Source organism: Acinetobacter sp. NIPH 542 (assembly GCF_000369825.1).
Lineage (GTDB): Bacteria > Pseudomonadota > Gammaproteobacteria > Pseudomonadales > Moraxellaceae > Acinetobacter > Acinetobacter oleivorans.
On sequence record NZ_KB850206.1, the window covers coordinates 1,717,972 to 1,775,642 of the forward strand.

General features: G+C 37.6%; 46 protein-coding genes and 1 pseudogene (2 of these 47 only partly in view). 21 read left to right on the forward strand and 26 right to left on the reverse strand.

Annotated elements, in window-relative coordinates:
• Positions 1 to 1,231: the 5' portion of a class II fumarate hydratase gene (gene fumC, locus F886_RS13535; protein WP_005306302.1), read on the reverse strand. 164 nt of this gene lie to the left of the window's left edge; 1,231 of the gene's 1,395 nt are visible here — the first part of the coding sequence; it begins with the start codon at positions 1,229 to 1,231; the stop codon falls past the left edge of the window.
• 116 nt (positions 1,232 to 1,347) lie between these two features.
• Positions 1,348 to 2,355, reverse strand: coding sequence for a UDP-glucose 4-epimerase GalE (gene galE, locus F886_RS13540; RefSeq protein ID WP_005306305.1), 1,008 nt, complete (start codon positions 2,353 to 2,355; stop codon positions 1,348 to 1,350).
• A gap of 65 nt (positions 2,356 to 2,420) precedes the next feature.
• Here galE and tusD point away from each other — a divergent pair, with 65 nt between their 5' ends.
• Genes tusD through F886_RS13560 form a run of 4 tightly spaced genes read left to right on the forward strand, consistent with a single transcriptional unit; the run spans position 2,421 to position 3,816 of the window.
• Positions 2,421 to 2,789 carry a sulfurtransferase complex subunit TusD gene (gene tusD, locus F886_RS13545; RefSeq protein WP_004791822.1) on the forward strand — a complete coding sequence of 123 codons (369 nt, stop codon included), beginning with the start codon at positions 2,421 to 2,423 and terminating at the stop codon, positions 2,787 to 2,789.
• Between the two features lie 44 nt (positions 2,790 to 2,833).
• The gene (locus tag F886_RS13550) at positions 2,834 to 3,184 is read left to right on the forward strand and encodes a hypothetical protein (RefSeq protein WP_005306310.1); all 351 of its coding nucleotides are present in this window, start codon (positions 2,834 to 2,836) and stop codon (positions 3,182 to 3,184) included.
• A gap of 17 nt (positions 3,185 to 3,201) precedes the next feature.
• Entirely contained in the window at positions 3,202 to 3,486 is a 285-nt protein-coding gene (locus F886_RS13555) for a hypothetical protein (RefSeq protein ID WP_005306312.1), read from the forward strand.
• A gap of 18 nt (positions 3,487 to 3,504) precedes the next feature.
• Complete coding sequence (locus F886_RS13560; RefSeq protein WP_005306315.1) at positions 3,505 to 3,816, forward strand: TusE/DsrC/DsvC family sulfur relay protein; 312 nt, start codon at positions 3,505 to 3,507, stop codon at positions 3,814 to 3,816.
• Positions 3,817 to 3,818: 2 nt separating this feature from the next.
• On the opposite strand, the gene F886_RS13565 is transcribed toward F886_RS13560, so the two are convergent.
• A complete protein-coding gene (locus F886_RS13565) occupies positions 3,819 to 4,682 on the reverse strand; it encodes a DMT family transporter (RefSeq protein WP_005306317.1) in 864 nt (287 codons plus the stop codon).
• Positions 4,683 to 4,805: 123 nt separating this feature from the next.
• On the opposite strand from F886_RS13565, the gene F886_RS13570 reads away from it, so the two are divergent.
• Complete coding sequence (locus F886_RS13570; protein ID WP_005306320.1) at positions 4,806 to 6,197, forward strand: aminotransferase-like domain-containing protein; 1,392 nt, start codon at positions 4,806 to 4,808, stop codon at positions 6,195 to 6,197.
• Between the two features lie 16 nt (positions 6,198 to 6,213).
• On the opposite strand, the gene F886_RS13575 is transcribed toward F886_RS13570, so the two are convergent.
• The 12 genes from F886_RS13575 to F886_RS13630 form a co-directional block, all read right to left on the reverse strand.
• Positions 6,214 to 6,696, reverse strand: coding sequence for a winged helix-turn-helix transcriptional regulator (locus tag F886_RS13575; RefSeq protein ID WP_004791810.1), 483 nt, complete (start codon positions 6,694 to 6,696; stop codon positions 6,214 to 6,216).
• Positions 6,697 to 6,915: 219 nt separating this feature from the next.
• Positions 6,916 to 8,151 carry a molybdopterin molybdotransferase MoeA gene (locus tag F886_RS13580; RefSeq protein WP_005306323.1) on the reverse strand — a complete coding sequence of 412 codons (1,236 nt, stop codon included), beginning with the start codon at positions 8,149 to 8,151 and terminating at the stop codon, positions 6,916 to 6,918.
• On the reverse strand, positions 8,151 to 9,074 hold the full coding sequence (moaCB, locus tag F886_RS13585) for a bifunctional molybdenum cofactor biosynthesis protein MoaC/MoaB (RefSeq protein WP_000799986.1): 924 nt from the start codon (positions 9,072 to 9,074) through the stop codon (positions 8,151 to 8,153). Before moaCB ends, F886_RS13580 begins: the two co-directional genes overlap by 1 nt.
• 23 nt (positions 9,075 to 9,097) lie before the next feature.
• Positions 9,098 to 9,583 carry a molybdenum cofactor biosynthesis protein MoaE gene (locus F886_RS13590; protein WP_005306326.1) on the reverse strand — a complete coding sequence of 162 codons (486 nt, stop codon included), beginning with the start codon at positions 9,581 to 9,583 and terminating at the stop codon, positions 9,098 to 9,100.
• Between the two features lie 3 nt (positions 9,584 to 9,586).
• Entirely contained in the window at positions 9,587 to 9,841 is a 255-nt protein-coding gene (locus F886_RS13595) for a MoaD/ThiS family protein (protein ID WP_005306329.1), read from the reverse strand.
• Positions 9,842 to 10,882 carry a GTP 3',8-cyclase MoaA gene (gene moaA / locus F886_RS13600; protein ID WP_081402182.1) on the reverse strand — a complete coding sequence of 347 codons (1,041 nt, stop codon included), beginning with the start codon at positions 10,880 to 10,882 and terminating at the stop codon, positions 9,842 to 9,844. It lies immediately after the preceding gene.
• A gap of 228 nt (positions 10,883 to 11,110) precedes the next feature.
• Positions 11,111 to 13,384: a molybdopterin-dependent oxidoreductase gene (locus F886_RS13605; protein WP_005306335.1), complete on the reverse strand. Its 2,274-nt coding sequence runs from the start codon at positions 13,382 to 13,384 to the stop codon at positions 11,111 to 11,113.
• A gap of 149 nt (positions 13,385 to 13,533) precedes the next feature.
• A complete protein-coding gene (gene mobA / locus F886_RS13610) occupies positions 13,534 to 14,163 on the reverse strand; it encodes a molybdenum cofactor guanylyltransferase (RefSeq protein ID WP_005306337.1) in 630 nt (209 codons plus the stop codon).
• Entirely contained in the window at positions 14,160 to 16,940 is a 2,781-nt protein-coding gene (locus F886_RS13615; RefSeq protein ID WP_005306340.1) for a nitrate reductase, read from the reverse strand. The genes mobA and F886_RS13615 overlap by 4 nt, the downstream gene beginning before the upstream one ends.
• Before the next feature lie 18 nt (positions 16,941 to 16,958).
• Positions 16,959 to 18,581, reverse strand: coding sequence for a nitrite reductase small subunit NirD (nirD, locus tag F886_RS13620; RefSeq protein WP_005306344.1), 1,623 nt, complete (start codon positions 18,579 to 18,581; stop codon positions 16,959 to 16,961).
• A gap of 12 nt (positions 18,582 to 18,593) precedes the next feature.
• Positions 18,594 to 21,140 (reverse strand): nitrite reductase large subunit NirB, encoded by a 2,547-nt coding sequence (gene nirB / locus F886_RS13625; protein ID WP_005306346.1) that lies wholly within the window; start codon positions 21,138 to 21,140, stop codon positions 18,594 to 18,596.
• Between the two features lie 11 nt (positions 21,141 to 21,151).
• Entirely contained in the window at positions 21,152 to 21,421 is a 270-nt protein-coding gene (locus tag F886_RS13630) for a hypothetical protein (RefSeq protein ID WP_005306349.1), read from the reverse strand.
• A 456-nt stretch (positions 21,422 to 21,877) separates the two neighbouring features.
• On the opposite strand from F886_RS13630, the gene F886_RS13635 reads away from it, so the two are divergent.
• Together F886_RS13635 and F886_RS13640 are read left to right on the forward strand one after the other, a co-directional pair.
• Positions 21,878 to 22,468: an ANTAR domain-containing response regulator gene (locus F886_RS13635; RefSeq protein WP_005306352.1), complete on the forward strand. Its 591-nt coding sequence runs from the start codon at positions 21,878 to 21,880 to the stop codon at positions 22,466 to 22,468.
• Complete coding sequence (locus tag F886_RS13640) at positions 22,469 to 23,491, forward strand: ABC transporter substrate-binding protein (RefSeq protein WP_005306355.1); 1,023 nt, start codon at positions 22,469 to 22,471, stop codon at positions 23,489 to 23,491.
• Between the two features lie 17 nt (positions 23,492 to 23,508).
• Here F886_RS13640 and F886_RS19955 read toward each other — a convergent pair whose 3' ends face one another.
• Positions 23,509 to 23,613: a hypothetical protein gene (locus tag F886_RS19955; RefSeq protein WP_077163457.1), complete on the reverse strand. Its 105-nt coding sequence runs from the start codon at positions 23,611 to 23,613 to the stop codon at positions 23,509 to 23,511.
• A 498-nt stretch (positions 23,614 to 24,111) separates the two neighbouring features.
• Between F886_RS19955 and sbnA the strand changes: the two genes are divergently transcribed.
• The 11 genes from sbnA to accC all read left to right on the forward strand — a co-directional run bounded on the left by sbnA (position 24,112) and on the right by accC (position 39,854).
• A complete protein-coding gene (gene sbnA / locus F886_RS13645) occupies positions 24,112 to 25,116 on the forward strand; it encodes a 2,3-diaminopropionate biosynthesis protein SbnA (RefSeq protein WP_003652249.1) in 1,005 nt (334 codons plus the stop codon).
• 21 nt (positions 25,117 to 25,137) lie between these two features.
• On the forward strand, positions 25,138 to 26,151 hold the full coding sequence (sbnB, locus tag F886_RS13650) for a 2,3-diaminopropionate biosynthesis protein SbnB (RefSeq protein WP_003652251.1): 1,014 nt from the start codon (positions 25,138 to 25,140) through the stop codon (positions 26,149 to 26,151).
• Positions 26,152 to 26,222: 71 nt separating this feature from the next.
• Positions 26,223 to 27,863, forward strand: a complete 1,641-nt coding sequence (locus F886_RS13655; protein WP_081402272.1) for an IucA/IucC family protein — start codon at positions 26,223 to 26,225, stop codon at positions 27,861 to 27,863.
• Positions 27,864 to 27,866: 3 nt separating this feature from the next.
• Positions 27,867 to 29,072 carry an MFS transporter gene (locus F886_RS13660; RefSeq protein WP_005306364.1) on the forward strand — a complete coding sequence of 402 codons (1,206 nt, stop codon included), beginning with the start codon at positions 27,867 to 27,869 and terminating at the stop codon, positions 29,070 to 29,072.
• Positions 29,069 to 32,596 (forward strand): IucA/IucC family protein, encoded by a 3,528-nt coding sequence (locus F886_RS13665; protein WP_005306367.1) that lies wholly within the window; start codon positions 29,069 to 29,071, stop codon positions 32,594 to 32,596. The genes F886_RS13660 and F886_RS13665 overlap by 4 nt, the downstream gene beginning before the upstream one ends.
• Complete coding sequence (locus F886_RS13670) at positions 32,589 to 33,359, forward strand: HpcH/HpaI aldolase family protein (protein WP_005306370.1); 771 nt, start codon at positions 32,589 to 32,591, stop codon at positions 33,357 to 33,359. Before F886_RS13665 ends, F886_RS13670 begins: the two co-directional genes overlap by 8 nt.
• Before the next feature lie 153 nt (positions 33,360 to 33,512).
• Positions 33,513 to 35,750: a TonB-dependent receptor gene (locus F886_RS13675; RefSeq protein ID WP_005306372.1), complete on the forward strand. Its 2,238-nt coding sequence runs from the start codon at positions 33,513 to 33,515 to the stop codon at positions 35,748 to 35,750.
• Between the two features lie 262 nt (positions 35,751 to 36,012).
• Positions 36,013 to 37,338, forward strand: coding sequence for a Y-family DNA polymerase (locus tag F886_RS13680; protein WP_005306374.1), 1,326 nt, complete (start codon positions 36,013 to 36,015; stop codon positions 37,336 to 37,338).
• Between the two features lie 235 nt (positions 37,339 to 37,573).
• The gene (gene aroQ / locus F886_RS13685; protein ID WP_005306377.1) at positions 37,574 to 38,029 is read left to right on the forward strand and encodes a type II 3-dehydroquinate dehydratase; all 456 of its coding nucleotides are present in this window, start codon (positions 37,574 to 37,576) and stop codon (positions 38,027 to 38,029) included.
• A 17-nt stretch (positions 38,030 to 38,046) separates the two neighbouring features.
• A complete protein-coding gene (locus tag F886_RS13690) occupies positions 38,047 to 38,466 on the forward strand; it encodes an acetyl-CoA carboxylase biotin carboxyl carrier protein (protein WP_004791766.1) in 420 nt (139 codons plus the stop codon).
• A gap of 17 nt (positions 38,467 to 38,483) precedes the next feature.
• Positions 38,484 to 39,854 (forward strand): acetyl-CoA carboxylase biotin carboxylase subunit, encoded by a 1,371-nt coding sequence (gene accC, locus F886_RS13695; RefSeq protein WP_004791764.1) that lies wholly within the window; start codon positions 38,484 to 38,486, stop codon positions 39,852 to 39,854.
• Positions 39,855 to 39,900: 46 nt separating this feature from the next.
• Here accC and F886_RS13700 read toward each other — a convergent pair whose 3' ends face one another.
• Both F886_RS13700 and F886_RS13705 read right to left on the reverse strand, forming a co-directional pair.
• Positions 39,901 to 40,404, reverse strand: a complete 504-nt coding sequence (locus tag F886_RS13700; RefSeq protein WP_005306379.1) for a hypothetical protein — start codon at positions 40,402 to 40,404, stop codon at positions 39,901 to 39,903.
• Positions 40,405 to 40,559: 155 nt separating this feature from the next.
• Positions 40,560 to 41,723 (reverse strand): MFS transporter, encoded by a 1,164-nt coding sequence (locus F886_RS13705; protein WP_005306381.1) that lies wholly within the window; start codon positions 41,721 to 41,723, stop codon positions 40,560 to 40,562.
• An 821-nt stretch (positions 41,724 to 42,544) separates the two neighbouring features.
• On the opposite strand from F886_RS13705, the gene F886_RS20385 reads away from it, so the two are divergent.
• Entirely contained in the window at positions 42,545 to 43,771 is a 1,227-nt protein-coding gene (locus tag F886_RS20385) for a hypothetical protein (RefSeq protein WP_005306383.1), read from the forward strand.
• 94 nt (positions 43,772 to 43,865) lie between these two features.
• On the opposite strand, the pseudogene F886_RS13715 reads toward F886_RS20385, so the two are convergent.
• Together F886_RS13715 and F886_RS13720 are read right to left on the reverse strand one after the other, a co-directional pair.
• Positions 43,866 to 44,200, reverse strand: a pseudogene (locus F886_RS13715) (putative peptidoglycan-binding domain-containing protein); the annotation flags it as partial.
• Between the two features lie 37 nt (positions 44,201 to 44,237).
• Complete coding sequence (locus tag F886_RS13720) at positions 44,238 to 44,660, reverse strand: hypothetical protein (protein ID WP_005306387.1); 423 nt, start codon at positions 44,658 to 44,660, stop codon at positions 44,238 to 44,240.
• Between the two features lie 332 nt (positions 44,661 to 44,992).
• Here F886_RS13720 and F886_RS13725 point away from each other — a divergent pair, with 332 nt between their 5' ends.
• Complete coding sequence (locus F886_RS13725) at positions 44,993 to 46,111, forward strand: acyltransferase family protein (protein WP_081402274.1); 1,119 nt, start codon at positions 44,993 to 44,995, stop codon at positions 46,109 to 46,111.
• 405 nt (positions 46,112 to 46,516) lie between these two features.
• On the opposite strand, the gene F886_RS13730 is transcribed toward F886_RS13725, so the two are convergent.
• The 6 genes from F886_RS13730 to F886_RS13755 all read right to left on the reverse strand — a co-directional run bounded on the left by F886_RS13730 (position 46,517) and on the right by F886_RS13755 (position 56,608).
• The gene (locus F886_RS13730; RefSeq protein WP_005306395.1) at positions 46,517 to 48,310 is read right to left on the reverse strand and encodes an acyltransferase family protein; all 1,794 of its coding nucleotides are present in this window, start codon (positions 48,308 to 48,310) and stop codon (positions 46,517 to 46,519) included.
• A 2,546-nt stretch (positions 48,311 to 50,856) separates the two neighbouring features.
• Positions 50,857 to 51,885, reverse strand: a complete 1,029-nt coding sequence (locus F886_RS13735; RefSeq protein ID WP_005306398.1) for a Csu type fimbrial protein — start codon at positions 51,883 to 51,885, stop codon at positions 50,857 to 50,859.
• A complete protein-coding gene (locus F886_RS13740; protein ID WP_081402275.1) occupies positions 51,876 to 54,284 on the reverse strand; it encodes a fimbria/pilus outer membrane usher protein in 2,409 nt (802 codons plus the stop codon). Before F886_RS13740 ends, F886_RS13735 begins: the two co-directional genes overlap by 10 nt.
• Before the next feature lie 40 nt (positions 54,285 to 54,324).
• On the reverse strand, positions 54,325 to 55,032 hold the full coding sequence (locus tag F886_RS13745) for a fimbrial biogenesis chaperone (RefSeq protein WP_005306403.1): 708 nt from the start codon (positions 55,030 to 55,032) through the stop codon (positions 54,325 to 54,327).
• Positions 55,033 to 55,116: 84 nt separating this feature from the next.
• Positions 55,117 to 55,644, reverse strand: coding sequence for a Csu type fimbrial protein (locus F886_RS13750; RefSeq protein WP_005306406.1), 528 nt, complete (start codon positions 55,642 to 55,644; stop codon positions 55,117 to 55,119).
• Positions 55,645 to 56,176: 532 nt separating this feature from the next.
• A complete protein-coding gene (locus F886_RS13755; RefSeq protein ID WP_005306409.1) occupies positions 56,177 to 56,608 on the reverse strand; it encodes a hypothetical protein in 432 nt (143 codons plus the stop codon).
• A gap of 467 nt (positions 56,609 to 57,075) precedes the next feature.
• Between F886_RS13755 and F886_RS13760 the strand changes: the two genes are divergently transcribed.
• Positions 57,076 to 57,671, forward strand: partial view of an FMN-binding glutamate synthase family protein gene (locus F886_RS13760; protein ID WP_004791750.1) — the beginning only. It continues 1,078 nt past the right edge of the window; only the first 596 of its 1,674 coding nucleotides appear in the window; its start codon is at positions 57,076 to 57,078; its stop codon lies beyond the right edge, outside the window.

Below are 57,671 nucleotides of genomic sequence, written 5' to 3' on the forward strand. Positions count from 1 at the left end.
AAGCAGTGACCAACATGAGAGAGTTATGTAAGAAGTGATCAATTTTATCCTGATTAGGTTCAATTCCTACCGCACAGTGATCATTAAAACTATTACATGCATCACCAAGCAATTGAATAGACTGCAATAAGTTATAAGCAATCACAGGCATAAATACGTTTAATTCAAAGTTACCTGAAGCACCAGCCACATTAATGGTCGTATCATTTCCAAGCACTTGCGCAACAACCATGGTCATTGCTTCACTTTGTGTTGGGTTTACTTTACCCGGCATGATGCTTGAACCAGGTTCATTTTCTGGAATACGGATTTCACCGAAACCACAACGTGGACCACTGGCCAACCAACGAATATCATTCGCAATTTTATTTAAACTAACTGCAAGCGTTTTTAATGCACCAGAAGCAAAAACAGCAGCATCACGTCCTGCAAGTGCTTCAAATTTGTTTGGAGCAGTCACAAATGGTAAACCTGTAAGCAAAGCAAGTTGAGCAGCAGCTTTCACTGCATAGTCAGGATGTGCATTTAACCCTGTACCTACCGCAGTACCACCTAATGGTAATTCATATAAACCTGTCAATGCCTGTTGTAAACGAACTAATCCATGCTCAAGCTGAGACACATAACCACTAAATTCTTGACCTAGTGTTAATGGAGTTGCATCTTGTAAATGGGTACGACCAATTTTAACAATAGACTGAAACTCATCTGATTTTTTTTGCAAAGTCGTTTTCAGCTGTTCTACGGCAGGAATAAGCAATTCATTAATTTGCAAACTTGCTGCCACGTGAATAGCAGTTGGAAATGAGTCGTTCGTTGATTGAGCACGGTTGACATGATCATTTGGATGTACAGGTTTTTGCGCACCCAACGCTTGACCTAATTTTTGATTAGCAATATTGGCAATCACTTCATTACAGTTCATGTTGCTTTGCGTACCAGAACCCGTCTGCCAGACCACTAAAGGAAACTGTGAATCCCATTTACCATCAATGACTTCTTCAGCCGCGCCCACAATATATTGGCTCAAATCTTGCGGTAACTGTTCAAGTTCAGCATTAGTTATTGCAGCAGCCTTTTTCACCAGCCCCATTGCTCGAATCATGGCACGGGGTAATCGTTCTTGCCCGATTTTAAAGTTCTGTAAGCTGCGTTGAGTCTGTGCCCCCCACAATGCTTCATTTGGAACTTCAATCTCACCCATAGTGTCATGTTCAATTCGTGTTTGCATAGAAACCTCAGTTGTCTGGTTAAAGAACTTACGGGCTGAAGCAAGTATTTGCTCTGGCTAGTTAATTTTTAGTATCGTACTTAAGCATTCCATTATTGTAAATAAGAATCATTATCCTACCTTCCATTTAATGTATTTTGATAAAAGCGCCATTCATCTTCAATCATTTGTTTTAACGGACGTTTAGGTGTCCAATTCAATAATGTTTTTGCTTTGGATATGTCTGCCGCAACCTGACTTAATTCAACATGTTTGTAAAGCGTAGGTTGAGTCGGAATTTCAGATTGAGTTACCTGTGAAATTTCATCTAGTAATTGACGCACAGAGTGAACTTGGTCATGGGCAATATTAAATGCTTCACAACAATGTGTTTGATCACGTAGCCAATGTAAGCTAGCAGTTACAGCTTCACACACATCTAAAACGTGTAGAAAACTGCGTTCAGTCGTATGATCTGATGTTTCAGCTTGATCTTGTAATTCAATCAAATCACGTTGCATTGCAGCAACTTGCATGGCAAGCGGTACAATATTTTTAGGAAGCTGTGCGACATACTCTCCGAGCACCCCATGTTCAAATGCACCTACGATATTAGATAAGCGCAAGATCGCAATTTTCCACTCATGATCAATTTTATAAGTATCACGGATAATTTCTTCAATCATCTGTTGAGACTTAATATAGGGATTAGGATAAGCATAATTGAATTCGTCTGTTTCGCTTAATTGCAGACCAGATTTTCCATATGCTGCAAGGCTAGACAAATGAATAAAGTGACGAACACCTGTGCGTTGCATGGCACGTAGTAAACTCATGATGCAACTTACATTATCATTATAATATTCAAGAGGTTTAAGATTAGATTCTTCAATTGATTTAAACCCAGCAGTATGAATAACCGCATCAATTGAATATTGCTCGAAGACCTTATTCAATGCTGGTGTATTACGTACATCAAGTTTAACAAATGGAACGTACATGCCAGAAATAAACTCTAGGCGTTCCAGAGTTTGCAAGGTTGAATTAGCCAAATTATCGACAATTACCACTTCTTGACCCTGAGCCATGAGACTCAACGCAATGTGTGAACCGATAAAGCCTAAACCACCTGTCACTAAAATCATTGTATACTTACCTTTCTCTTAATGCATCTACGCCCATTTAGACGTATGACCATAGTGAATTCTCAATGAGTACATTACTACTAATTACCTCTGCTCCCACTTCCATTCATGCTTGGCATGCTTTAGGACTTGCTCAGGCACTCAAAAGTAAAAATGAAGACTTTCGTGTATTCTTTTACCAAGATGGCGTGCAGGTTGCTAATGATTTTCAATGGGTTCCTGACGACCAGCGTAATTTAACGCATGAATGGCAAAAGCTTGCGATTCGACTTCCTGTATGTGTGAGTGCTGCCCTCGCTCGTGGTATTACCGATGCAGAAAATGCCAGTCGCCATCACCTTACTCATCACAACCTTGCCAAAGACTTTCAACTGGTCGGGTTAGGTGAACTTGCTGATGCGGTACAGTCAGCATCTCGTCTTATTCAATTTTAAGTTACTTTGTTTGCTTAGATTGTTGCTTTTAAAAGGTATATTGTGTGAAATCTGTACTCGTCATTTTAAGCCAAGCCAACTTAACCAGTCTTCAAATCAATGAAAGCCTTTCTGCTACTATGGTTTTAGCAACCTTTGGCTCACCAGTCAAAGTATTATTGAAAGATGCTGCGCTTAGCCTTTTACAAAATGACTTAAGCTTTAGCCAACTTCATCATGCATTCAAAGTCGCATCAAATATGGTCGAAAGCTTTGAATTTTATGACTTAAGCCCAATTCTGATCGAAAGCAAAAATCAGCAAAATCCTTTTGTTCAACAAACAGAACAAGAGCTCGAATTCATTGAGTTAAATAATGAGTTCATTCAGTCTTTTGACCATGTCTTATATTGGTAGATGAAGGTGTAATTTTAATGAATCCATCAACACTTTATCTCGTGCAATCTACTTATCACAATACACCGAATATTATTGATGAATTAGGTAACCTTTATCAGAAAGGTGATCAGATTATTTTTATGGGTGATTCTGTTGCACGACTTTCAGCTGAAATGATTCAACAGTTTGAAAGTGTTTCATGCTTAAGCATCGAAAAAGATTTAATCGATGCGGATACTTTAGCTCAGATAAATGTATTGGAATATGATCAATTTACAGATCTTGTTTTAACATTTAATCGCTGTATTTCTTTTAAATAATATATTTAGGCTGGTTTCATGAATTTAGAATTAGACCAAGATGGTCATTTGGTTGATTATACAATCTGGAATCCTGAAGTTGCACAAGAGCTTGCCAAGTCACTTGATATTGAATTGACCGAGTGGCATTTCGAAGTTTTAGCTGCTGTGCGTCAGTTTTATCAACAGTTTGGGCACTCTCCTGCGACTCGCCCTCTCATTAAGTTTCTAATGAAAACGGTAAGTCCAGAGATTAATAATGCTGTTTTACAGCAACAATTTAATACTGGTTTAGTTGCCCGTCATTTAAGTCGTTTGGCAGGTGTTCCTAAACCAGCAAATTGTTTATAAAGTTAAGTAAACTTTTTAGCAGCAGCGACACATAAAATAGTTGCTGCTGTGACCACTAACATTGACCAGCTCACATGTTCGTGCAATAAAGCCGCTGCAATAGCTAGCCCCATTAAAGGCTGTAAAAGTTGTAGTTGGCTTATGGCAGCAATACCGCCTTGTGCCAGTCCTTTGTACCAAAAGAAAAAGCCAATGAGCATACTAAACAAAGACACATAAATAAGACCAACTAAAGCTGATGTAGACACACTTTGGAATGAAGCTGGCATATAGAAAATAGTAAGCAACAACATAAAAGGTAAAGACAAAATAAGTGCCCAACAAATGACTTGCCACCCGCCTATTTTTCTTGAAAGTACACCGCCTTCTGCATAGCCAAAGCCACAAAAAATAATCGCCATCAACATATAAAAGTCCCCTATTCCAAGTGATGTATCACCAGAAATAAAAAACATATAAGCGAAAACAACGGCACTCCCCAATACTGCAAATATCCAGAAAAATTGATTCGGTTTTTCTCCGCCTCTGAGTACAGCAAATATTGCAGTTGCAAGTGGCAAAAGACTAACGAATACAATTGAATGGGCTGCATTCATGTGCTGTAGAGCAAGTGCTGTAAACAACGGAAAACCAATCACCACTCCTAAAGCAACAATGGCAAGAGGCCACCAATCTTGCTTGGCTGGTTTCTTTTGTTTTAAAACCAATATAAGAATAAGCCCTAAAACACCAGCAATTGCCGCGCGTGCTGCAGTTAGAAAGCCCGGTTCGAACCCCATTACTGCTACACGTGTAGCTGGCAGTGACCCCGCAAAGATAGCCACGCCAATAAACCCATTTACCCAGCCATTCATAAACCTATTCATAATTTTCTCCGTCACTATACGAAGAATTTAAGCTGTGCTAAGGTGATAAAACCAGATACAAAGCAGTACAATTTAAAAGAACTGTTATGTATTAACAACTAATACAGTTGGGATTTTAAGCGCGTGAATCAGAGCAAAACAAAAATTGAAATTGTCATTTCAGAAATTGAGCAACAAATAAAAAATCGATCTTTATTGCCGGGAGCACGCTTGCCTTCTGTTCGTAAATTAGCAAATGATCTGGGATTTTCAGTATCCACTGTTGTAGAGGCGTATGAAAGATTAATTGCTTTAGGCAAAATCGAATCAAGAACTGGATCTGGTTTTTATATTGTTGGTCCGCTCGCACCTTTAGCTTTAAGTGAATTAGGCCCTAAATTAGATCGTTCAGTTGATCCATTATGGATTTCACGTCAATCTCTGGAAGCGAAAGCAGATGTTTTTAAGCCTGGTTGCGGTTGGCTACCTGATGACTGGATGCCATTAGACAGTATTCGTAAAGCTTTAAGGACAGCCGCAAAAAGCCCTGATGATTGTTTAATGGGTTATTCAACACCATTGGGATTACCAGCGCTACGTGACTTACTGGCAAGGCGTTCTCAAGCAAAAGGGATAGAGGCGAATCTGAACCAAGTACTTTTAACTGATTCGGGAACTCAAGCGATTGATTTGGTTTGCCGATTTTTACTAAAGCCCGATGATGTCGTTTTGATTGATGATCCTTGTTATTTCAACTTTCATGCATTACTTAAAGTTCATCAAGTCAAAGTTATTGGTATTCCCTACACACCAACAGGCCCTGACTTAGAGGCATTTAAAGAAGCAATTGAGACTTACAATCCACGTCTCTATATCACCAACTCAGGAATTCACAATCCAACTGGTGCGACACTGTCTCTTTCTACAGCACATCAACTATTAAAACTGATTGAGCAATCCAATTTGATTGTCGTTGAAGATGATATTTTTTCAGATTTTGAATATAGCGCTGCTCCTCGGCTTGCGGCTTTGGATAATCTGTCACGTGTAATTTTTATTGGAAGTTTTTCTAAAACCTTATCAGCATCTATTCGCTGTGGTTATATCATTGCAAAACCAGAATGGATTGATCAACTCACTGACCTAAAAATTGCCACAAGCTTTTCTCACAATGGCGTGTCTGCAGAAGTTTTATTAAGTGCTTTAACAGATGGATCTTACCGTAAACATATAGAATTATTAAAAGTTCGTTTAGCAAAAGCGATGCACGATACCATTACCAAACTAGAACCTTTGGGCATAAAGCCATGGATTAAGCCTCAAGCGGGAATTTTTGTTTGGTGTCATTTACCAGAGGGTGTTGAAGCTTCAAAAATTGCAAAATACTGTATTAACCATCAAGTTATTCTTGCACCAGGAAATGCGTTTAGCCAAGCTCCTAATGCTGGTCAATTCATACGTTTTAATGTAACACAGTCAAATCATGACCACATTTATAAGACTCTAGCTGATGCGATTCAACAAGAGTCTTCATAATTTATAGAGAGGAAAATTAGGCTTGTTTCTGTTTTTGTTCTATATATGCAAAATAGCCTGGCCCAGCTGAAACTTGCACTTGTTTGGCATGTAAAGGTTCATGGCAAACCGAACATACCATGACTGGTTCGAACTTATGGCCACAAGTTTTATGACGATACTCTAATGGTTTACCTAAACCTTGATCCATCCATTTATCTGCCCAATTCGCCATAGATAAAATAATTGGATAAAGTTCAAACCCCTTATCAGTAAGGCGATATTCAAAGCGTTCTTGACGATCAAAATAAGGAGCTTTGGCTAAAATTTCATATTCAACCAAACGCTTTAAACGATCTGAAAGGACATGACGAGTTACACCTAATGATTTTTGAAAATCGTCAAAACGGCGTATTCCCATAAAAGCATTACGTAATATTAGCATCGTCCATCGATCGCCAATCACTGATAGCATACGAGCAACCGAACAAGGTTGATCACCGATGTCATCCCATTTCATCTTTATGCGTTCCTCGATATTTCCTAGCCTAATGGCCCTATTGTTTATACCCTAAACCACTTACCACGAGTTATGCAAGATTCATTATAAAAATAACTTCTTATCAACTTTATAAAAGAATTTTTTATTATAAAAAAAATAGAAAGCTATTATATAAATTTGCTTAACAAATATAACTCACCCAATTGTATAGTGAATTATATCTATTATTACTCATCATTAATTTGAGATGAATACACCCTTCAAAATATGACCTGCTTCTAGTTTCACACTTGCTGGAATTCGCACCAGACAATTGGCCTGCATTAAATTACTGAGCATGTGTGATTGTTGTTTTGCCAGACTTTTAACTTTAAGTTGTCCATTGTCAAAATAAGCATGCATCCGTAGAAAACGTTCACGCGCATCTTCTTTTAAATCATGATCTAAAATTGCACTAAACCAATCCGGCCCTGCTTGATTTCCCTGCAAAGTGTCAAGCAATGCTTTACCGTAAACTTGCATTGATACATAGACCGCAGCCGGATTACCTGGCAACCCCAGCAAATAACAACGGTGATCTTTTTCCGTGTGAGAATATTCAGCAAAAAAGAGTGGCTTACCCGGCTTTTGTTTTACTTTCCAAAAGATCTGTTCAAAGCCAGCCTCAAAAGCGCATGGGCGAACAAAGTCATAATCACCCACGGACACTCCACCTGTGGTTATGATGACATCATGACTATCTTTTAACTGATTAAAGTAATGCGTGACTTGCGCCGCCTCATCTGCCACATGAATGAGTTCAACCTCTAAGCCGTAATCTTCAAACCAAGCTTTTAGTAATGGACCATTTGCATCAAAGACTTTACCTTCTGCAAGATCTTCAGCTTTTTCGGCAACTTCATCACCAGTGACTAAAACAGCAACTTTCGGCGCACGGTAAACGTCAACCGTTTGTACACCCGCCATACTTAAGGCAGCCAAGCTTCCAATATTTAAGAACTGTCCTACTTGAGCAAGTAACTGCCCTTGTTGGATTTCTTCTCCGGTAAAACGGATATCGGCTTTAGGGCGAATATGTTCAGTTAACAAAATTTCTTGTGCTGACACGACCTCTACTATTTCTTGCCTCGCAACATGCGTTGTGCCTTCAGGAATTTTGCCACCAGTAAATATACGAATTGCCTGTCCTTCACTCAGAATGTCATGACTTTCGCTTCCAGCACGAATCTCGCCAGTAACCTGAAACTTTTGGTTATTTAAATCATCTACATGACTACAAAGCGCGTAACCATCTACAGCACTTTGAGAGAAACTTGGCAAATTAATTTCTGAATAACTTTCTTTAGCAAGATATCTACTTAGGCTATTTTGAAGAGTTTGCTGAATTGAGCCTAATTTTTTAGGTCGGTTACTAATCAGCTCAATTGCTTCATCTACGCTAATCAACCCACGTTCTGCACCACAACCTGACATTATTCATAGCCTCCCGGATGTGGTAAATCACGGCAAACATCAAAAATATGGACTAAGGCAGGTAAAATAGCAGCCATTGATTCACTTGCTCCACCACGGCTTCCCGGTAAAGTCACCACTAGAGAACGGTCGATAAAACCAGCCACTCCACGCGACATTGCAGCATATGGCGTGCGTTTTTGCCCAAATGAACGCGCAGCTTCCATTAAGCCATCTAACTTACGTTCAAGAAGTGGCTCTAGCGTATCAACCGTAATATCCCGCTTACCAATTCCAGTACCACCGACGGTCATAATGCAAGCATATGATTTGCTCAACTCAAGCACTAAGTTTTTTAAAGTATCCGCTTCATCTGGCAAAATCTGGTAGTGAATCGGGTCGAATCCTGCCTCGGTTAAAGTTTCAACCACAGATTTTCCGGCAGTATCGGGCTTTCTGCCAGCTGCGACGGTATCGGATAACACAATAACAGCAGCGGAAACGGGTTGACGAAGAACTCGCTTAAAGTGTGATTTTCCACCTTTTTTCTTAAGCAATTTACATTGATCCATCCAGAGCTCTTCTGGTTCACAATGCGGTTTTAACATGTCGTAAATGGTTAAGCCTGCAAGACTTGCAGCCGTTAAGGCTTCCATTTCTACGCCAGTAGGACCGATGGTTTCGACCACGGTAATAATCTTTACAAAATCATGTTCTAATTCATATTCAACATCTGCGCGATAAATCGGCAGTGGATGACACAAAGGAATCAGCTCATCAGTTCGTTTTGCTGCCAAAATTCCTGCAACACGTGCAGTTTTTAATGCATCCCCTTTTTCAGTATTTCCTTGTCTTAATAATTCAATACAGTGCGGTGGTGCATATAAAATTGCTTGTGCTTCAGCAACACGATAACTTTCCGGCTTCATTCCTACGTTTTTCATTATTTATCCTAGTCTTGCTTATTTCAGTGTGAGTGTTCATGGCCGGCATGATGGTGATGCTTGTGTTCTTGCGGTGCATCCTTACGAATACAGCAGCCTTCTACATAGTGACTTGTACCATCTGTAAAGAACTCTTCTTTAAACACAGGCACTTCATGCTTTACCCGCTCAACCGCTTCTTCGCATGCTTGAAAAGCTTCACGGCGATGGGCTGCATAAGCAATTGCAATGATTGCTGTTTCACCCACATCTAGATATCCAATCCGATGAACCACTCGCACATAAGATACCTGATACTTTTTCTCAATTTCCAGTTCAATTTCACGTATCATTTTTTCAGAAAGCGGTTTATACGAGGTATATTTCAGTGCTTTAACAGCTTTACCTTCATGATGATTACGAACCGTACCCATAAAAATATCAATTCCACCGCATTCAGGAAATGATTCAATAGGATCAAAGGTATCAAGGCTTAAAGCCTGCTCTTGTATACGTGCAAAATCTCGCATGGCTCATCCTCCTGCAACTGGTGATAATAAAACCAAAGTACATGGCTGACTTAAAGCTGATTGCCTTGTTATGACATTATCGCCAATAGCGCATGCACATTTTTCCATGGCCTGTGTACATTCTGGATGCAATAAAACAATTTCATCTAAGACATCTTTAACTAAAATATCGGTGGGGAAAACTAACGAAAGATTTTGTGGAAGCAATTTTTCAATTGCGCCAAATGATTCGATTTTAATTTGGATAGATTGCTGCATTTATCCCCCAAGCATATGCATACTGATTTTACGGGTTTGTTGATGTTGTAAGGCATGAAAGCCTTTGGCTTTATTCCAGATATACGGCATAACCTGATCTTTCAAGTGCTGACTATGCAGCACATGATCAGTTGAGTTCTGTGCACGTAATAGTGCCTGAAGCTGCGGCTTAATATTTAAACCCTGCTGAGCAAAGAGACAGTTATATAGCTCACCTTGCGCCGTTAGTCGTATGCGGTCACATTGGTGGCAAAATGAATGAGTAATGGTGGAAATAATTCCTAAATGGTAACTACCGTTAATCAGATATTGACGCGCTGGCTCATGTTGTTGCTCAATGACTTTTACCGAATAATACGGTTGCAACGCCTGTAAAATTTCAGCTTCACTCACCACATCTTTATTTGACCAGAGTGCATCACCATCAAGCGGCATAAACTCAATAAAACGTAGCGGAATATGATTGGCGATTGACCACCTCACCATGGGTAAGATTTGATCGTCATTTTTGTCTTTCATTAACACGCAGTTTATTTTAAAAGGTAGTCCTGCATCTTTTGCAGCTTGAATACCTTCAAGAACTGGTTCTAACTTTTTCTTGGTAAGTTCTTTAAATTGAATTGGATCTAGGCTATCTAGACTAATATTTAAATCATCTAAACCAGCATCTTTTAACTGCTGAGCGTATTTAGCAAGATAATGTCCATTGGTAGTCATTGAAATGCGTTTTAAACCTAATGCTTTTAAAGCTTGTAAATCACGAACGAAATGAACAATGCCTTGACGCATTAATGGTTCACCGCCTGTAATACGGATGCTTTCAATGCCTTGTTGCACCATAAAACGACAAAACTGAAAGAGTGCCTCAAAACTAAGCAAGTCTTGTTTATTTAACCATTCAGGATGTTCAGGCATGCAATATACACACTTAAAATTACAGCGATCAGTTACCGAAATTCGTAACTTTCGCTTGATACGCCCATATTGGTCTTGCAAAAGCATTGGCGCAGTTTCAGAGTGATATTGTTTCATTATTTGCACTCATATCGAGAACAGTTCAAATATTGCAAGCACTCATTAAGAGCAATTAAACTTGTAAAATTGCGCCTTAGTAGTGCTCTGATTTTTATGCAAAATTTGTTCCAATTCTATTTATCATCCATAACTTCTTCGGTTTTTTGATAGACCTTTGACTGCACCACTTCACTGTAATTTTAAAACTGTATAAAGTTGGTGCAGCATTAATCTCTTATTTGCCTTACATTATTTCTAGCACTTTTCTAAGCGGATGGGTACATATTTATGGTACGGCGTTTTAGATAATGGATCACAATGTTCAGCGGAAATCAGTCGATTTAATTGTGGTCCAATGGGTTCACCATCTTGAAAGCGCATGCCATAGCCATGTGGAAGTGACACCACACCTTTTCGCATTCCCTCATCAAAATCTACAGTAACCTGAATTTCTCCATGTTGTGAAATACATTTGATTTGATCACCCATAGCTACACTTAAGGCCTCTGCATCTTCAGGATGAATTCGTAAAGCTCCTTCAGCATCTACTTTTCGCCATGCTGGGTCACGGTAAATTTGGTTGGCGTTATAACTACGTCGCTCACCTGATAAGAGGATAAAAGGAAACTCTTCTATATTAACGTTATGGCTTTTCAAGCTTGCGAGCTCACTTAACATCTCTGGAATAGCAAGTCGTATTTTCTTATCTTTATAAGCTACCAGTTTCCAGATTTCGTCATATTCATGTTGCGATAACACGACACCTGAGCGTTGCTTTAAAATTTGTTCAAATAACCGAACGCCTAAAGTTAAAGGGTTACCTTTGTAACCTGCACGGCGTACAGCTTTGGTGTGTAAAACAGCATATTGAATCGACAGTGGTAATAAAAAAGCAACTGAACCAGCTGATTTTTCTAAGTGTTTACCTAAAGTGCGATAGAGAATTGAGGCTGCAAAAGGAATGTATTTTTTATTTCGTGCAAAAGTAAGTCCTAATGCCGACAAGTACGGTAAATAGGCTGTTTTTTTCGAGTCGACTGAAGCTATTTTTTCTAAAATTGGAAAGCGTTTTGGAATCACCTGCATAGCTTCAAGTAATCGTGTATAAATTTCTGCCTCTGGCAAAGTATTCGCTTGAGCGGTCAATACAGGATGACGTAGGTGAAAACCATTTTTAGGAAACTCAAGATTAAAACCAGTAAATTCCCATTTTTCAAACTGGGTATGCGCTGGCAAAATGTAGTCAGCAAGCCTAGCGGTTTCCGTCATGGCAACATCGACCACAACCAACAAATCTAATGATTTAAATGCTTCCTCATAAGCTGGTGTATCAGGATAAGTTAATAACGGATTACAGCTATCTACAAAAACTGCGCGAATTCGCTTTTCCCCTGCTTTTAAGATTTCATCGGGTAAAATATTAGGTGGGAAGAACCCAGAAATCGGGAACATTTTATGGTAAACACTCCGTCTATATTTCGGCTTTCTTTCATCTGTATCACTTAAGATTGGAATAAACATGGTATGCAAATTATTGGTACCCTGCTTTCCAAAATTTCCAGTCACTAAGTACAGTAGTTTTTCTAAATATCCGTTTAATGTCGTGTTTAAAGTATGCTGAATACCTAAATCAATACGTACACAACCTCTTTTAGCTTTGGCAAAATCTCGAACCACTTGGTAAATCAAGTCGACTGGAACATCTGCTTTGGCAATATAGTCTTCAATCGGCACACGACTAAATGCTGCTTTTACGTCTTCAAAACCTTGTGTGTGCTGCTCAATAAACGCTGCATCATAAAGATTTTCTTTAATAATGATTGCAATCATCGCTGACATTAAAAAAGCATCTGTTCCGGGTTTTAGCTGCACGTGAATGTCTGCTTGTTTGGCTGTTTCAGTAACACGCGGGTCGAACACCACCATGGTTCGATTCGGATCTTTCTTAATATGTTTTAGCGTGTCTCTTGCGTTAGGAATGCCATGGGCCTGAAAAGGATTTGTTCCAATAAAAAGAACGTAATCGGCATATTCAACATCTTCTGTGGTATGGCATGCCTGACTGCCGAACAAACGCCCATTGAGCCAGAAATCACCCGTTTTTTCTTGAGCAAGTGAGTTATAAGCATAATAACTTTTCATGGCCAACAAGAGCTGTCGGCCATATGCTGCACCGAGATGATTACCTTGACCACCGCCCCCAACAGAAGCAAAAGCAGTCCCGCCAAAATTATCTCTAATATGTACTAATCGATCGGCAATTTCTTGTATGGCAACATCCCAACTCACTTCTTGAAATGAGCCATCTGGTTGGCGTTTTAAAGGTGCAGTCAACCGGTCTGCGTGTTGCTGATAGTGCTGTAATCTAGCAGCTTTTTGGCAAATGTAGCCTTGAGAAAATGGATGTTCGGGATCACCTTTAATTTTGAGAAACTGATTATCTTTAATTTCGACACTTAAACCACAGTTCCTAGAACACAAAATACATGCGGTTACATCTGTTTTATTTTGCTTCAGCGCTTCAACCATGCCCTTTGACTCCCTTTATTTTTATACATTTCAATGCAACGAAATATCAAGTTCCAAAATAGAACTTAAACAATAAATAGTCAACCGCACAAAGATTAAAAATGTGGTTCACTCGACCAATGTAAATTTTAAACCGCTAATATCCGAAGTTAATTTGCTGTAAAAATTTCTTTAAATGCTTTGATTTGTTTGTATTGCTGAAGCTCATCCAATGAATTAATACTATGAAAAAAAAGATTCTGTTTTTGAAATATAGCGACTTGTGCATGCAAAAGCTTAAAGCACTCTTTCAAACTTAATCGTTGCTTTTCAATTTGCTCCGTTATGTTAATGAGGCTTTCACGTTTTAATAAGCAAAATGGATATAAGGCATCTCCATTAATTGAAACATAGGCTGCCTGAGCCTGTTTATTTTTCCGAAGTGCGCCATGTAATTTGGCAACGACTTGCGTAGGGATATAGGTCACATCACAAGGAATAAACAAAACATAGTCTGCGCTTACATTTGACCATGCACTTTTCATTCCCATCAGTGGACCGAAAAAACCGGAAGCATCGTCTTGATAACATTGAATGTCAGGCACAATACTTTGATAAATTGAATAATCACGATGACTATTCACCCAAATTTCAGACACGGATGATCTTAATTTCTGATGAATTTTAATGAGTTGAGTTTCACCATCAAATTGCTGTAACAACTTATTTAAACCATTCATACGGCGGGCTTGTCCGCCTGCCAGAATGACCAGATCAGTTACGGGATACCCCTTATTCACACTTCCACCTCCTGTTGGCAAGCTTTAATCAAGCCACGGATTTCAGGTAAACATGAACCACAATTACCACCTGCTTTTAAACAAGCCGTCACTTGTTTTTCATGAGTAATATTTTGAGTTTTGATTACATCTATAATTTTGTTCTTACCTACTTTAAAACAACTACAGACTAAAGGTCCGTCATTATTTGTAGCAGACATTGGCATGCCAGCCAGTAATGCTTTTCGGTGTAACGCACTTAAACGCTCGCGTTTAAACAGACTTGCCACCCAATCACGATCTGGCAATAATTCTGGCGGTGCAATATATAGACTTGCAATTACAATGCCATCTTTCAAAACAACGCTATGACTTAATTGTGATGAAATATCTTCAATACTCAGCCATTCAAAAGTTTCATCTGCAAACGGCAAGAAGCTTTTTAAGTTCTTTTGAGTGTCATGAAAAGTTTGACGGTCTGCAAGTTCGTAACGGTTAGTTTTCAACATTTTGACCTTGTTCCACCATGCACAGTGTTGTAGCGATTCTTGGATATACGAATCGTATCCTTCACGTACATAAAGCACACCCTGCCAAGTGGTATAGAACTGTTGAATGGTGACAGGTGTATGTTTGAACTCGGGTTCACCTGAAATTGCATCAACTTCTGGATTAACAACTTTACCAATACGCGCATCGGACGCAACTTGTTCAGTCCAGTGAATTGGTGCAAAAATTTGCCCACGACGCACACCCGATGAGAAGGTCACACGTAGTACACAACTACCCCATTTCGAACGAACTTCTACCAAGCCTTGATCACGAACACCAAACTTTAAGGCATCACTCGGATGAATCTCACAGAATGGTTCAGCGCGATGACTAGTCAAATTTGGTGACAAACCAGTACGCGTCATGGTGTGCCATTGGTCACGAATACGCCCTGTGTTTAAAATGAGTGGATAGTCTTCTGAAACTGCATGTACTGGATCAATTGCAACAGTTGGGATCAGTTTTGCCTTGGCATTTTTATGACTAAACTGTCCTTTCCCAAACAGTTGTTGAACGGCTTTAGCGTCTTGGTTTTTATTCCACACTGGCCATTGCACTGGTTGTAGAGCATCGTACTCAGCATTACTCAGATCCATTAAACCTTTTAGATTGAAATAACGAAAATTATTACTTTCTGAACGAGCATTTATGTCTGTATTGTCTTGTGCAGATAACGCTGCATGCTCATTAAAAATATCAACAGCACTATTAAAGTCAAAACCTTTAAAGCCTAATTTTTTCGCGACTTGACTCACCGACCACCAGTCTGCTTTTGCTTCACCCGGTGCAGGTAAAAATGCGCGTTGACGTGAAATACGGCGCTCAGAGTTAGTAACAGTTCCATCTTTTTCGCCCCAACCTAAAGCGGGAAGCAAAACATCAGCATAAGCAGTAGTATCCGTATCTGCGCAGATATCTGATACAACGACCAATTCGCACTTTTCTAATGCACGTTTAACTTGATCGGCATCTGGCAAACTCACGACTGGATTGGTCGCCATAATCCAGATGGCTTTAATTTTTCCAGTTTCAACGGCACGGAAAAGATCAACTGCTTTTAAGCCAGCTTGAGTCGCAATAAATGGACTATCCCAAAAGGTTTGCACTACTTTTTGATGTAGTGGATTATCTAAGTCCATATGCGCTGCCAGCATATTGGCTAAGCCACCAACTTCTCGACCACCCATCGCATTGGGTTGACCTGTCATCGAAAATGGTGCAGCACCAAGCTTTCCAATTTTGCCGGTCAGTAAGTGGCAGTTAATAATACTGTTGGCTTTATTTACGCCCTGACTTGATTGATTCACCCCCATTGAAAATAGGGTGATTACTTTTTCAGTCTGTGCAAATTTTTCAAAAAACTGCTGTAATTTATCGAGTGCAATTCCCGTACGCTTTACCACATATTCGATATCAGTTTCTGGCTGACTGCTTGCCAAAACTTCTTGCATACCTTCAGTATAGGCATTCACAAAGGTCTGATCGGCATGACCATTTCCATATAAATATTGAAATAAGCCATTAAATAAAGCGACATCTTGGCCCGGTAAAATCGGCAAATGCAAGTCCGCTTGTTCACAGGTACTGGTAAAACGTGGATCAATCACCACCACAAACATATCTGGATTTTGGCTTTTAGCCTGCATAATCCGTTGATACAGCACAGGATGGCACCATGCAGTATTAGAACCAACCAATACCACCATGTCTGCATGTTCAAAATCTTCATAACTTGCAGGGACAATATCCTCACCGAAACTACGTTTATGGCCCGCAACCGCAGATGACATACAAAGCCGTGAGTTAGTATCGATATTTGCAGTGCCCAAATAGCCTTTTACAAACTTGTTCACCACATAATAGTCTTCAGTCAAAAGCTGACCTGAAACATAAAATGCAATGCTGTCACGACCATATTTGTCGATACAAGATTGGAATTTATCAGCAATTTTATTGATTGCCGCATCCCATGTCGTTACCACCCGATCAGCTTTGCGCCCCATCATTGGTTGTAAAACACGTGTTTCCAATCCTAAAGTATCCGCCAAACGGCTACCTTTAATACATAAGCGTCCAAAGTTGGAAGGATGCTCAGCATCCCCTTCAACTTGTACCAGAGGTCCTTGCGGTTTTTGTTGGACATTTACGCTAACACCGCAACCCACCCCACAATATGGACATGTTGTTTTGATTGTTTTTGCAACATGGTCGGAGCTATCGATTTCAACGCTTGGAATACTGTTCATAACTGCTCCTTTCCCTATTTAGCCTGCATTTTTTAATGCAAAATCTCGACCAAATAGCAGCTTATTTCTAAATGATGAGACTGGGGTTTGGTCTGCAATTAACTCTGCATACCACATGCCATCTTCAGTATCACCGAACAGTACTGCACCGATTACCCGATCACTTTGGATAATAATACGTTTATAAATCTGGCGTTTTTCATCGTTTAAAATAATGTCTTCATAATCATTTTTCGGTTCAAAATTGCCTGCCGAGAATACATCAACACCGCTGACTTTTAACTGAGTCGGTACAGTCGGTGCTTTAAAAGTTAAGCTGCCATGTTCTGCCAAATGTGTCGCGCAAATAAAAGCTTGGCCCCATAGTGGCTCAACTAAACCAAAGGTCTGTCCACGGTGTTCAATACACTCACCCACCGCGTAAATACTTGGGTCAAACGTTTGCATGGTGTCATTCACCAACACACCTCGATTGCAGCGTAGACCAGCACTTTGTGCCAAAGTAATATTCGGACGGATACCTACAGCAAATACCACAAGGTCAGCATCTAACACTGTGCCATCTTTCAAACGGATTTGTTTAACATGACCATTTTCATCACCAATTAATGCTTCAGTATTGGCTTCGGTAATGATTTGAATGCCTTTTTGTTCAATACTATGGCGTAGTAACTGGCTCGCACGACCATCAAGTTGACGCTCCATAATACGGTCCATCAGATGCAATACTGTCACATTCATACCGCGTTGTTTTAAACCGTAGGCCGCTTCTAAACCAAGTAAACCACCACCAATCACCACTGCATTGGTTTTTGAACCGCAGTATTCAATCATGGTGTTAACGTCATAAATATCGCGGAAAGTTAAGACACCTTTTAAGTCGACACCTTGAACTGGTGGAATAAACGGAGCCGAACCTGTCGCCAAGATTAAACGGTCATAATCTACTGTCTGGCCTTTTTCGGTGTAAACCACTTTACGAGGGCGATCAATTTTTACCGCTTTATCACCTGCAATAAATTTAATGCCTTTATCGTCGTACCACTTTGGTGGATGCAACATAATATCTTCAATAGTTTTTTCACCCGATAAAACCGGAGACAACATAATACGGTTATAGTTACCCCATGGTTCTTCACCAATCACCGTAACTTCATAACGGTCTGGTGCCATATCAAGTAAATCTTCTAGGCAACGCATTCCTGCTAAACCATTACCAATCAATACCAGTTTAAGTTTGTCTTGAGACACACCTGTATTGGTAATATAAGTTTTTTGCGGCACCGCATTGACCCAAACACGACCATCAACAATTTTGCTCGGGTAAACCGCCAATTTTTGGTCTTTATCTTCTAAACAACGGCCCGTTGCCAAACTAAAATGTTGTTTATAGATTGGTGATGCAATAACACGCTCACCTTGCAAATCACCAATAATGCCGCGGCTCATCACATTCGCTTGGCTAAATGGATCTTTATTACTCAGCACGTAAACACGTTTTTCATGTCCTACACGAAAGATTGCTACAGCTTGGTCACCCACTAGTGCACCTGCGCCAGTGTTTGGGGTTAAATCATCGAGTGCACACACATCAATCCATTGATCATCAGGAAGCATATTTTTGTCTTGTACAATATTCATATAAGTTCTCCTTTATGCTTCAACCATTGGAATACGGTCTTCTGAACGTTCAGCTTCGGTTAATGGACGGATTTGACCGCGTTCAGTTGTAAATTGAATGTGCGGATCAGCCTGCTCATTTGCACCTGCGTTGATATACGTTTGGAAGCGTTTACGAACTTCAGGATTTTCTACCGCAGTACGCCATTCGTCTTGATATGTGCCAATAATGTGTTCCATACGGCGCTCAAGCTCGGCAGCCAAACCAAGAGAGTCCTCAACGATCACAGATTTAAGGTAGTCTAGACCGCCTTCCATGTTGTCACGCCATACACTGGTACGTTGTAAACGGTCTGCTGTTTGGATGTAGAACATATAGAAACGGTCGATGTAACGGATGAGCGTTGCTTTATCAAGGTCAGATGCAAGTAACTCGGCATGACGCGGTTTCATACCACCGTTACCACATACATAAAGGTTCCAACCCTTTTCAGTGGCAATCACGCCTACATCTTTACCTTGCGCTTCCGCACACTCACGTGTACAACCAGACACAGCCATTTTTAATTTATGTGGTGAACGCAAACCTTTGTAGCGGTTTTCAAGCTCGATCGCCAAACCAACCGAATTGTCTACACCGTAACGGCACCATGTGCTACCCACACAAGATTTCACTGTACGTAACGACTTACCATAGGCATGACCAGACTCGAAACCAGCAGCATTTAACTCTTCCCAAATGAATGGAAGCTCGTGAACCTGCGCACCGAACATGTCAACGCGTTGACCGCCAGTAATTTTGGTGTACAGGTTATATTTCTTCGCAATTTGACCAATGGCAATCAAACCATCTGGAGTCACTTCACCACCAGCCATACGTGGTACAACTGAGTAAGAGCCATCTTTTTGAATGTTACCCAAGTAGTAGTCATTACTATCTTGTAGACCTGCATGACTTGGCTCAAGTACGAAATCGTTCCAACAAGAAGCTAAGATATTTGCAGCAGTCGGTTTACAGATGTCACAACCCAAACCATGGCCGTGTTGGTAAATTAAATCATCAAAAGTTTTGATTTCATTGACACGAACCAAGTGATGTAACTCTTGACGCGAGTACGGGAAGTGTTCACAGATATGGTTATTTACAGTCACACCTTGACGTTGTAACTCTGACTTTAAAACTTGAGTCACTAATGGTGCACAACCACCGCATGCAGTTGCTGCTTTGGTGCATTTCTTTAATGCACCTAAAGAGGTCGAACCATCACTAATCGCTTGGCAGATGTCCGCTTTTGATACGTTATTACACGAACAGATTGTTGCACTGTCAGGTAGTAAATCGACTCCGCTACCACCAGATTTTCCTGCCGACTGCTCAAAGCCTGGCATGATTAAACTTTCAGGCACTTCCGGTAAAGCCAGACCATTTAACATCATTTGTAAAAGGTCGTTGTACTCTTTTGCATCGCCCACCAAAACTGCGCCCAGCAATTTGGTTTTATCCGCATTTACAACAATCTTTTTATAAACCAGCGCATGCTCATCTGCATAGAAATAGCTTAATGCACCCGGAGTCATGGCATGTGCATCACCAACAGAGGCTACATCCACACCCATGAGTTTCAACTTGGTGCTCATGTCTGCGCCAGCAAAGCAGTTACATTCCTCATCGGAAATATGTTTTGCTGCAATACGTGCCATGTCATAGCCCGGTGCAACCAAGCCATAAATTTTATTTTGCCAAAGCGCACATTCACCAATGGCATAAATGTTTTGATCTGAAGTTTGGCAGTAATCATTAATCACAATACCGCCACGCTCACCAATCGCGAGTCCACTATTACGTGCAAGCTCATCACGTGGACGAATTCCCGCAGAGAATAAAATCACATCTGCTTCAAGCTCGCTACCATCTGCAAATTTCATTACATGAGTTGTGCTGTCACCGCATTCAATAGATTGCGTCGCTTTTTGTATATGAACTTTTACACCAAGATCTTCAATTTTACGGCGTAAAACTTTACCACCTAAATCATCAATTTGAACTGCCATTAAACGTGGTGCAAACTCAACAACATGTGTTTCTAAATCTAAATCACGTAAGGCTTTTGCAGCTTCAAGTCCAAGTAAACCACCACCAATCACTACGCCTGTTTTTGCATTAAGACTCGCAGCACGAATCGCGTCTAAGTCTTCAATCGTACGGTAAACAAAACAGTTTTCACGGTCATTACCCGGAATTGGTGGAACAAAGGCATAAGAACCTGTTGCCAACACTAATTTGTCATAGCTAATCACATCACCATGGTTGGTTGTGACTGTTTGCTCAGCTGTATCAATTGCAGTTGCTTTTGTATTAAGACGTAAGTCAATACCATGAGCATCGGCAAAGTCAAAACGTGCTAAAGATAAATCTTTTGCCGATTTCCCAGAGAAATATTCTGTCAAATGCACGCGGTCATAGGCGATACGAGGTTCTTCCGCGAGAATCGTGATTTCTAGTTCATCATCTGCTTTTTCTAAAATGGCTTCGATGAATTTGTGGCCCACCATACCATGACCAATCATTACCAATTTCATAGTTTTTCTCCTCAAATCACGTTGCTTTTAAGCTGCGTTATTCCGTTCTCAAATAGACATTGTTCTTTTGCTTTGTGCTCTATCGAGAAATGAATCAAGCCCACAAGGCGTATAGCTGCTTGAAACCAATTTTTTTCACTCGTTGACGACACCCAATGCACAGCAAAATCAAAAAAAGAAATAAAAAAAGCGAGCCCCCTCTTAAAGAAGGCTCGCATCGCTGGAACTGAAAAATTAAATAATTCAGATGTAACTTTTTTATGCAATAAAAATAAAGACATGACCTTCACTCCGACTGAACGTAACTTCTTTGTATGTGCGGTTGCACTCACAAACTCGATCAGAACGGACATCGTTGGCCGTCTTTAAAACTTATGGTCGTCTTCGACCTGTAATTAAGTAAGCACTTTACATGCCAATATTTAAAAAAATTTAATCCAATAATACTTTTATATTTAATTTCATATAGATATAAGTTTTTAATAGGTAATTAAAGAATCAAATCTTATTTTTCTTGCTCTATCACTGCACATTTATGTGGTTTAAATAAAAATAAGCTTTGCCACAAAATGAACCGTATTTTTGCACCAAGATCAAACACACCAACTCTTTAGCATCCAAAATTGCCACTAAATCTCGATTTTTGAGTAGTTTTGTATGGCACTAATTTTGCTTAAAACCCAGTAACAAAAAACGCGTCGAATTGGCGCATTTTCTTAGCCTGATTTTCTGAACTTATGCCAAAACTCAAAATAGCCCTTATTGATGATGATCATGCGCGAGCGGACTATATAAAAAACAGTCTGCTTGAAAATGACTTTGAAGTGGTCGCTTGCCTTACTTTGGATCACTTGAATATCTTTCGTCTTGAAGATTTACAAGCCGATGTAATCTTGCTCGATATGGATCATCCTCACCGCGACATTATTGAAAGCTGTGTCAGTAGCTATGATCTACCGACTGTCCTGTTCACTAAAAATTCAGATAAAGACACCATCAAACAAGCCATCGATGCAGGAGTAACTGCTTATATTGTAGATGGCATAGACCCTGCCCGCTTACATACCATTTTAGAAATCTCAATTGAGCAGTATAAAAAGCATAAAAAACTCGAAGGTGATTTAAAAGAAGCTCAAACCAAACTTGCTGACCGTAAGGATGTTGAAAAAGCTAAAGTTCTACTCATGCAATTGCATGGACTACCTGAAGAAACTGCATTTCAGCTTCTTAGAAAAAATGCGATGAGTCATCGAATTACGATTGGAGAAATGGCACGGCGTTTACTTGACGCTCAAAAATTACTTGGCAACCAACTAAAGGATGAATAAATGAGCATATTAGAAAAGACTCAATTACAACTCGGCTATATTCCTTTGCTTGATTGTCTTGCATTACTTTGGGCAAAACAAAGGGGCTTCTTTGAAGAAGTTGGTTTAGACGTTACTTTAGTTAAAGAAGCATCATGGGCAAGTCTTCGAGACCGTTTGGCTTTTGGATTATTAGATGCAGCACACTGCTTATCTGCAATGTTACCTGCGGCGGCTGTAGGCACAGATCAAATTGGCACGCCACTGCAAACATCACTGGTTTTAAGTGAAAACCGTGCTTTCATTAGCTTAAGTCAAAAACTTACTCATCAACTTGCAATTAAAGAAAATGATACAGCTCAAATAACGGCACAGAAAGTAGCGAGCTATATTGAACAAGGTCACTCTATTTCGTTAGCGCATGTGTTTAAGCATTCCATTCATCATTATTGTTTAAGAGAATGGTTGGCTTTAGCAAATCCAAAAATCGCGCAGTCTATTCAGCTCAAAACATTACCGCCACCATATATGGTCGAAGCACTCGATAAACATGTGATTGATGGTTTTTGTGTGGGTGAACCTTGGAATACCCAAGGTGAGCTTCTTGGTTTAAGTAAAATGATCTGCTCAAGCCAAAACATTATTCCTCCTGTGGCTGACAAGGTTTTAGCCGTAACACAGGAATGGGCAGAGCAACATCCAAAAACACTAGTCGCGCTCACCGCAGCAATTATGAAAGCCCAACAAGAATTGAGTGAGTTCCAAGACTTTGCTCCAATTTTAAAGTTATTGGTTGAGTTTGAAATTGTTCGTTTTCATTGCTCAGAAGAAGTGCATGTCGATAAATATTTTAAGATTCAGGAAATTGTTCGACATTTAGTAAAAGAAAGTGCGCTGCCAAAAGTAGAAGACTTTTATTGGCTGCTTGAGCAAATGCAAAAGTGGGATGAACTTCAAATCGACCAAGCACAAATCACAAGCTTGGGAGCTCAATGCATTAATCTTGAGGCTTATGAACAAGCCAAACAGCGATATTCTTCATAAGCTATCTAAGAGTCAAATCAGCATAAAAAAAAGCTGTCTTTTATAAAAAAGACAGCTTGAAAGACCCATAAGACAAAATGCGAAACACGCATTACTATATTTTCTAGGCTCAACTGATCCATTGAAAATATAGCGCTTATGGAAATGATCATATCTATCTAACCATATCATTTTCAGACATTTTCATATCAATAACTGCCACTTGATCAATTTAGTTAATCATTCTCAGCCTGTTAAGAAAGTACTCAAATATTCCTCTCTTTTTATGCATAAAACCTCTCTATGATCTCTACAAAATAGTGATACACAAAGTATGTGGTTCAGATCATAAATTTTATTGCTTCAAAGTAATTTCAATCATCCGTCTTAATTAGATTATTTTTTTAGCTAAAAAGTAATTTATTGCCTATCTAGTTATATTTAAAACATTTATTAATTTCTCACTTTATAAAATATAAATATTACGATTCAAATAATTACACAAAAAAAATTAGTGAAAAATCCTATAAGTCCCCCCTATTTTAAGTTACAAACCGCAACAATCATGGCGCAAATGGTAATAATAATTAAATTAATAATCATTATCATTAACATCACATAAAAATCTGAGAAGATCTACCATGATCCATGAAAATATTCTCGACTGCATAGGTAAAACGCCACTATTACAACTATCAAGGCTATTCACGCATCAATCGATCTCAGTGATTGCGAAAATGGAATTGTTAAACCCAGGAGGAAGCATTAAAGACCGTCCAGCATTATTCATGCTACAGGAAGGCCTGAAATCGGGAGTGATTAATAAAGATAGTCATATTGTTGAAAGTTCTTCAGGGAACTTAGCGATTGCGCTTGCAATGGCTTGCAAAATATATGGATTAAAATTTACTGCTGTTATTGACCCGAAAATTGCCTCAGCAAACCTACAAATGCTGAAGCTCTACAAAGCCAACATCGAAATGGTCTCTGAAAAAGACCAAAACGGTGGTTATTTAAAAACCCGAATTGATACCGTAAAACGTCTCTGCCAACAACTGCCCAACGCTGTCTGGATTAACCAGTATGCAAATCCAAACAACTGGAAAAGTCACTACTTTGGTGAAGCAGAAGAAATCCTAAATCAAATTGATCGCAAGATTGATTACCTCGTGATCGGAGCAAGCACCTCCGGCACGATTATGGGCGTGTCCCGTCGCCTTAAAGAAAAGTTCCCAGAATTAAAAGTGATTGCAGTCGATATTGTCGGCTCTGTGCTGTTCGGTGGAACATCTGGTCCACGTGAAATTCCTGGCATCGGTGCAAGCACTGTCCCACCGCTACTCTCTCCCGATGAAATTGATGATGTCATTTATGTGGATGACTATGAATCGGCAGTCGGTTGCAGAGAACTTCTTGAACATGAAGGAATCTTTGCAGGCGGCTCGAGCGGCTCATCTATTTCAGCCATAAAAAAACTCATTCCAACCATTCCCGAAGGTTCATGTGTCTTAACGCTGCTGCCTGATCGAGGCGACCGTTATCTAGATCTCGTTTATGCAGATGAATGGTTCGAAATGATCAAGAAACGTCACTTCAATCGAAACTTACGACGTCAAGAAAACCTTACTTTACAAAATGTTGTTTAACTTTCTCCTTAGGAAATATTCATGAGCAATTTGGCCACCCTTCGTTATCTTAGTCAATCAGATTTATTAAATCTTGGCGCAAATCATAGCAATTCATTTATTGAAGCGATTACTGAAGGTTTAACCCTGCATGCAAATAAACAGTTTGTACAACCCTTAAAACCTTACCTCCGCTGGCAAGGTGCAGACCATATTGCTGACCGTATTATTGCAATGCCTTGCTATTTAGGTGGCAATGACCCGATTGCTGGAATCAAATGGATTGGTTCAAGACAACATAACCCTAAAAAATTCAATATTCCACGTGCTAGCGCGCTGATTGTTTTAAATGACTCAGAAACCAACTATCCAGTTGCAGTAATGGAAGGCAGCTTAATCAGTGCTATGCGAACTGCTGCAATTACGGGTGTTTCGATTAAGTACTTAGCAAAAAAAGACTTTTCTGACATTACCGTGATTGGCTGCGGACCAATCGCTCAAATGCAGATTAAGACTGTGCTTGAACAGTACGCTCAAGTGAAAAAAATACATTTATTTGATGTGAATCCTGAAGCGGCTGAAAAACTCAAAGCGTTGTTCTTATCGGAATATCCACATCTAGAAATTGAAATTCATGACAGTGCCAAATCTGCGATTCAGCAAGCAGATGTCCTCATTACCTGCACAGTTTCAGATAAGCCTTACATCCCATTTGAGTGGCTTAAAAAGGGCTGCTTTGTTTCAAATATTTCAATTATGGATATTGAGCCTGAAGTGTTCTTAAAAGTGGACAAAGTTATTGTGGACGACTGGGACCAATCAAATCGAGAAAAGAAAGTCATCAACGTACTGGTTGAAGATGGCTTATTCAGTCGTGAAAAACTACATGCTGAACTTGGCGACATCATTATTGGTCATAAAAACGGCCGCGAACATGAAGATGAAATCATTTTGCTCAATCCAATGGGCATGGCGATTGATGACATTGTCTGCGCTAAGTGGTTCTTCAATGCCGCACAAGAACAAAACGTTGGCACGGTTCTACCGCTTTTATAAGAATAGGAATAACTAAAATGTTAGATCGGATTTACACCACCCAACTACAAAAAACGATAGATGCTCTCTACATGGAGAATTACGGAGATTTTAGAGATCATATTTCCTATAAAAAGCCTTATCTGGCAATTACTCTCAATGATGAGTTGGAACTCTATTTCAACTGTTTAAAAGTAGATGGTGTAAATCCTTTCTATGTTACCCAACCCGAAGTTTTGCTTCATAACCTGTTGAGCAATACAACTTCTAAAATTTCTATTTCTGAAGTTTTTACCTATTTAACCAAAGCATCTTGGTGGCCTTCACCACACCATAAAAAAGCGATTGATTACTGGCTAGATAACTTAGTAACAGCTGAAAAAATTCCTCAAATTTTACAGTCAGCCCTTTCATTTTCTTCGCCTTTAATGACCAGTGAATTGCTATCGCTGGTCGCTGACCGTCCATTTCATCCGTTCGCTCACTCAAAAGGTGAACTTGCATCACTCACAACTCAAAAAGAAATTGAGGTGTATTGGTGGGCATTTAAGAAAGATGACGTGATCAATAATATGGAGTCAATTCCTCACAAAGAGCTTCTGTTATCAGAAGTTGAGGAAAGTCTGATTACTAACAAAATGGCTCAGCTTTCAGATGACTACATAGCCCTGCCTTTATTAGAGACGCAACATCGCTATTTAAAATTTCATGAAAATAAGTATGAAGGTATTGACCTAAACCATGTCACCACCATTGGTTTACCGACATCTTCTTTAAGAACGCTTATTCACAATGCCAACCCTACTCTGCATTTAAAACTCTCGACCAATGCCAAAACATTAGGTGCAATCCGCTCCATGCCAGGCCGTTATTTAATGAATGGTCATACGGCGTATGATTTTTTAAATGAAGTCATTAATGAAACTGCTCTAATAAAAAATCGTCTCTTTTTGAGTAATGAAACGCATTGGTGGGTGCTGGGTAAACAAGAGCCAATTGTAAAAAATTTAGGGGTGATTGGCTGCCAAGTCCGACATTTACCCGACTTTTGCCAAGACAAAAACGTCACGCCAATCACCATGTCAGCTTTAAGCTGTACATATGTCGACCCATGGGAAACTTTAGGCGTTGAAGGTGACAAATGGTCATTATTAAAAGACTTAAGTGTTCATTTTATTCAAACATTCTTAACGCTTTGGTCGAAAGGCATCATGCCTGAATGCCACGGGCAAAATACCATGGTGTGTTATGAAAATAATAAGTTGAAATGCTTTATTTTGCGTGACCACGATACCTTAAGAATATGTACGACAGCCATTGAACAAAATGGTTTTACACCTCCGGTTTATACCATTGATACCAGCACGCCAAACAATCTTATCTTTACTCAAAATGAAGACTTATTTAATTACTTCATCACTCTAGGAATTCAAATTAACCTCTACCCGATTGCTTTAGCTACATTGAAATATACCGATCGTACAGAAAGCGATTTTTGGGAAATGGTTCAAGACATTATTCAAGATTTTGTAGAAACCCAACCCATTTCAGAACAAACAAAATCACAAATTCAAACCTATCTTTTTGACAATAAGACTTGGCCATTCAAACAGCTACTTACGCCTTTACTTGCACAAGAAAGCGACTCAACAGGCATGCCAAGTAGAATCGGAACCACGCCAAACCCTTATCAGAGCTTATCTATTTCTAGCTATGAGACCATGGATATCTAAATCATGCGCTCATCTCGCCTAGATCATTTCATTATTTTGCTCTGTCAGTTTTTTTCCACTTTTGGGCTCATGGTGCTTATTCCAATCATGCCGCTCTATATGGAAAAACTGACGGCGCATATGAGTGCTCCCACTATCTGGGCAGGTTTGGCACTCGCAGCTCCAGCCATTGGCAGTTTATTTACAGCACCGATTGTGGGCCATCTATCCGACACATTCGGCCATAAAAAAGCCTTGTTACTTTCTCTGACTGGCTTCTGTATTTCAATACTGCTCATGGCAAGCGCCCAGCATTTATACCTATTTATTTTCGCGCGAATTCTACTCGGTTTTTGCGGTCTTTCCGTGATTTTAAATGCTTATGTTTCATATCTTTCCAATGAGCAACAACGAGGCGCCGCTTTTGGACAACTGCAAAGTAGTGTCGCGCTAGCTTGCCTATGTGGTCCCGTACTCGGCGGGATATTTATGGATCAATGGCGGGTTGAAGTATTACTCAACGCGACAGCTTTTGTTGTGATGACACTCATTTTGATCGCGTCATTTGTACTAACCAAGCCCGTGAAAACCGAGGCGCCAAAAACCAAAGAGAAATCTAAGCTTCCAGCTTTCTTTGATAGAACAATTTTTTCATGGTTAAGCGCGGGCATTTTGGTTCAAGCCGGTGGCTTTGGTTTGGTGTCTTGCTTCGTTTTATACATTAGCGAAATAAGCCAAAGCACTCATTCATCGTTATCTGCTGCAAGTTTAACTGGAACAATTCATGCGCTTTCATGGGGAGCAGCCTTTATTGCTGCAACCTATTGGGGAAAAAGAAATGATGATAAAGGAGATTCTTTTAATAACTTCATTTACGCATCTTTAATTTGCGGTATCACGATTTTCGCATTGATCTGGGTTTCGAATATTTGGCTAGTTCTTGTATTACGACTCATACAAGGCTTTTGCTTTGCAGCCCTGATTCCTTCGATCTTACACACAATTTCTCTAAAAGCTGGCGCTCAAAGCCAAGGAAAAGTGATTGGCATTTCTAACAGTGCCTTTGTCTTAGGACAGCTTATTGGCCCAATCACCATCACGCTCACCTACTCATTTTTCAATATCACCGCGGCATTAATCTGCACCTCACTATTTTTCATCGGTGCGGGGTTAGTGGTGATTTTGAACAGATTCTTAATGGATACAATTTTAGAAGAGGCACAAGAATGAACTCAATTATTACAACAGATGCATGGTCTTATAAACTTTTCGAACAGTACCTGAATACTTTCTTTCGTGAACTTAAAGTGAATCTTGAAGAATGCATTATTCCCTCTCAAAACTCTCCTTTATTCACTCTATATGCAGAGCAACCAGACACCCTGTATTTTGCTTATACATTTAATGCATCTAACACGGTTGTTTATGGCGCAGTTCAGCACTTATCGACCACTAGCTATCACAGATATCAACGTGGTTTTGTACTGCAAAACTTAAACGACAATTCGTTTGACTCGCTCACCGACCCTAAAAAATTAGTGAAGCTGATTACAGATGAGTTGAATAGTCTATTTAAAGACAAGAACCAAAATAAAAACCTGTACTCCGATATTGCCAATAGTATCGAGAACACAAAATTCTTTTTAGAAAATAGACCGCCCCAAACAGCACTTAAAGCGTTAAGCGGTTTTCAAGCAACCGAACAAGGCATGTTATATGGGCACCCTTTTCATGTGACCTCTAAAGCCAATTTAGGTTTTTCTAAAGAAGACATGAAAAAGTATAGCCCTGAGTTAGGTGCAAGTTTCCAAATCCACTACTTTGCAATTCATTCTTCTTTAATCCAAAAACTCGTAAGTGAAGAACAGCCCTCTCACCGTATTGAAGATGAAGTTTTAGAAGTTGCAAAAGAGCGTTTGCAAGACAACCTAGCAAATTATGAGTTAATGCCAACTCACCCTTGGCAAGCCAATTTCTTACTTCAACATCCATCTTTAAAGAAACATTTAGACAGCCAAGACGTGATCTATCTGGGAGCTTTAGGTCAAACGGTGTGGCCGACCTCATCCGTTCGCACGGTGTGGTTACCTCAATCGAACCTATTCTTAAAACTCTCTATTGATGTACGAATTACCAGTTTCATTCGTAATAACCCAATGGATGAAATGGAGCGTGCCATTGATGCGAGCAAAATTATTATTAATCACAAGATTAATGGACAATATCCAGACCTTGTGATTCTGCCGGAGTTAGAAGCGAAAACAGTCAAAATTCCAGAGCTTGAAAGTTCATTTGGCATTATTTATAGAGCGGGACTTCCGCCAGAGGTATTAGAAAATACCCGAATGCTCGGCGGCTTGGTTGAAGAAAACGAAAACCATGAAATCCCGCTTTTAAGCTTTATTCAGCAAGCAGCACCGAATCAAAACTTACAATCGAACGATGCCAAAGATTTCATTACTTTTTGGTGGAAACAGTACGTTAAAGTTTCACTCCTTCCATTAATTGAGTTGTTTGCAAATAAAGGCATTAGCGTAGAAGCGCACATGCAAAACAGCTTAATGGAATTTAAAAATGGCTATCCACACCGTCTTATTCTTCGAGACATGGAAGGCATTAGCATTGTTCCAGAAATGATAGAAGACGACTCATCTATTTCTGAAGATAGTACCGTTTGGTTCTCTCAAAAAGATGCTTGGACCTTTTTAAAATATTACCTCGTGATCAATCACATTTCTCATCTCATCAGTGCAATTGCACGCGTTACGGCCATTGAAGAATCTGAACTTTGGCAAGCCACCCGCCTTACGCTCACACAAGAAAACTTTAGCGCCAAAGGTCAGCAGTACCGCGATTTATTAATTCATTCACTCACATTACCAATTAAGGCAAATATGTTAAATACGCTCTACCACAGTGGTGGTAATCCAATCTGGATTGAAGTTGAAAACCCTATTTATAAATATCGCGGCGCAGAAGCACTTTGCCCTCTTCAACCAACACAACAAACCAATTATAAAACCCTTGCGGAAAATCGCGTGATGGGCCAATTATTAGAAGCACTTATTTTTGAAAATACTTTTAAATACGATTTTTCTAAAAGTCAGATCAAGTTCTATATTTCCGATACCGTTTTTTATACTTGCACGGCCAAACGACATTTCAGTTTTAAACGAATTAAGTTAGATCCTTCAAGCTTAGTTCGTTCTGATATTACTTTAGGCACTGAAACTCGCCCTAACTTAAAAATACTACTTGCCGACCTAAAAAATATTATTGAAGCAGACCCAGTTAAATGGCAAAACTTTAATGATGAACTCTATTTAACTTATGTTAAACATGCGCAAACTTTAAGCCAAGCACCTGCTCAACCTTTAAGAACTTTGCCTTACCTAGAACAAGAAGCACGAATTACCAATGCGCATTTATATCACCCGAGTTTTAAGTCTCGTATCGGCTTCGATTTAAAAGAAAACCAAAAATATGCACCAGAGCTTTCTGAAGGTTTTACGGTTCAATGGGTGGCGACTCATAACAGTTTATGCAAACTGGTTTTAAGTGAAACCATTAACTTAGAACAGCTTTATAAACAGCATTTTTCAGAGAAAGATCTGCAAACTATCAATGATCAATTGAAAGAGCAAAATTTAGAGTTTAAAAATTATATCCTTACCCCAATTCACCCATGGCAGTGGGATAAAATTATTGAATTATATTATCAAAATGCGATTAGCAACCAACTGATCATCCCGTTAGATATTGAGGGTCCGACTTACTTACCACAGCAATCGATTCGAACCTTATCGAATATTAGTGATATCTCGGCGCTTTCTCTTAAATTGGCAATGAACTTAGTCAATACTTCTACCTCTCGTGTATTGGCACCACATACCGTTCAAAATGCGGCAAAAATGAGTGACTGGCTTTATAACATTGTTGAACAAGATCATATTTTAGAAAAACAGCGCAAGCCTGTTATTTTAAGAGAGATTGGCGGTCTTTCAGTTAACCAGCCGATTGCTTTACCTGTTCAATACGGCGCACTCGCCTGCATTTGGCGCGAAAGTATTTACAGCTACTTAAAAGAAGGTGAATCGGCCACGCCAGTAACAGGTTTAATGCAAGTTGATACAGACCACAAACCTCTCATTGATGAGTGGATTCAAGAGTACGGTATCGAGTTCTGGTTAGAAAAATTACTCACCAATGCTTATTTACCAATCATGCATATTTTATGGTGCCACGGCCTCGCTTTAGAATCACATGCGCAAAACATGGTACTGATTCATAAAAATGGCTTACCTGTTAAAGCTGCCTTGAAAGATTTCCACGATGGAATTCGTTTTAGTCGTCATCTTTTACGTGAGCCGGGGCTTTTACCTAACTTGCAAGATGCACCAAAGGAACATGCCAAAATTAACCCGAACTCTTTCTTAGAGACCCACTCTCCAAATGAGTTAAGAGACTTTACTCAAGATGCACTTTGGTTTGTAAATCTGGCTGAGTTAGCAATTTTCTTAAATGAACATTATGACTTCGATGAAATCAAATTCTGGACCATGTTAAGAACCCTCATCAATCAGCATAAAGAAGCTCATCCAGAGTTTAGCGAACGATATGAATTGTTTAACTTTACAGATGACACTATCGATATTGAACAGCTCGCAAGCCGCCGTTTCCTTCCGGAAATTCGCTTAAGAGTACAAACCACACCCAACCCGCTCAGCCTTATTAAGGAAATTGAATATGAATAAGCATTCGATTTCTTTTAAGAAACGAATAGCAAATGGCGAGACGCTCTACGGAATATTTTGTTCCGTAGCTTCTCCAATTAATGTCGAGCAACTGGCACTTGCGGGCTACGATTTTATTATTATCGACTTGGAACATACTTTATTTAGTACGTCTCAAGTCGAGACCATGATTTTAGCCGCTAGAGCCATGAGCCTCGATGTATTTATCAGAGTGCCTTTAAACGCGAACCACCTTCTTTTACCTCTGCTCGATGCAGGGGTAACGGGCATTGTATTTCCACGTATTGAAAATGCTCAGCAAGCACAAGAGGCGGTGAACTATTGCCACTATATGCCGCTTGGGCAAAGAGGACTGAATTCAACTAGATTAAATCGATACGGCATGGACGATTTAGCGAGTTTTGTACAACAGGCCGTAAATGAGACAGTTGTCGTTGCCATGATTGAAAGCTTAGAAGGACTAGAGCAGCTAGATGAAATTTTAAAAGTCGAAGGCATCGATATTATTCTTGAAGGTGCTGCTGACCTTTCCCAATCGATGGGAATGCCGTGGCAAACCAGCCATCCAAAGGTCAAAGAGAAAGTTCAAGAAATATATATGAAGACTAAAAATAGTCAAAAGCATTTCTGTGCTATTCCCCGCCAACCTGAAGATATTGAAGCGTGGAAACAACAATCTGTTCAGCTTTTTGTACTCGGTGATGATCGAAGTATTATTCGCCGTGCCCATCAAAATCACCTAAATACTTTTAAAGAAATCTAATTACTATTCAATTTTTGGGGGAATAGACATCTACTCCCCTAATTCATTGAATAAATTTCAAATATATTATTTTTAAGCAATTAATAATATTGTTAATTACAATGATTCTCATTTATAATTCGCTCAATTTAAAATCACTCTCAGGGCGAGATAATGGGAAATAAGATAAAAAGTAATAAACTTTTTACAAGAAAGTCTGAAGTTAAAAATATCATTCCACTTCTTTCACTTGGTGGAGCCATTTTCCTTTCAAACTCAGCATTTGCAGCTTCACCTGCTGAAACCACAGAAACAGAAAAGAAACCTGAAGCACTCCCTACAATTACAATTACTGCTTCACGTGCAGATGAACTCTTTACCTCTGCCAAACAAGTCACCAAGTTAGATGAAAAACAAATTGAACTTTTAAGAAATGGTTCATCTGGAAGTATTGCAACTGTTTTAGCGAAAGCCGTACCGGGCCTGTCAGACTCAAGTCGAACTATTACCGATTATGGTCAAACTTTACGCGGTCGTAATGCCCTGATCTTGGTCGATGGTGTGCCGATGAACCTCACTCGTGATACAGCGAGAGGACTTTCAGCAATTGACCCTGAAAGTATTGCGAACATTGAAGTAATTCGCGGCAGTAACGCAATTTATGGCGGTGGTGCTGCAGGTGGTATTATTTCAATTACCACGAAAGCTGCGGGTGGTGAACCTACTGCAAAAACCGTTATTGGGCTACAAACGCCTTTAACTAATTTCCGTTCTGATGCTTTGGGTGGAGATATTCACCAATATTTCACAGGCAGCTTTAATGCCTTTGATTATGCATTTGATTTTGGTTATCAACGTATTGGTAGCCCATACGATGCAAGTGGTGACCGTGTTGCACCTGAACCAAGTCAGGGCGACCTTTATGATTCCGATGGCTACAGCGTAGGCGGTAAGCTGGGTTACCATATTGATGACAATCAATATCTACAATTTGCTGCAAACTACTATAATGCAGAGCAAGACTCAGATTATGCATCTGACCCAAGTGTTAAAAAAGCTCCAGCTGGTACAGTGCCAGCCAAAGCAATTAAAGGATTAAAGCTTAAAGACCAAAATAAAAATGAAAACCAGATCTACAATTTGACCTATACCAATAAAGACTTATTAGGCAATAAGGTTGATGCTCAAATTTATTACCGCGACTTCTTTACCCGTTTTTCACCGTTTGATGCTCGTGGAAATGCAAACCGCGGCAAACAAGTCGACCAGATTTATCAAGAAAATAATGTACTCGGTAGCCGCTTAACTGTGACCACACCGCTTGAGTTTTTAGGCGATACATCATTGGTTTGGGGTGGTGACTTCAGCCGTGAAAAAAGCGAAATGCCTTTAGATATTTTCGACCAAAACATTTATGACCAATCTGGTGGTCTAGAATTTATAAAAACTGGCAAGCTCATTTATTTACCCGAACTCACCACGCAAAGTGTTGGTGGTTTTGTACAGTTAAAACACCGCTTTAGTGACCAATGGTCAGCAGAAGCTGGTACACGCTATGAAGACAGCTACGCCCAAATTGATAGCTTTGTTCCATTATCACAATTAGGCAAGACTAACCCTTACACTGTTCCGGGCGGAAAAGTGAAAGCTGATGCATGGTTATACAATGCTAATGTGACTTTCTCTCCAAATGATCAAAACTCAATCTATGCATCGTTTAACCAAGGTTTCCAGTTACCTGATGTTGGTTTGATTATCCGTAATGCTGGTGAAGGTTTTAATCTTGGGTCATCATTCTTAGAGCCTGTAAAAGTAGATAACTATGAACTCGGCTGGAAAGGAAACTTCAATAACTTCTCATCAAGTTTAGCTGTATTCCACTCAACTTCTGACCTTGGTGCTGTGCAGTCTTTTAACAATGGTTTAGTGCTGGCTAGAACCAAAGAAAAAGTAACTGGTGTAGAGGCAACTTTTGACTATCTTGACGATGCAAATGTTTGGGGAACTGGTGGTAGCATTACTTGGATGAAAGGCCGTGAAAAACCTCAAAACGGTTCTGAACAAGATATGACAGGTTTCCGTATTCCACCATTAAAACTCACAGCTTACGTTTCTTATAGTCCAACAGAAACTTGGACGAACCGCCTACAAGCAACTTACTTCGGTTCAGAAGATTACCGCTTAAATGGTGTAAATGGTTTTGGTCGCTACGATGTAAAAACATATACAACAGCAGATTTAATCAGTAGCTTTGCGCTTAACAAAAAAGACACTGTGACGATTGGTTTAGAGAATATGTTTAACCGTAAATACTATCCTCTTTATAGCCAATTATTAAGAACAAGTGATAACACTAGCCATTTGGTGGCAAATGGCGCAACACTTAAAGTGACTTATAGTCATAAGTGGTAATCAAAGCTGACATAGAGTGATTCACAAAAAAGGAGATCAGCGCGATCTCCTTTTTTAATAAAAAAATAAAGTTTTATTTTCTTTGCTTTATTAGCTAAAAGCCGGCTGTCAGAACTCCCCTAGCTTTCTTACAGAAATTTTGTTAACTTGATTTCGTTACATATTCAAAATACAGCTTTCTAGCCAACACTTCTCACTAGAGTGTTAATGAAAGCCAATACTAATATGTAGTTTTAGCAATATTTTAATGGGGCAAATCATAATGGAAATCTCACACCGCGAAATTTACGCGCTTGTAGACATTAATAACTGTTATGTCAGTTGTGAGCGACTATTTAACCCCAAACTTATTGGCGTGCCAGTTGTCGTACTTTCTAATAATGATGGATGTGTTGTATCACGCAGTGAAGAAGCAAAAAATATGGGTATAAAGATGGCAATCCCATGGTACCAAATTGAAGAAGAAGCTCTCCAAGCAGGCGTACACGTCTATTCAAGTAACTACACTTTATATGCTGAGATGTCTCGTCGCTTTTTTTCGGTTTTAGGTGAATTCTTCTCACCCGATGATTTAGAAGCTTATTCTATTGATGAATGCTTTATCCGTTTAACCCCTTATCTTCAATCTCTAGATATCCATTCTCATTGTGCCAAAGCAGTAGAAACCCTAGAAAAATGGTTAAGCTTACCTTGCTGTATTGGCATCGGATATTCAAAAACTCAGGCCAAGTTAGCCAATCACTACGCTAAAAAAATTAAAAGCTTTAATAGAATTTGTAATTTCACTACTTTAGATCCCCTACTGCTTGAAGACCTCATGCAACAAACTTCCGTCAAAGAAGTGTGGGGAATTGGCTACCAATTGGTCAAACAATTACGAAGCTATGAAATTTATTCATGCCTAGACTTAACTTTTGCCAATGAACACCATCTCGCAAAAGCTTTCTCTGTGGTTATGGCACGTACTATTCGTGAGCTAAAAGGCCAATCCTGTATCCAACTTGATGATCCTGCCATCTTAACAAAACGAATTTTAGCATCACGAAGTTTCGCTCAAGCTTTATCCAGCATTGAGATTATTAAACAAGCGCTTATCTTTCATCTCAATCGTGCTCACCGGCGTTTAATGAAACAGGAACAGCTGTGTGCCTGTATTCAAGTCATGCTTTATGAAAAAACAGATAAACCACCTTATAAAAAAGCATCATCTCAAGCGATAGGTTTAACGTATGCCACAGATGACCTATGCATATTAACTAAAGCAGCAATGCAACAAATTGATGTTTTATATAAAGAAAATAAAAAATATATTAAGATTGGAGTCTTATTTTGTGGTTTGCATGCCCGTCAACATCATATTGATGACTTATGGCAACCTCTTGAGTTGATTCAGCAAAGACAACAACTCATGAAAACCCTAAGTACAGTTCGTAATCGATTCGGCAGTCACTATCTACAAGTCGGTTATCATTCCCGTAGTCCATCTTGGCATATGAAACAATGTCACCGTTCAAAAAACTATCTAACTCGATGGAATGAGCTACTTGTAATTGGAGAGAATTCTACAGCCGTTACACAAAATACATGAACTGTTTTTGTCAATTCAGTTTAAAATGAGCTTTATTAAATTACTTGAAATTTTGTCATTTTTTAACATTGCTAAATCATCGCAAAATTTACAATATATAAGCCGAATTTGGTATACCCTTTCTGCGACAATTAAAACAAATTATAAAAAAATTGTAGAAACATATGCCATAATAAGCAAACTTTGCAGACATCTTGCAAAGAATATTTGCAACTTTAGAGCTGGAGCAATCTGAATGAGTTCGACCATTTTGGTGATTCATGGACCGAATTTGAATTTGCTGGGAAAACGCGAACCAGAAGTATATGGTCATCTTACCTTAGGTGATATTAACCAACAACTCGTTATCCAAGCTCAAAACGCATCAATTACATTACATACTTTTCAAAGCAATTGGGAAGGTGCCATTGTTGACCGTATTCATCAGGCACAAACCGAAGGTGTAAAACTTATTATTATTAATCCTGCGGCCCTCACCCATACTTCCGTTGCTCTACGTGATGCCCTACTCGGCGTTGCCATTCCATTTATTGAAGTACATTTGTCGAATGTCCATGCAAGAGAAGCATTTAGACATCATTCATATTTATCCGATAAAGCAATTGGCGTGATCTGTGGTCTTGGTGCAAAAGGTTATAGTTTTGCACTCGATTACGCTATTGAAAAAATTCAACCATCTAACCCAAACTAGTTTAGGAATAGTCGCCCATGGATATCCGCAAAATTAAGAAACTCATCGATTTAATGATTGAGTCTGACTTGCAAGCGATTGAAGTTAAAGAAGGTGATCAATCAATCGCTTTAACTCGCCGTAGTCCAGTCGTTGCTGCGGCTGGTGTAGCACTTCCGGCAGCTCCTGTTGCAGCAGCACCAGTAGCAAAAACACCACGCGGAGCAGTTGAAACTTCTCCAATGGTTGGTGTGTTCTATGCTGCTCCAAGCCCAGGCGAAGCACCATTTGTTAAAGTAGGTCAAACTGTATCTGCTGGTGAAACTTTGGGTATTATTGAAGCAATGAAAATCATGAACCCAATTGAAGCAACTCAAAGTGGCGTGGTTGAAGAAATTTTAGTGAAAAATGGCGATGTAATCCAATTCGGTCAACCTTTATTCCGTTATCGCGCGTAATTACCTCGGGGACGTCTATGTTGCAAAAAGTTTTAATTGCAAACCGTGGTGAAATCGCTTTACGAATTACCCGGGCTTGCAAAACATTAGGAATCAAGACTGTTGGTATCTATTCAGATGCTGATAAAGATTTGATGCATTTACGTTTTGTTGATGAAGCAGTATGTATTGGTCCCGGTGCAAGTAGTGATAGCTATTTAAATATCCCGGCAATTATTACTGCTGCAGAAATTACCGGTGCCGATGCAATTCATCCCGGCTATGGTTTTCTTTCAGAAAATGCTGAATTTGCTGAAATTGTAGAAAGTTCAGGTTTTACTTTTATTGGTCCACGTCCAGAACACATTCGCCTTATGGGGAACAAAGTTTCTGCGATTGTTGCCATGAAAAAAGCTGGTGTACCTACTGTACCTGGTTGTGACCATGCTGTAACCATCCACAATGCCCTTGCAGAAGCTAAAGAAATCGGTTTCCCGCTTATTGTTAAAGCGGCATCTGGTGGCGGTGGACGCGGTATGCGTATTGTTGAGCGTGTAGATACACTACTTGAATCAGTTCAAGCAGCTCAACGCGATGCAGAAATGTGGTTTGGTGACGATACCGTTTACATGGAACGCTTCTTACAGAAACCTCGCCATGTTGAAGTACAAGTTCTTGGTGATGGTAATGGCCATGCGATCCATTTATATGACCGCGACTGTTCATTACAACGTCGTCACCAAAAAGTGTTAGAAGAAGCACCTGCTCCAAATCTACCAGAGCAAGCTCGAGCTGATATCTTAGAAGCATGTGTTCATGCATGTCAGTTAATGCAATATCGTGGCGCTGGTACCTTTGAATTTTTATTTGAAGATGGTGAATTCTTCTTTATCGAAATGAACACTCGTGTTCAAGTAGAGCACCCTGTTACTGAAATGGTTACTGGTGTTGATATTATTGAACAACAGTTACGTATTGCAGGCGGCCTAGGACTAGAGCTTCAACAAGAAGACATCAAAGTTAATGGTCATGCAATCGAATGTCGTATCAATGCTGAAGATCCAACAACTTTCTTACCTTCACCAGGTAAAATTGAAAGTTTCTATGCGCCAGGCGGTGCTGGTATTCGTTTAGACTCTCATATCTACCCAGAATATAGCATTCCACCTTACTATGACTCTATGATTGCTAAATTGATTTCTCATGGTAAAGACCGTGAAACATCACTTGCTCGTATGCGTCAAGCGTTAGATGAAATGATCCTTACAGGAATTAAAACTAACATTCCTCTGCATAAAGATCTCATTTTGCAAGATAAGAGCTTCTGTTCTCAAGCAATGGACATCCATTACCTTGAAAAGCACTTGTTAAAGCAATTGGAAGAAAAGAAGAAAGCTGAAACTGCATAATAAAAAAGCCTCTTATACGTAAGAGGCTTTTTTTATATCCATTACTTTATGGTAGGACTCTACGTAAAGTCGCAAAACACTGCTCACCCTTAGCGGTTGAACAGAAATTGATAGTATGGTCATTTTTCCACTGTACAAAATACTGAGAAACATCACCTGATTGATCTTGTTTCTGACCTGAACAATCTACTTTATTATTATCAAATTTAATTTGCATCACTAAAGCAGCTAACTGCTCTTTAGGATCATCAGATGGTTGATATTCATATAAGCCATATGACCACTCTTGACCACTTTTGATCACTACATCATTACTACTACGGAAGTTATAATATTCCACACATTTCTTATTATTTGGAATTTCCATTCCCCATAATCCCATAATTTCAGGACGCGTAACAATACGTATAGCATTAGGATTACTTGCAGTCCGAACGGGTTGTTCGGCTGGCTGTTGAGTAGCCGTTTCTGCCACAGCTAAACCAGAACAAGCCCACAATAATCCAATAATATAAATATTTTTCATAGATTTATTAATCATTAAACGCATGAAGTTAAGTTAGCATATTTTTTGACAAAATCACTGCTCCATAACCATATAAAAACAATATTTTTCAACTGTAACGTGCTACAACAAGTCATCAAACAATTTTATATTTACTTGCTTTTTTCAATATAAATTCTTTGTTTTAGATTCTCTCAAGCTTAGGCAGCTGAAGAATCAACTTGTTTCGGAAGCCACATTACAAAGCACAAACCTAACAGTACAACCACGCTGGCACACATAAAAATGAGTTCACCAGAAAGAATTTTCCAGAAATGCCCTGCCAGCACACTACCAAAAGCTACACCCAGCCCCCACATGGTACTGTAAAGAGCTTGTCCACGCCCTTGCTGTCCAGCAGAAAAGTTTTGAAAAATAACTCTCATTGCAATTAAGTGAAATAAACCAAAACTAAAAGCGTGCAAACACTGTGCAAAAAGCTGACCAACAAAGTAATGTGAAAATAGTGCAACAAGCATCCAACGTATGCTCGTCACAAGCAAACACACAATGACTAAACTACGCCACGAAAAACGTTGAAAAATCTTTGAGGCAATTGAAAACATAAAAATTTCTGCAAAAACCCCCATCGCCCATAAAAATCCAATTTCAGTCGTACTGAAATTCAAAGATTTCAGAAAGTTACTATAAAAACTATAAAAAGGTGCATGTGAAAAAAGTAAAATAAATTCAATTGTGAAAAATGCAGCTACTGTCGGGCGCTTTAATACAGGAAGTAAAGGCTCTAACTTTTTCTGTGAGGTAGGTGCACCATCGGGTTCTCGAATGGTAAAAGACCAAATAAATGCTAATGAAGCAATAATTAATAATAAAATTGGAAGCATCGAAATGGGTACTATTTCCAGAAGTGCACCAATGACAAAAACACCGACAATAAATCCAACAGATCCCCACTTACGAATTTTTCCATAAAGTTTAGCTTTTTGATCACCCAACCAAAATAAAGTAACCCCTTCAAATTGAGCTAAAATAGCATTTTGGAAGAAGCTAAAAATAAGCATGAGTAAAGCTATGGATTGAAACGTATTTGGTACTATAAAAATAGCTAACCATATACATGATTCCATCCAAGTGGCCAGCCGCACTAACAGCATTCGCTTACCAGATTTGTCGGCAACCCATCCCCACACTAAAGGCGCAAAAAAACGAGTTACAATCGCAATTGATGATAAAACACCAATTTCTTGATAATTAAACCCTTGATCTTGAAGATATAAATTCCAATAAGGCATGAATGTACCAACAATGGAATAGTAAAAAAAGTAGAATCCTGACAGTCTAGCTGTAATTGTTAACGGTTGCATTCGATTGCTTTATCTTGCATTTTCAAATAGTTAAACATAATTAAAGTTGCATCTATTTGTACTGATATGATGTGTTTTGCACTTCACTAGTCTACAAATTTAATTTCCAATCAATTAAAAAAATATTTGTAGACTACCTGTTTTTTAAGCAGAAACTACTCATTTTACTGATCTTCGCAATTCTAACATTTTGGCTAGAACAAAATTTATTTATTGTTGATTCATTGCATTTAATTATCAGAAGTGATCATAAAGCGAAAGATATAAAACAATCATAGATGAGTTATTTTATTTGTGATTTTACATCCCTGCTTGATAAGATTAATCCATTAGAATTCGGGAAAATATTAAAAGCTCTCCTGTAAAACAATTAATAGATAAATCTGTGAACTTTCTACTTAGTTTGCTTTAGTAAATAAAAATTATGTCAAAAGAGGCTCCAAAGTGCTTTCAGTTTTTAACAAAGTTTGAGTCAAAAATCAGTCTGTCTAGCGAATAGAAATAGCTGTAATGTCATTATTTAATTAAAATCTGGATTCGACTCATCATCTACGTGTTAATTTAGTTGTAAGTTTCAATTAATTGTGGGCTTATAACACCTCCTATTTTGAAAAATACAATAGTTCTAAACCCAACTTCGAGTTAGTTAAAATATTACTTGAGAATAAAATATAAACAAACAATACAAAAAAAACTTAAATTTCAAAAAAAAATTGGTTAGTAAGAATATTTTTTATTAGAATGCTTAACATTCAAGCAACTGTTACTCAACCAATAGTTACTAGATAAAAACAAATAACCAACATAATTTGGCAACCTACATGAACTTTAAATTTTCTTTACTTTTTTTATGTACTTTTACAATAACTGCTTGTGGAGGTGGTGGTTCTACAAGCCAATTGCCAACGCCAACGCCAACGCCAACGCCAACGCCAACGCCAACGCCAACGCCAACGCCAACGCCAACGCCAACGCCAACGCCAACGGAAGATTGGACACACTTCATACCTCAAGCACAAAAATTACTTCATATATATAGAGAAAATAAGAAACCAACAGAATTAGGACCAATTCCGCTACAAGCATTTGAACAAAATTTTTCAATATCAGATATATGGATAAATGAAGCGAAAATTTTAAAATGGGGAAATTACATTCCTGTTAATACACCTTACGGAGTTAATCGAGGTGTTGTCCACCCTCAGATTCTTGAGTTTCCAAACAAATTTTTAGGATATCGCTATATTGTAGTTATCACAGGGTACACTAATGGAAATCTATCAGAAGAAAATCCATTTTTATTAGGTTCAAACGATCTTGAGAATTTCAATTTGGTATCAGGGATTATAGATGAACCTGAAATATCTCAAAATAATAAAAAAGATGATGCATATAATTCAGATCCTTTCATCTTTTATGACGTAAAAACAAATGAACTAGTATTAGTTGTCAGGGAATTTTGGACTAATTATCAATCCACAAAAAAAACTCACGAAATTTTATATATACGCAGAACGAAAGATGGTAAAAATTGGTCAAATAGAGAAATTTTATTCGAACCTCGGTTAGGGATGGCTTTATCACCAAGCATTATTTTTGATGCGAAAACAGAAACTTATCATATGTATTCAGTTGGAAATGTGGATGGAAAACCTGCTGGATTACAGCACTTTACTAGTCAAACTTTAAAAAATGATTGGCAGTATATTAATACTATCCCGACTCCAAATGATACATCAATTTGGCATATTGACTGTAAAAATGTAGGTGATAAACAGTTATGTATTTTTCAAAATCGCGTCAAGAATAATAGTATTGGATTCAGATTAGGCATATCTTCAGATTATTATAATTTCATTTGGTCAAATAATTGGTTAAACTCATTGGATAAAGAAGTTTATAAAGCTACATTTTTGCCACAATTTAATGAAAAAAATGAAATGAGGCTAATGGTTCTTTGGACAACTAATTCTAAATATAACAGTGATAGCTATAAGCTTTATTCACAACCAACGCAATATATGAATGTAAATTATTTAAAGAAGTAATTTAGAGTAATCCTCAGAATATACCCATAATTTGATTTCATATAAGCTGTGCATTCTGCTATCAGGATGCACAGCAAAACTAGGTACTTCATATTCATACCCGGTTAGCAATCCATTCATAAAAGAATTGTTCTTGCTTAGGATTATGCTCACAGATTTCGATGTAGCGCTGGCTTTGTATGATATTTAGTATATGCAGTAGGACTTTCTCGCCCTTTTTACCTCTTTTTGATAGATAAGTTTTGAGAGCATTTAAAGTAGCTGGGCCATACATAGATCTAGCCAACCTGCTTTACCTTGGTTATTAAGCAAGTTCAAAGCACGTTGCAATAGAAGTTTTGCAAAGCAGGTACCACAATTCACACCGATATCTAGAAGTTTTTCCGCTACTGCTGAACTAATAGAATTCACCTGATCAAATCGCGGAGCTCTTCAAAATATTGTTCGATATTCATTTTCGTGTCCTTTAGTTGTAAAAACCGCCCGAAGACGGCATTAACTGTTTTTCAATATCTTTTCTGGCTTTCTTTACTTCTTTGATTACTTCAATAATCGTCTTACCTTCCTGTTTGTTAATGAAATTAAAGGTCCATCGGACCAAAGCCCAATCAGGAATACCGCAAACGAAAAAAAATCCACCTAGCTCCATCATCTCCCAAATATCAGTAATCCATTCATGAAGCCCTAACTTCACAATAATGAATGAACCACCTGCCAAACTTGATACAACTGTCCAGATCAAGCCCACTGCCCATTCTTGAGGTGAGGAGTGTGGCATACGTATCATTAATACAACTGCTGCAACTAAAGCGACTGCTAAAGTCAACATAATTGCAGCCCCATAAAATTTTAATAGTGCTGTTAAACCGCTAGTGGAAACTGGTTCCATTTATTTCTCCAGAAAATTTAGACAATAAAAAAGCACCCATTTGGGTGCTTGTGGACTTAAGTTTTCTTATCTATAAAAAAACTTAACTTTCAAAATACTCTTAACTAAAAATGATGAAATAATTAATAATATGCCAATAATAATAAATAATTTATCTGAATTGATTAGACCATAGATTAGTATTGATATAGATATAAAGACAATAAAGTATATAAATAAACGCGATAACATTTCAAAAACTCGCAAAATATGAGAAATCTTAAGTCATAAGATTAGTAAATATTTAAGTAAAAATGTATTATGCATACAAAAATTTACTTTTAAAAAATCATATGTCTAAGATAAATTCGGCAGAAAGTATCCGAGGTCTTGCTTGTCTCGCTGTTGTATTTTCTCATTTAGTATTTACTTTTTATCCCTATGCTCATGAATTTGAGTCAAAAGTACCAACCATAAAAGCATTCGAATGGCTTTATAATTCACCTTTTGGATTTCTGTATTCTGGTAATGCTGCTGTTTTTGTATTCTTTGTATTGAGCGGATATGTTCTAAGCTATGCCATTCTTAATAAGAAAAAGGATATAAATAAAAAAATACTCTCTATGAGTGTGAAGCGTTATCCACGCCTTGCCATTCCTGCTGTCATCTCAGTTTTAATTTGCTACATCGTTTTCCTTGTAGACATTGATTCTTCACATGTATCTAATTGGGCTGCAAGTGTTGGCGCATATGAAGGTTCCATTTTTTATGCCTTGTATGATGGTGCTATTAGTGCATTTCTATTTGGTAAGTCTCAGTACAACTGGGTTTTATGGACAATGCAAATTGAATTATTTGGTTCATTTCTAATTTTTCTGCTTTGCTACTTATCTCAAAAATCTAAGTTAGTAACAATTATTGCAGCAGCATTGATCACAATTTTAGGTTTTACCGTATCTTTAAAAATGGGATTTGGCTTTTTTAGCTTTGTCTTGGGAATGTTCTTTTATTTGTATGGCAAAAGGATCAATTTCTTAGTAGCTCTACCAATGTTATTAGTTGGGCTCTATTTTGCAGGAGCTCACAATAACAGCGCTTCATATCATTTAATAGGTTCAGTATTAAATACCAAGACAGCAACTTTATTAAATGTTTTATGTGCTCCTTTAATTGTTTATAGCATTTTGATGAATGATCAACTTTCAAAATTATTAGACAATAAGCTATTTGTGTATTTAGGAAAATTATCTTTCTCTATGTATCTATTACATATGATGTTAATTTACATTGTTGGTATCCCCATTTTTAATTATTTCTTAAATTTCGGTTTTCTATTCAGCTCTGTTTTAGCTTCTATAATTGTTGTTGTTCTAACCATAATTGCATCCATCCCATTTAGCAACTATGTTGATGATTTATCAATTAAAGTTGGTAAATGGATAGAAAATAAAATAATGAAAAAAGCGCCATAATAGGCGCTTTTTTAAACAATTCTTAGTCTTAACGTCCCATTAGGTAGATTCACTGAGGCGTTTGTTGCATTAGTGACTCGTACACGAACAGTTCCATTTGTTAAACATTGTGCTCTTGCTCACGAAGGCCTACATAAATGGATGCCTTTAATAAAGTAGTTAAACCGCTAGTAAAAATTGGTTCCATTTATTTCTCCAGAAAATTTAGGTAATAAAAAGCACCTCTTTGGGTGCATTTGGACTCAAGTTTTCTTATCAATAAAAAACTTAACTTTCAAAATACTCTTAAATAGAAATGCTACTATAGCGAGTAAAATACTAATTAAAGTAAAAATCTTGTCAGAATTACTATAGCCACAGATTAAAAAGCTTATTGAAATCAATATAATTATAAAAAATACTATTTTAGCTAACATTACTTGCTTCTTTAAAAATTCTCTCAAAAACAGATTTAAGTTGATTCGCACCCGTTAAGTTTAAGTGATCATCATCGAAATAGTATGGGTGATTTTCAACATCACTAATTACACAATTCGGATGACATAGCACTTGGTGCAAATCATAAGAACTAAAGTTTTTATACTTTTGTTGAATGCTTTCCAAATCCGCAATAATTTCGTGATTATTGTCTAGATATCTATTCACATCATACTGAGCCTGTAAGTTATTTTCATATAGAATCTTTGGAACTGATTCGTTATAAATAGGTACAGGCATAATAAATTTAACATCAATATTTGATTTCTCTGCCAATGCAACAACTTGCTCAATAACATCTTTTGAAATTGCTTTTGGAGAAAAATGTAAAACTAGCATATCAATATTGAGCTTTTTAGCTTCATTTAACAACATTTTTGGAGTGACTGAACTATCCATTAATGGAGTATTTGACACTAAAAAATAAGTATTAAATTTATTTGACCCTGCAACATCAGCAAAAGCCATTTTGATTGAATCAGCATGACTATTCCCGACTAAAAGAACTGACTTTTTAAAGTCCTCTTTATTAATCTTACAACTTATAGCATCAGGATCTAAAATCCGCGACAACTTACCACAACGATAAGTTGCTCTATCTTCAAGCCCTTTGAAGATGTTCTGTTCTTTTTGATCATACATAGTAGTTGGTGCAACTTTCGCAGCACCAGTAAGCAATACAAGAGAGACCAAAGAGAACCAATAAACTTTAGTAACTTTAGTAACTCGTCTCGTTTCTACAAATTTATGCATCAATATTGAAGCAATGATGATAAGCACTAATAAAATAGCTTTATCAGAATATACCTTCGGATATAAGATTGTTCCCGAGAAAGGCTCATATAAATATAAAACTATAATTGGAAAATGAACTAAATAAATTGAATACGAATAGTCCCCGATTTTTGCTAAAAATTTACTTATTGGATTATCTTCAAAAACTTTTGGGATACCAAAACCGAGCACCAATCCTGTTGCAATACACACAAATAAAGCAATAAAACTTGGATGTCCTTGTGCCCTGTTTAGAGTTTGTCCATCCACGTAAATAAATGGTATTGCACAAAGAGTGACTAAACCAAGTAAGCCTGCCCAACGATACTGTTCAAATTTAATATTGCCATTATTTGTAAGATAATAAGCAACAATAAAACCAATTAAAAACTCCCACATACGCAGTGGCATCATAAAAAATGATGTTTTAGTTGAGATCCCAACAATAAATACACACGCAGCAAATGAACCTAAGAGAGCTAAAAACAAGAATGCCCTAGACTTACTAAAGAACCAAACCAATAGAGGAACAATTAAGTAAAACTGAATTTCTACACCCAAAGACCACAAGTGCAGTAAAGGGTTAAAATCAGATTTGCTAAAATATGAGTTTTGCATCCAAAAACCAATATTATTAGCAAACAGTAAGCTGTAAATTGACTGCATTACCACCTGCCCTAATTCAGATGGTAATACAATAAATATAGATGCAAGTAACGTTAACATAACTGTAGCAAAGTAGGCAGGAATTAAACGCTTTGCCCTACGTTCAAAAAACTTCTTAGTTTCGCCAGTTTTGTACAAAATAGCCATTAAAAAGCCACTCACTACAAAAAACACATCCACACCTAAGAAGCCACTTTCAATTCCTGCTATCTCTAAATGAAACAGAACTACATAAATTACAGCAATTGCTCGTAATAACTGAATATCTACTCTTTTATCCATGTGATAGTTTATTTTTTCCAAAAGTTTCGAAATTATACACAGGCAACTATTTTAACTTGTTAATTTTTATTAAAAGCAAATATATAAAATAGTATCAATTAAATATATCATCTTTTATATATTAATTTTTTTCAATATATTATTGGGAATAAATTCATTTTAAATATTACCAATACAAAGTATATTTAATAATATTATAATAATACTTAATCAAATATAAATTTTTGAAATATCTTGTATTTTAGTATGAGTTAATAAAAAAATTAAAATAGTAAATTTAGAAATATAGTTGCTACTTTGTTAAGCAGCTAGTATAGAGAAAGAAGATGCAAATCTTTGTCGATTAATTTTATTAAGGCCAGTTGTCGAATTGGTCTTAAATAATTTTTATCTTTTGCTGATTCGACACCACCAAAATCATGCATATGTATTGTTTGTGTAATCAAAACTGTATACTGGTAAGTCATCACTACCAGAGAACTAACTAGCAGTATCAGATTTAAAATTAGAAACTAATCAATTCCTAACGCGCTTGACTGACGTTGTATTTAAACCGAATCACACTACTATTATTTCAGTCTCCAAAACTAATCGAAATTCATTGTACATTGTTCGTGCATCCCCAATCATAAATATCGGAGTAGATTAAAATACAACCATATGATTTTAATAAATTATTTTAACAATTAATATTTAGCTGGCTTCATGTGCCGTAAAATCTTTAGCAAAGCACTCCTCAAACAGGTAACTTTTATATAAATTAATCTTTCCAGTGAATTTACTAAAATTCAGGTTTAATTCAGTTGTATTTATTATGATAAAAAATTAAGTGCATTATTAATATTATTGTCCATATCACTACATGGAATAGCAGGGATATAAATAAGTCCAAGAATAGGAAGCACCTCTTATAATGTTCCCCCTAGACACAATTATATTAATAATTGTTGTGGGACTGGAGCTTTATACTTTTACTATAATCACTATTAAAATGGATTAAACGGAGATCAACTGGTGAAAAAAACCAATATAGTCTTGATGACTGAGATAGGGCACTTCTAGGATGTGTGATGGTACCAATATTTGTATGCGCATCAATCTTTGAAATACTTCAAAGTATAGGCGGATATCAACTCATAAGAGACTCTTGGTATATTGTATTTATATTGTGATTTGGATTTTTTTTAAGAACAACCTAAATAATTATCTAATTTATAAAGCAAAAATCCCACCAACAATTGATATATATAGTGTGGCTTCCTATGGGGTAATATATTTGGCAAATTAAAAGATCCGCATATAAAAAGAGACTAAACTTAAAAACAAGAAATTTTAGTATAGTATTTAAAAGGAATCATACATAGATATTTATTAACAATTACAATTTAAAGATATTAATACTGGTACTTATAATTAATATCTAATACATAGATGAAATACATCGCCCTAACACAAAGAGCGTAAACAAGAAAATATAGATATGATTTTCATTTCAAATGACATATTCGCATTCTTACCTGTCTCGTGCTCCTTTCTTTTTATAGAAAGATAACCCTTCTTATTACAAAAAGTAAAAAATATAATCATAACAATTATTCACACCTCTTCTCCTAGAACTAAGGGGGGAGGGAAGTAATCAGAAAGAAAAGCAAAAATGCGATGATTCTATCAATAATCCATTCACATCAGAATATTATCTTTTCCTTTGCATCATAAGCCTTGCTGTAGTTGTTATTTAAATTTCGTGTAATTATAAATACTGATTAACTACAGACTCAACTAACATTAGCCCAATAAATTTAACTTTTTTGGATCAACTCACAACATCATTTAGAACTCTATCCTAAAAGTATGGGCTGAACTAAAATGTGAAAGCCTATTTCATTTTTCATAAAAAATCTAAGAAGAAAACACCTTTCTCAATAGTCTACAAGTGCTTTTCAGTCTCAATAAAATACGTGCTTTTTCTAAATTAAGTTATTAATTTTTAAAATATTAATAAAAAAACAAAACCCACAAGCACACTATAAAAAAAGTAGAATCCGCCGAGTCTGGTTTGGATTGTAAGTGGTTGGAACAAGTTGTAAACCTTAGTAGTTTCAATAGGTTAAAATTCGAGATCATTGTATATTCAAAGCATCCCAACCCCATAATTTTAACACTTTGTTTTCCAATACAAATAACTAAATTATTAATAACCAACTTCGCCTCTAAAAGCTTTTTTTATTGATAAGAAAGACTAAATGAATATAAGACAACTGTAATTTAATTTGTACAATCTGTTAACTTGTGTAAAAATACATTTAATATTCATAAGGTATTTATTCATCAGATGTTTTTTCTTATTTTTTTAATTTGTCTTTTTCTATTTTTACTTATTCTAAAACAACATTACCGTTGATCCCCTTTTTACATCTATCTTTTCTTTAAAAGCTTTTACACCATCTTCAAATTAGAACAATTAAAAAATCAAATCAAAATCTCATGACTATTCGCATGAGCAACCCAATATAAAAACAGACTCAATATCAAATTCCAACAGATTATTAATAGGTTACTGTAACAACTATCGTATCTGAGTAATTACCAGGGGTTGTTGAAATAGCTGTACCCTGCGGAATTTTGCCATAGACATTTGTACTTTGGGCACTGCCTGAGCCTGTTTTAGAAACACCTCCAGAGCCTCCAACTACGGTTACACCACCAGTGGTGTCCCACACCGTACCATAAGTTGATTCCTGATATAGCTGGTAAGGGATATATTGACTACTACCATTTGTCATACGCCTAAAACCGCCAGCAATACGGTTAATTCCATCACCCAAGTAAATACTATATGAGGTGCCATTGTTACACGTCGTATTCACCGCACCTTGCGCAGTATAATCACGACTCGTCGTACCAATATCATTGATATTACCAAAATCTACATTTGATGTGGAATCTAATTGGCACAAACTCGGTACAACATAATTAGCAGTGATAGTGGTATTGCCTGAGTCCCATCCTCCACCACTATTTCCTTCACAGACAGTACTAGAGCTTGCTTGCATATCCCAAAAAAGCTGAACTGTACCCGTATATGTCCCTTTAGGATAGGCAATAAGAGACCCTGTGCGGGCTGGGACTTTTACATTTACCGAGTAACTAATAATATTATTTGAAGCGACCGTTCTCACTGGCCCATACCAAACATTTGAAGTTTGGTTAGTGGTAGAAGAACCAGCACCGCCTACAGTTGCAGTTACCGTATAAGGTAATGAAACGCTGTTATTAGTATTTGTGGTTCCCGTAAATACAGTTTTCATGCACATATAACCTGAAATTTCAGGAGTAGTACGCCCTCCAAGACAGCTAATCGTGCCAGAGAAGTTGATGTTTGCGTCACTATTAATGGTAGCAGCCGTATAGGTATACGTACTATTAGTTGTCCCCGTTACCGTACAAGCCGCATGTGCAGAGCTAAAAAATGCATATAATATAAAAAACAGAACAGGTGCTAAAATATACTTTATGGCCAATGAAAACTTTTCACTCTTCATCCAAAAACTATGACTCGCAGTAGTTATCGACATAGATAAGGCCCCAATTTTTTAGCACTGTATTGCTTATTTTCATACGCAAAATTAACTTGGCATGCGCCATGATCCAGAAGATCGACTTCAAGCTTGTTTTGCTTTAATAGGTTTTGAATAAATACTTCACCGTCATAGCCAACTACCCCATTTTGTTGCCCATTAATGCGAACTGTATAACCTGGTAATAAAGGTGAATTATTCGCATCAACAAGTTTCACTAATCCGGAAATGACCTGATGAGCGCCGAAGTCAATCAAAGCTCCTTGGCGATAACCAACGAATGCTGTTTGGTTAGTGGATTTAACATCCCACTCTAAAGGTAAATATGATGGATCTAGATAGATATGATGAAGCTGATAGGGTCTTAAATTTGCAATTAAGAATCGACCAGTTTCATCAGTTGCTCCTAAATTTACCCCGCCATTTAAAATTTGGCTTTGTGGCCCAGCATTGGTTACAACAGCGTAACCATCTCCAATTTCATTGGCCGCAAAAAGCCGCCCTGCTGCCGCAACCAATGATCCTGTCGCTGAAACTGCAACTTGATCGTTATCCCCAATTCGGTTGTATCGACCAGTTAGGTAAGCTGCACGAGCACGGTAAGAGGCATAGACCGATGCATTGTTCTGATTCGCATCCTGATCACGCTCAACATAGCCTCCCCAGCCAAATGCACCAATTTGTGGATCGCTAAATCCATTTATTTCTTGTCTATAGGTTGTTTTACCACTTTCATTAGAAATACTTGTAATCGCATTGACTCGGCTAGAGGGTGTGTAGCGCAGCGCAAAGTAAATGCCATAGTCTTTTTGGTTTTCATAATCTTTATATGCTGATGCATAAAAGCCCCAGTTTTTGTTCAGACTCCCACTTAGGTTTGTAGAGAGTAATTTATAAGAATTGTCGCTATATTTGATCTGGTTATAACCCAAATAAACGCCATAGCCTGCGTAAAAATTATAGTTAATTCCTGCTCTAAAAATCTCATCTGCCAGCGCACTGTAGCCTAAATAATTTTTGGGTTCATCATCGGATTGATTATCTTTTAAATATCGAATTTGAGACACGCGGGCAAGGTCAAAGTAATTATCAAATACCTTACGGTAACTGGTATTAAACGAAATGTTCTTACTGATACGTCCTTCTAAGCCAAGCAAAGCAGAATAACCGTTTTCATCTTTATACTGGCTCGCTGCGATGTCAGCATTAATCACCCCAAAGCCAAACAGGTTCTTGGCAAAACCAGTGCCCAGATTTGATAAACCATCTGTTGAAGCCTCTGCACCACCACTTAAGGTCAGTGAGTTGCTGTAACCATATCGAATCGCACCCGAAGCAAAAGTGGCATCATCATAATCGTTTGAATACAGCCCGTAGTTATAGCGTGGAATACCGACATCTACTGAAAATTCATTAATGCCTTTTGCCAGAATTTTGGATGAAAAATAGTAAGCCTGTTTTGTAATGCTCTGCTGACCTGTTGCATCGGTAGTCACAAGGGTAACTTCATTGCCTGAAATAAACGGGAGCTGCTTAATATCAAACGGGCCTGATGGTACAAGCCCTGAATAAATCTTTTGTTGGTTAACGTATAAATCTAAAGTCGAAGGCAATGCAGCCGAGCCGGAAAATTGTGGTAGTGCCGAGGTGACAATATCGCCACGTTGGGTGTAAGCACTCGACCACTGGAAACCTGCCAGACGTACACTGCTACCCCAATCAGAACTATTGGAAATAAAATCCCCTAAGGTATATATCCTGATCTTTTCAGGGTCTACGTACTGCCATTTACTCTCTAAGCGCACCCATTTTTCATGGCTATAACTCGTTTCATTACTACCGTTATATAAAACGCCTGAAGAAAAGTTACCAACTGCGCTGTTGAAGATCCCTTCTGCCGAACCTGAGAAAACATTCTCGTCATTGGTTATGGTGTTATACAGACTATAGTTCAGAATAGCCGCGTTTAAGGGCTTCATTTTCAGCAAATGAGGGCTGGTGACCTGCTGGCCATTTAAGTCAACTGAATAATCCGTCAACATGTTCGACGGAACTTGTAAATTTAGAGCCTGCTCATTCTCTAGATATTTAAACTGGATTCCTCTTAGCTCATCAATACAGACCCATTGGTTATCAGGAGTCTGTTCATCCATTTTCACCCTTAAAACTTTCAAGTCACGAGAACGGATATACAGCTTTCTGTCTTGATCTTGGCGCACCGAGATCAAATCTGTTGAAATACTCGAATTAATAGAAATCTTTAAGAAAAGCTGTGTGTACGCCTTATCAGAGATGAATACCTGATGAGAAGAGTTTGTAACTTCCGGAATACTTGGTAAAGCAGCATTGGTGCTATCTTGCAATGATTCAGCAAAAGCATGAATCGGCAAGGACATAACACATAAGGCACTTACGAGATATTTCATGTGTGCCTCTTTAAAGAGATGTTTGCTTACCGTTAATATTCAATGAAATATTATATTTATGATCCGTTTGAAATTTAAAATCAGGGCTAATATTAAAATTTCTTGCTTTGCCAGCAAGAATATAACCATTCACCGTATTTACTTTAATGGCATAGCTTTTATTCGCTGTTGTATCAACAAGCACTAAATTGCTTAAAAGTGCATGTCGATTTCCAACATTACTAATTATAAGAGAGGAATTATTTTGCTCTTGTTGTATTGACCAAGTAAGTTTAGTAATTGCATCTTTATTGACTACAAATAAAGGCAATGACGAACGTAGTAGTACGTTAACTCCCTGATCCACTTTACGGTTATCAATCGGTTTTGGTAGTTCATCAATAATTATACGATAGGTTTGTTCACCAGAAACTGATACTGGATTAATTCTAACTACACGTAAGTTATAAGAATCATTAGGTTGTAATTTCAAAAATGGTGGACTAACCGCGATCTCATCTGTAGGTATTAATTGATCTTGCCCAGCATTTTGGCGCCATTCAAATACACGTACCTGCAAATCACTACTTTCATTTGACTGGTTATACAAACTAATTGAAGAAGCAGATTGATCGTTTAATATTTCAACGCTTACAGGCGAAAGACGAATTGATGCAGCGTTCAGCATACTAGGCAAAAATAACAATAAACTTGTAGTAACAAAGATATTTTTTCTCATGATTTGCCCAGAACTACTTTTCTCAAATTAGGCTAGCTCTCTAAATCAAGAGCTAGCAATGACACAATAAAACTTATTAAAAAATTAATAAGTTACGGTTACTGTTACTGTGTCAACATAGCTACCAGCACTTGGTAAAGTTGAACCAGCTGGAATACGACCATAGACGTTAACTGTCTGTGGCGTACCAGTACCAGTACCGCTATAAGCAGTAGTTGCAATACCAATCGCTGTTGCACGGTTAGTGTCAGAGAAAAGGTTGTAAGGAATATATTCGTTGCTAGTTGCACCACCAATCATACGACGTTGAGTCGTTTGAGCATTTTTGCCAGCATCAAAAGCTAAAGTCCATGGCACAGTGTTGTTACATAAAACTTTAATTGCAGTGCCACCTGTCGTTGTGGTGTCTGCATCTACGTTGCTCGCAAGAGAACTTAAAGTACCAAAATCTAAAACTGCGTTAGCTGTTGTACCTGTAGCTGAAGTATTCAATACACAGCTATTTGTAATTGTTGCTTTAACAGTCAAAGTACCTGTTGCAGTTGCAGCATTTGCCGCATTGATAGACATTAAACCCAAAGTAATTACTGATAAAATGAGAGACTTTTTCATGGTTAAAAACCTTTTTACATTACGCCAATAAAATTAATAGATGTAAAAACTAGCCTTCCCCATCACAATCACTAGCTTTTCTGATTGTTTTTTCAAAGCGTTATTTTTTTACTCTACTTACGGCGCATAATACAAAAAAACAACAAAAACACTAACATAACTTTCATTCTAAATATCAATTAATAATTCAACTTCTGATGAATTTCTCAATTATAAAAATTTTTATGGTTTATCACGCTTTTTATATCGATTTTCGATACTTTTATCTAACTTTTGTTAGTTTTACTAAAAAAATTATAGATTTTCATTAGTTAAAGTTTACCATCACTTTTAGTATTTTATATTTTTTTAATTTTTGGTAAAAAAATAATGAACAAAAAGTAAGCTACTGATTGTTCTATATATTTTAAATGAATAAGAAAAGAATATTTTATGAATAAGAAATCTAAGTAACTTATCGATACTTCTAAGATTTTTTAAGAATTTTCAGCACTTACACAATTTCCCTTTAAAAGAAGAAAGTCCTGCTATCTTAACTATTTCTAAAAATTAAATGAAAAATCAAGCCAATAAAACCACCTCCTATAGCAAAACCCAATTGTATATAGGCTTTACCATACCAAGCTAACTCTCTGAATTGATAATCTGCACTTTGCGACCCAATTACTAAAATATTTTTAATGTCCCAGCTATGGAATCCTTTAGGTCTTTCTGCAAAAAAATCTAGAATAGGTGTAAACCCAAAAACAAAAAAAATACCCAGTAAGGGATAAACGATAAATCCAGGAAAAATAGGATTATTCTTCCTTTCCCTAGAGTCGAATATTAAAGTTGCAGCAACTAATATACTTTGTACTAGAGCGACTTTTTTAAAAGTATCTAGATCAAAACCGAGATAGAACATTAAAGTTAAGAAAAAAACCCCTGTGAGAAAAATGGAGCAGATTAATAGTTTCCAATTCATTTCAGTCCTTAAATGATTTTTTAGAATCTTATATAGTTGTAGTAATGTGTATTAAAAAAATATTTCAATTTATTTATATTAGCAAAAAATAATTAAATAGCACAACATTAATTAAACCAAAAAACATACAAATAAAAAAGTTATTATTAATTAAATCTAAAGTTAAATTTAATTAATTCACATCCCTTTCGATGAAAATACTTAATAGAAATATTCTTTATTACAGCTAAAAATTTATAAAATATATCAATTTAATAATTAAGTATTTGATAATTTATTTAATCTCCTAAACCTCCAAATTAGATATTAATAATCGCTTAAATACTTTCTTTAAAAATCTATTTCTAAATTGAGTGAGCCACAGCTGTACTGTTTATTTTCTATTGAAACTAACAATTCCACACTTGTAGTTTCACTTGCTTCTTGGCAAGGTATGTACCAGTAAAACATTAGGAATTTGTTCCAATATGGCGAGTCCAGCACAAATCATTCGACATAAATTTCTCAATACATTCTTTTCGCGCCATTCTCTCTGGTTCTTATGTATTTTTACTGCACTGAGCATTACATGGTTTCGAACCGTATACACCCCTCATAGTATCTATTATTTTATTTCTGATACTCTCCTTAACGGGTTATGGGTGCTTACTGGTGCACTAAGTTTATTAGGCCTTTACGATGTTTTGCAGAATAAACATTCAATTCTAAGAAACTACCCAATTATGGGGCATTTCCGTTTTTTGTTTGAAGATATACGTCCAGAAATTCGCCAATACTTTATTGAAGCGGATCAAGATGCTCTACCTTTTTCTCGTATGCAAAGAAGTCTAGTTTATCAGCGTGCTAAAAATGAAAATGCAGATAAACCATTTGGTTCAATCATTGACGTTTATCAAGAAAATTATCGATTCATTGTCCATTCAATAAGCCCTTGTCCACCAGCAGATCCAAAGAGCTTTCGTATTCAGGTGGGTAATGCACAATGCCTTCAACCGTATAGTGCATCAATTATGAACATCTCTGCCATGAGCTTTGGTAGTTTAAGTGCCAATGCTATTCGCGC

Bases quoted from the DNA above. Each gene is read 5' to 3' on its own strand.
- F886_RS13655 (WP_081402272.1), top strand. From the start codon at position 26,223: ATGGAGAATTACGGAGATTTTAGAGATCATATTTCCTATAAAAAGCCT.
- F886_RS20385 (WP_005306383.1), top strand. From the start codon at position 42,545: ATGAACTTTAAATTTTCTTTACTTTTTTTATGTACTTTTACAATAACT.
- F886_RS13755 (WP_005306409.1), bottom strand. From the start codon at position 56,608: ATGAATTGGAAACTATTAATCTGCTCCATTTTTCTCACAGGGGTTTTT.
- F886_RS13605 (WP_005306335.1), bottom strand. From the start codon at position 13,384: ATGGTTGAAGCGCTGAAGCAAAATAAAACAGATGTAACCGCATGTATT.
- F886_RS13725 (WP_081402274.1), top strand. From the start codon at position 44,993: ATGTCTAAGATAAATTCGGCAGAAAGTATCCGAGGTCTTGCTTGTCTC.
- F886_RS13580 (WP_005306323.1), bottom strand. From the start codon at position 8,151: ATGTCAGGTTGTGGTGCAGAACGTGGGTTGATTAGCGTAGATGAAGCA.
- F886_RS13635 (WP_005306352.1), top strand. From the start codon at position 21,878: ATGCCAAAACTCAAAATAGCCCTTATTGATGATGATCATGCGCGAGCG.
- F886_RS13700 (WP_005306379.1), bottom strand. From the start codon at position 40,404: ATGCGTTTAATGATTAATAAATCTATGAAAAATATTTATATTATTGGA.
- F886_RS13660 (WP_005306364.1), top strand. From the start codon at position 27,867: ATGCGCTCATCTCGCCTAGATCATTTCATTATTTTGCTCTGTCAGTTT.
- nirB (WP_005306346.1), bottom strand. From the start codon at position 21,140: ATGAAATTGGTAATGATTGGTCATGGTATGGTGGGCCACAAATTCATC.
- accC (WP_004791764.1), top strand. From the start codon at position 38,484: ATGTTGCAAAAAGTTTTAATTGCAAACCGTGGTGAAATCGCTTTACGA.
- F886_RS13590 (WP_005306326.1), bottom strand. From the start codon at position 9,583: ATGCGAGATTTTGCACGTATACAAGAGCAGGCTTTAAGCCTTGATACC.
- F886_RS13675 (WP_005306372.1), top strand. From the start codon at position 33,513: ATGGGAAATAAGATAAAAAGTAATAAACTTTTTACAAGAAAGTCTGAA.
- tusD (WP_004791822.1), top strand. From the start codon at position 2,421: ATGAGTACATTACTACTAATTACCTCTGCTCCCACTTCCATTCATGCT.
- F886_RS13565 (WP_005306317.1), bottom strand. From the start codon at position 4,682: ATGAATAGGTTTATGAATGGCTGGGTAAATGGGTTTATTGGCGTGGCT.
- F886_RS19955 (WP_077163457.1), bottom strand. From the start codon at position 23,613: ATGGATCAGTTGAGCCTAGAAAATATAGTAATGCGTGTTTCGCATTTT.
- galE (WP_005306305.1), bottom strand. From the start codon at position 2,355: ATGATTTTAGTGACAGGTGGTTTAGGCTTTATCGGTTCACACATTGCG.
- F886_RS13595 (WP_005306329.1), bottom strand. From the start codon at position 9,841: ATGCAGCAATCTATCCAAATTAAAATCGAATCATTTGGCGCAATTGAA.
- F886_RS13665 (WP_005306367.1), top strand. From the start codon at position 29,069: ATGAACTCAATTATTACAACAGATGCATGGTCTTATAAACTTTTCGAA.
- aroQ (WP_005306377.1), top strand. From the start codon at position 37,574: ATGAGTTCGACCATTTTGGTGATTCATGGACCGAATTTGAATTTGCTG.
- F886_RS13720 (WP_005306387.1), bottom strand. From the start codon at position 44,660: ATGGAACCAGTTTCCACTAGCGGTTTAACAGCACTATTAAAATTTTAT.
- F886_RS13555 (WP_005306312.1), top strand. From the start codon at position 3,202: ATGAATCCATCAACACTTTATCTCGTGCAATCTACTTATCACAATACA.
- F886_RS13615 (WP_005306340.1), bottom strand. From the start codon at position 16,940: ATGAACAGTATTCCAAGCGTTGAAATCGATAGCTCCGACCATGTTGCA.
- F886_RS13560 (WP_005306315.1), top strand. From the start codon at position 3,505: ATGAATTTAGAATTAGACCAAGATGGTCATTTGGTTGATTATACAATC.
- F886_RS13630 (WP_005306349.1), bottom strand. From the start codon at position 21,421: ATGTCTTTATTTTTATTGCATAAAAAAGTTACATCTGAATTATTTAAT.
- F886_RS13670 (WP_005306370.1), top strand. From the start codon at position 32,589: ATGAATAAGCATTCGATTTCTTTTAAGAAACGAATAGCAAATGGCGAG.
- F886_RS13730 (WP_005306395.1), bottom strand. From the start codon at position 48,310: ATGGATAAAAGAGTAGATATTCAGTTATTACGAGCAATTGCTGTAATT.
- F886_RS13740 (WP_081402275.1), bottom strand. From the start codon at position 54,284: ATGTCCTTGCCGATTCATGCTTTTGCTGAATCATTGCAAGATAGCACC.
- F886_RS13640 (WP_005306355.1), top strand. From the start codon at position 22,469: ATGAGCATATTAGAAAAGACTCAATTACAACTCGGCTATATTCCTTTG.
- moaCB (WP_000799986.1), bottom strand. From the start codon at position 9,074: ATGAAAAACGTAGGAATGAAGCCGGAAAGTTATCGTGTTGCTGAAGCA.
- F886_RS13750 (WP_005306406.1), bottom strand. From the start codon at position 55,644: ATGAAAAAGTCTCTCATTTTATCAGTAATTACTTTGGGTTTAATGTCT.
- F886_RS13705 (WP_005306381.1), bottom strand. From the start codon at position 41,723: ATGCAACCGTTAACAATTACAGCTAGACTGTCAGGATTCTACTTTTTT.
- F886_RS13575 (WP_004791810.1), bottom strand. From the start codon at position 6,696: ATGAAATGGGATGACATCGGTGATCAACCTTGTTCGGTTGCTCGTATG.
- F886_RS13690 (WP_004791766.1), top strand. From the start codon at position 38,047: ATGGATATCCGCAAAATTAAGAAACTCATCGATTTAATGATTGAGTCT.
- sbnA (WP_003652249.1), top strand. From the start codon at position 24,112: ATGATCCATGAAAATATTCTCGACTGCATAGGTAAAACGCCACTATTA.
- F886_RS13745 (WP_005306403.1), bottom strand. From the start codon at position 55,032: ATGAGAAAAAATATCTTTGTTACTACAAGTTTATTGTTATTTTTGCCT.
- sbnB (WP_003652251.1), top strand. From the start codon at position 25,138: ATGAGCAATTTGGCCACCCTTCGTTATCTTAGTCAATCAGATTTATTA.
- F886_RS13680 (WP_005306374.1), top strand. From the start codon at position 36,013: ATGGAAATCTCACACCGCGAAATTTACGCGCTTGTAGACATTAATAAC.
- nirD (WP_005306344.1), bottom strand. From the start codon at position 18,581: ATGAATATTGTACAAGACAAAAATATGCTTCCTGATGATCAATGGATT.
- F886_RS13735 (WP_005306398.1), bottom strand. From the start codon at position 51,885: ATGTCGATAACTACTGCGAGTCATAGTTTTTGGATGAAGAGTGAAAAG.